56 protein-coding genes and 2 pseudogenes (1 of these 58 running past the window's edge) are annotated in these 57,107 nt (G+C 50.4%); 43 read left to right on the plus strand and 15 right to left on the minus strand.

Annotated elements, in window-relative coordinates:
* Window positions 1–536 (minus strand): annotated as a pseudogene (map, locus tag B4C79_RS15195) (type I methionyl aminopeptidase); its annotated part reaches 286 nt to the left of the window's first position; the annotation flags it as partial.
* A 195-nt stretch (window positions 537–731) separates the two neighbouring features.
* On the opposite strand from map, the gene rpsB reads away from it, so the two are divergent.
* The 17 genes from rpsB to B4C79_RS15280 all read left to right on the plus strand — a co-directional run bounded on the left by rpsB (window position 732) and on the right by B4C79_RS15280 (window position 17,805).
* The gene (rpsB, locus tag B4C79_RS15200; RefSeq protein WP_105029123.1) at window positions 732–1,487 is read left to right on the plus strand and encodes a 30S ribosomal protein S2; all 756 of its coding nucleotides are present in this window, start codon (window positions 732–734) and stop codon (window positions 1,485–1,487) included.
* An 80-nt stretch (window positions 1,488–1,567) separates the two neighbouring features.
* Window positions 1,568–2,458 (plus strand): translation elongation factor Ts, encoded by an 891-nt coding sequence (gene tsf / locus B4C79_RS15205; protein WP_275270847.1) that lies wholly within the window; start codon window positions 1,568–1,570, stop codon window positions 2,456–2,458.
* 115 nt (window positions 2,459–2,573) lie between these two features.
* Window positions 2,574–3,284 (plus strand): UMP kinase, encoded by a 711-nt coding sequence (pyrH, locus tag B4C79_RS15210; RefSeq protein ID WP_105029121.1) that lies wholly within the window; start codon window positions 2,574–2,576, stop codon window positions 3,282–3,284.
* A 66-nt stretch (window positions 3,285–3,350) separates the two neighbouring features.
* Window positions 3,351–3,911 (plus strand): ribosome recycling factor, encoded by a 561-nt coding sequence (gene frr / locus B4C79_RS15215; protein WP_105029120.1) that lies wholly within the window; start codon window positions 3,351–3,353, stop codon window positions 3,909–3,911.
* A 7-nt stretch (window positions 3,912–3,918) separates the two neighbouring features.
* Complete coding sequence (locus tag B4C79_RS15220; RefSeq protein ID WP_105029119.1) at window positions 3,919–4,707, plus strand: isoprenyl transferase; 789 nt, start codon at window positions 3,919–3,921, stop codon at window positions 4,705–4,707.
* A 24-nt stretch (window positions 4,708–4,731) separates the two neighbouring features.
* Entirely contained in the window at window positions 4,732–5,574 is an 843-nt protein-coding gene (locus B4C79_RS15225; RefSeq protein ID WP_291740396.1) for a phosphatidate cytidylyltransferase, read from the plus strand.
* Between the two features lie 8 nt (window positions 5,575–5,582).
* Window positions 5,583–6,782 (plus strand): 1-deoxy-D-xylulose-5-phosphate reductoisomerase, encoded by a 1,200-nt coding sequence (gene dxr / locus B4C79_RS15230; protein WP_291740394.1) that lies wholly within the window; start codon window positions 5,583–5,585, stop codon window positions 6,780–6,782.
* A gap of 13 nt (window positions 6,783–6,795) precedes the next feature.
* On the plus strand, window positions 6,796–8,139 hold the full coding sequence (gene rseP / locus B4C79_RS15235; protein ID WP_171099102.1) for an RIP metalloprotease RseP: 1,344 nt from the start codon (window positions 6,796–6,798) through the stop codon (window positions 8,137–8,139).
* Window positions 8,140–8,190: 51 nt separating this feature from the next.
* Window positions 8,191–10,497 carry an outer membrane protein assembly factor BamA gene (gene bamA / locus B4C79_RS15240; protein WP_171099100.1) on the plus strand — a complete coding sequence of 769 codons (2,307 nt, stop codon included), beginning with the start codon at window positions 8,191–8,193 and terminating at the stop codon, window positions 10,495–10,497.
* Window positions 10,498–10,517: 20 nt separating this feature from the next.
* On the plus strand, window positions 10,518–11,039 hold the full coding sequence (locus tag B4C79_RS15245) for an OmpH family outer membrane protein (protein ID WP_105029115.1): 522 nt from the start codon (window positions 10,518–10,520) through the stop codon (window positions 11,037–11,039).
* 9 nt (window positions 11,040–11,048) lie between these two features.
* Window positions 11,049–12,134 (plus strand): UDP-3-O-(3-hydroxymyristoyl)glucosamine N-acyltransferase, encoded by a 1,086-nt coding sequence (gene lpxD, locus B4C79_RS15250; protein WP_291740389.1) that lies wholly within the window; start codon window positions 11,049–11,051, stop codon window positions 12,132–12,134.
* 37 nt (window positions 12,135–12,171) lie between these two features.
* A complete protein-coding gene (gene fabZ, locus B4C79_RS15255) occupies window positions 12,172–12,621 on the plus strand; it encodes a 3-hydroxyacyl-ACP dehydratase FabZ (RefSeq protein WP_232222716.1) in 450 nt (149 codons plus the stop codon).
* 13 nt (window positions 12,622–12,634) lie between these two features.
* Window positions 12,635–13,423 (plus strand): acyl-ACP--UDP-N-acetylglucosamine O-acyltransferase, encoded by a 789-nt coding sequence (lpxA, locus tag B4C79_RS15260; protein ID WP_291740385.1) that lies wholly within the window; start codon window positions 12,635–12,637, stop codon window positions 13,421–13,423.
* Between the two features lie 3 nt (window positions 13,424–13,426).
* Window positions 13,427–14,596: a lipid-A-disaccharide synthase gene (lpxB, locus tag B4C79_RS15265; RefSeq protein WP_291740383.1), complete on the plus strand. Its 1,170-nt coding sequence runs from the start codon at window positions 13,427–13,429 to the stop codon at window positions 14,594–14,596.
* On the plus strand, window positions 14,589–15,245 hold the full coding sequence (locus B4C79_RS15270; RefSeq protein WP_291740380.1) for a ribonuclease HII: 657 nt from the start codon (window positions 14,589–14,591) through the stop codon (window positions 15,243–15,245). Before lpxB ends, B4C79_RS15270 begins: the two co-directional genes overlap by 8 nt.
* A gap of 8 nt (window positions 15,246–15,253) precedes the next feature.
* Window positions 15,254–16,075, plus strand: coding sequence for a TrmH family RNA methyltransferase (locus B4C79_RS15275; RefSeq protein WP_291740378.1), 822 nt, complete (start codon window positions 15,254–15,256; stop codon window positions 16,073–16,075).
* Between the two features lie 47 nt (window positions 16,076–16,122).
* Complete coding sequence (locus B4C79_RS15280) at window positions 16,123–17,805, plus strand: cryptochrome/deoxyribodipyrimidine photo-lyase family protein (RefSeq protein ID WP_291740377.1); 1,683 nt, start codon at window positions 16,123–16,125, stop codon at window positions 17,803–17,805.
* A 23-nt stretch (window positions 17,806–17,828) separates the two neighbouring features.
* Here the strand turns inward: B4C79_RS15280 and ppsR are convergent, their stop codons facing one another.
* The gene (ppsR, locus tag B4C79_RS15285; RefSeq protein ID WP_171099090.1) at window positions 17,829–18,665 is read right to left on the minus strand and encodes a posphoenolpyruvate synthetase regulatory kinase/phosphorylase PpsR; all 837 of its coding nucleotides are present in this window, start codon (window positions 18,663–18,665) and stop codon (window positions 17,829–17,831) included.
* Window positions 18,666–18,801: 136 nt separating this feature from the next.
* Here ppsR and ppsA point away from each other — a divergent pair, with 136 nt between their 5' ends.
* From ppsA to B4C79_RS15310, 5 genes are all read left to right on the plus strand, one after another.
* Window positions 18,802–21,210, plus strand: coding sequence for a phosphoenolpyruvate synthase (gene ppsA, locus B4C79_RS15290; protein WP_291740375.1), 2,409 nt, complete (start codon window positions 18,802–18,804; stop codon window positions 21,208–21,210).
* Window positions 21,211–21,225: 15 nt separating this feature from the next.
* Window positions 21,226–21,648 (plus strand): NfeD family protein, encoded by a 423-nt coding sequence (locus tag B4C79_RS15295; protein WP_171099088.1) that lies wholly within the window; start codon window positions 21,226–21,228, stop codon window positions 21,646–21,648.
* 46 nt (window positions 21,649–21,694) lie between these two features.
* Window positions 21,695–22,600: an SPFH domain-containing protein gene (locus B4C79_RS15300; protein WP_105029107.1), complete on the plus strand. Its 906-nt coding sequence runs from the start codon at window positions 21,695–21,697 to the stop codon at window positions 22,598–22,600.
* An 88-nt stretch (window positions 22,601–22,688) separates the two neighbouring features.
* A complete protein-coding gene (locus B4C79_RS15305) occupies window positions 22,689–23,048 on the plus strand; it encodes a hypothetical protein (protein WP_291740371.1) in 360 nt (119 codons plus the stop codon).
* Entirely contained in the window at window positions 23,045–23,812 is a 768-nt protein-coding gene (locus B4C79_RS15310) for a hypothetical protein (RefSeq protein WP_291740369.1), read from the plus strand. The genes B4C79_RS15305 and B4C79_RS15310 overlap by 4 nt, the downstream gene beginning before the upstream one ends.
* A 15-nt stretch (window positions 23,813–23,827) precedes the next feature.
* On the opposite strand, the gene smpB is transcribed toward B4C79_RS15310, so the two are convergent.
* Complete coding sequence (gene smpB, locus B4C79_RS15315) at window positions 23,828–24,277, minus strand: SsrA-binding protein SmpB (protein ID WP_105029104.1); 450 nt, start codon at window positions 24,275–24,277, stop codon at window positions 23,828–23,830.
* A 101-nt stretch (window positions 24,278–24,378) separates the two neighbouring features.
* On the opposite strand from smpB, the gene B4C79_RS15320 reads away from it, so the two are divergent.
* From B4C79_RS15320 to B4C79_RS15380, 13 genes are all read left to right on the plus strand, one after another.
* A complete protein-coding gene (locus B4C79_RS15320; protein WP_105029103.1) occupies window positions 24,379–24,825 on the plus strand; it encodes a type II toxin-antitoxin system RatA family toxin in 447 nt (148 codons plus the stop codon).
* On the plus strand, window positions 24,825–25,181 hold the full coding sequence (locus B4C79_RS15325) for an RnfH family protein (protein WP_205882382.1): 357 nt from the start codon (window positions 24,825–24,827) through the stop codon (window positions 25,179–25,181). The genes B4C79_RS15320 and B4C79_RS15325 overlap by 1 nt, the downstream gene beginning before the upstream one ends.
* Before the next feature lie 89 nt (window positions 25,182–25,270).
* Window positions 25,271–26,731, plus strand: coding sequence for an IMP dehydrogenase (gene guaB / locus B4C79_RS15330; RefSeq protein ID WP_171099086.1), 1,461 nt, complete (start codon window positions 25,271–25,273; stop codon window positions 26,729–26,731).
* A gap of 26 nt (window positions 26,732–26,757) precedes the next feature.
* Window positions 26,758–27,750, plus strand: coding sequence for a sensor domain-containing diguanylate cyclase (locus B4C79_RS15335; protein ID WP_171099084.1), 993 nt, complete (start codon window positions 26,758–26,760; stop codon window positions 27,748–27,750).
* Window positions 27,751–27,817: 67 nt separating this feature from the next.
* Window positions 27,818–29,440, plus strand: a complete 1,623-nt coding sequence (gene guaA / locus B4C79_RS15340; RefSeq protein ID WP_291739738.1) for a glutamine-hydrolyzing GMP synthase — start codon at window positions 27,818–27,820, stop codon at window positions 29,438–29,440.
* Between the two features lie 194 nt (window positions 29,441–29,634).
* Window positions 29,635–30,405 (plus strand): ABC transporter ATP-binding protein, encoded by a 771-nt coding sequence (locus B4C79_RS15345; RefSeq protein WP_105029100.1) that lies wholly within the window; start codon window positions 29,635–29,637, stop codon window positions 30,403–30,405.
* A complete protein-coding gene (locus tag B4C79_RS15350; RefSeq protein ID WP_291739735.1) occupies window positions 30,405–31,127 on the plus strand; it encodes an ABC transporter ATP-binding protein in 723 nt (240 codons plus the stop codon). The genes B4C79_RS15345 and B4C79_RS15350 overlap by 1 nt, the downstream gene beginning before the upstream one ends.
* Window positions 31,128–31,173: 46 nt before the next feature.
* Entirely contained in the window at window positions 31,174–32,379 is a 1,206-nt protein-coding gene (locus tag B4C79_RS15355) for an ABC transporter substrate-binding protein (RefSeq protein ID WP_105029876.1), read from the plus strand.
* A gap of 71 nt (window positions 32,380–32,450) precedes the next feature.
* Entirely contained in the window at window positions 32,451–33,335 is an 885-nt protein-coding gene (locus B4C79_RS15360; RefSeq protein ID WP_008249371.1) for a branched-chain amino acid ABC transporter permease, read from the plus strand.
* 13 nt (window positions 33,336–33,348) lie between these two features.
* Window positions 33,349–34,332, plus strand: a complete 984-nt coding sequence (locus tag B4C79_RS15365) for a branched-chain amino acid ABC transporter permease (protein WP_105029098.1) — start codon at window positions 33,349–33,351, stop codon at window positions 34,330–34,332.
* A 91-nt stretch (window positions 34,333–34,423) separates the two neighbouring features.
* Entirely contained in the window at window positions 34,424–35,194 is a 771-nt protein-coding gene (locus B4C79_RS15370) for a nucleoside deaminase (RefSeq protein WP_291739732.1), read from the plus strand.
* A gap of 24 nt (window positions 35,195–35,218) precedes the next feature.
* A complete protein-coding gene (locus B4C79_RS15375; protein WP_171099074.1) occupies window positions 35,219–36,199 on the plus strand; it encodes an LD-carboxypeptidase in 981 nt (326 codons plus the stop codon).
* Window positions 36,200–36,301: 102 nt separating this feature from the next.
* Complete coding sequence (locus B4C79_RS15380; protein ID WP_291739728.1) at window positions 36,302–37,900, plus strand: ABC-F family ATPase; 1,599 nt, start codon at window positions 36,302–36,304, stop codon at window positions 37,898–37,900.
* Between the two features lie 258 nt (window positions 37,901–38,158).
* On the opposite strand, the gene purT is transcribed toward B4C79_RS15380, so the two are convergent.
* Together purT and B4C79_RS15390 are read right to left on the minus strand one after the other, a co-directional pair.
* Window positions 38,159–39,400 carry a formate-dependent phosphoribosylglycinamide formyltransferase gene (gene purT / locus B4C79_RS15385; protein ID WP_291739726.1) on the minus strand — a complete coding sequence of 414 codons (1,242 nt, stop codon included), beginning with the start codon at window positions 39,398–39,400 and terminating at the stop codon, window positions 38,159–38,161.
* Window positions 39,401–39,428: 28 nt separating this feature from the next.
* Window positions 39,429–40,508: an AI-2E family transporter gene (locus B4C79_RS15390; protein WP_291739724.1), complete on the minus strand. Its 1,080-nt coding sequence runs from the start codon at window positions 40,506–40,508 to the stop codon at window positions 39,429–39,431.
* 111 nt (window positions 40,509–40,619) lie between these two features.
* Between B4C79_RS15390 and B4C79_RS15395 the strand changes: the two genes are divergently transcribed.
* Window positions 40,620–41,330: an SIMPL domain-containing protein gene (locus tag B4C79_RS15395; RefSeq protein ID WP_291739722.1), complete on the plus strand. Its 711-nt coding sequence runs from the start codon at window positions 40,620–40,622 to the stop codon at window positions 41,328–41,330.
* Here the strand turns inward: B4C79_RS15395 and B4C79_RS15400 are convergent.
* Together B4C79_RS15400 and B4C79_RS15405 are read right to left on the minus strand one after the other, a co-directional pair.
* Window positions 41,302–41,730 carry a DUF3135 domain-containing protein gene (locus B4C79_RS15400; protein ID WP_291751994.1) on the minus strand — a complete coding sequence of 143 codons (429 nt, stop codon included), beginning with the start codon at window positions 41,728–41,730 and terminating at the stop codon, window positions 41,302–41,304. The two genes, B4C79_RS15395 and B4C79_RS15400, sit on opposite strands and share 29 nt — an antisense overlap.
* Window positions 41,727–41,879, minus strand: coding sequence for a hypothetical protein (locus tag B4C79_RS15405; protein WP_236550864.1), 153 nt, complete (start codon window positions 41,877–41,879; stop codon window positions 41,727–41,729). The genes B4C79_RS15400 and B4C79_RS15405 overlap by 4 nt, the downstream gene beginning before the upstream one ends.
* 168 nt (window positions 41,880–42,047) lie before the next feature.
* On the opposite strand from B4C79_RS15405, the gene B4C79_RS15410 reads away from it, so the two are divergent.
* Window positions 42,048–43,109 (plus strand): tetratricopeptide repeat protein, encoded by a 1,062-nt coding sequence (locus B4C79_RS15410; protein WP_205882526.1) that lies wholly within the window; start codon window positions 42,048–42,050, stop codon window positions 43,107–43,109.
* Here B4C79_RS15410 and B4C79_RS15415 read toward each other — a convergent pair whose 3' ends face one another.
* A complete protein-coding gene (locus tag B4C79_RS15415; protein ID WP_171099062.1) occupies window positions 43,110–43,328 on the minus strand; it encodes a hypothetical protein in 219 nt (72 codons plus the stop codon).
* A 126-nt stretch (window positions 43,329–43,454) separates the two neighbouring features.
* Window positions 43,455–45,449, minus strand: a complete 1,995-nt coding sequence (locus B4C79_RS15420) for a S8 family peptidase (RefSeq protein WP_291742670.1) — start codon at window positions 45,447–45,449, stop codon at window positions 43,455–43,457.
* An 846-nt stretch (window positions 45,450–46,295) separates the two neighbouring features.
* Between B4C79_RS15420 and B4C79_RS15425 the strand changes: the two are divergent.
* Window positions 46,296–46,409: pseudogene (locus B4C79_RS15425) on the plus strand (transposase); the annotation flags it as partial.
* A gap of 184 nt (window positions 46,410–46,593) precedes the next feature.
* Window positions 46,594–46,737, plus strand: a complete 144-nt coding sequence (locus tag B4C79_RS15850; protein WP_171099056.1) for a hypothetical protein — start codon at window positions 46,594–46,596, stop codon at window positions 46,735–46,737.
* A 105-nt stretch (window positions 46,738–46,842) separates the two neighbouring features.
* Here the strand turns inward: B4C79_RS15850 and B4C79_RS15435 are convergent, their stop codons facing one another.
* The 5 genes from B4C79_RS15435 to B4C79_RS15455 are packed head-to-tail and all read right to left on the minus strand — an operon-like array spanning window position 46,843 to window position 50,611.
* Entirely contained in the window at window positions 46,843–47,292 is a 450-nt protein-coding gene (locus B4C79_RS15435) for a chromate resistance protein ChrB domain-containing protein (protein WP_171099054.1), read from the minus strand.
* A 31-nt stretch (window positions 47,293–47,323) separates the two neighbouring features.
* Entirely contained in the window at window positions 47,324–47,701 is a 378-nt protein-coding gene (locus B4C79_RS15440) for a hypothetical protein (protein WP_171099052.1), read from the minus strand.
* Window positions 47,694–48,293 carry a superoxide dismutase gene (locus tag B4C79_RS15445; protein ID WP_171099050.1) on the minus strand — a complete coding sequence of 200 codons (600 nt, stop codon included), beginning with the start codon at window positions 48,291–48,293 and terminating at the stop codon, window positions 47,694–47,696. The genes B4C79_RS15440 and B4C79_RS15445 overlap by 8 nt, the downstream gene beginning before the upstream one ends.
* Window positions 48,294–48,308: 15 nt before the next feature.
* Complete coding sequence (chrA, locus tag B4C79_RS15450) at window positions 48,309–49,676, minus strand: chromate efflux transporter (RefSeq protein ID WP_171099048.1); 1,368 nt, start codon at window positions 49,674–49,676, stop codon at window positions 48,309–48,311.
* A complete protein-coding gene (locus B4C79_RS15455) occupies window positions 49,673–50,611 on the minus strand; it encodes a chromate resistance protein ChrB domain-containing protein (protein WP_171099046.1) in 939 nt (312 codons plus the stop codon). Before B4C79_RS15455 ends, chrA begins: the two co-directional genes overlap by 4 nt.
* A gap of 139 nt (window positions 50,612–50,750) precedes the next feature.
* Between B4C79_RS15455 and B4C79_RS15460 the strand changes: the two genes are divergently transcribed.
* The 4 genes from B4C79_RS15460 to B4C79_RS15475 all read left to right on the plus strand — a co-directional run bounded on the left by B4C79_RS15460 (window position 50,751) and on the right by B4C79_RS15475 (window position 55,840).
* Window positions 50,751–52,844, plus strand: a complete 2,094-nt coding sequence (locus B4C79_RS15460; protein ID WP_171099043.1) for a hypothetical protein — start codon at window positions 50,751–50,753, stop codon at window positions 52,842–52,844.
* An 8-nt stretch (window positions 52,845–52,852) separates the two neighbouring features.
* The gene (locus B4C79_RS15465; RefSeq protein WP_291752000.1) at window positions 52,853–53,836 is read left to right on the plus strand and encodes an ATP-binding protein; all 984 of its coding nucleotides are present in this window, start codon (window positions 52,853–52,855) and stop codon (window positions 53,834–53,836) included.
* Window positions 53,815–55,305, plus strand: coding sequence for a hypothetical protein (locus B4C79_RS15470; protein WP_291752002.1), 1,491 nt, complete (start codon window positions 53,815–53,817; stop codon window positions 55,303–55,305). Before B4C79_RS15465 ends, B4C79_RS15470 begins: the two co-directional genes overlap by 22 nt.
* Window positions 55,306–55,372: 67 nt before the next feature.
* On the plus strand, window positions 55,373–55,840 hold the full coding sequence (locus B4C79_RS15475; RefSeq protein WP_291752004.1) for a MerR family transcriptional regulator: 468 nt from the start codon (window positions 55,373–55,375) through the stop codon (window positions 55,838–55,840).
* Window positions 55,841–56,455: 615 nt separating this feature from the next.
* On the opposite strand, the gene B4C79_RS15480 is transcribed toward B4C79_RS15475, so the two are convergent.
* A partial coding sequence (locus B4C79_RS15480; protein WP_291752006.1) for an ATP-binding protein occupies window positions 56,456–57,107 on the minus strand: 652 nt, incomplete at its 5' end.

Genomic DNA, 57,107 nt, shown 5'->3' on the forward strand with positions numbered 1-57,107 from the left:
TGGCCACAAAATTCCCGAACTACCGAGTAGCCGAAGCCTTCAGCAAACTTTTGAATGGCAGCACCCACATCGCCCAGCGTGGCACCTGGTCGCACTTGCTCAATGCCGATCCACATGGCTTCAAAGGTAATCTCGCACAACCGCCTCGCAGCAAGCGAACCCTCGCCAACAATAAACATGCGACTGGTATCACCGTGATAACCGTCTTTAATGACGGTGATGTCAATGTTGATGATGTCGCCGTTCTTCAGCTTTTTAGGGCCAGGCACGCCGTGACAAATTTGATGATTGACCGACGTGCAAATTGATTTGGGGTAGGGCGTGTAGCCTGGTGGCGCGTAATTCAACGGGGCGGGTATTGTTCCCTGCACATTCACCATGTAATCGTGGCAAAGTTTGTCGAGTTCTTCGGTAGTAATGCCAGCGACCACGTGTGGGCCGATAAAATCCAGCACTTCCGAGGCCAAACGGCCTGCAACACGCATTTTTTCAATGTCGTGCTCGTTTTTAATCACAATATCCATGGTTTTGTTTAATTCCTGCTTGAGCTAACGTATTTTAACCGAGTATAATCTTTGGCTGCTCTAGAGCTATGGCTAACTGGCTTAGTTAGTTGGTGCTCACGAGTAAATTTAATGGTTTGTGCGACAGGGTGCTAGTTATTGTTGGTTTATTAACCCGATGCTGGCCCAGTACAAACCCATTCAACCCTGTCTATACTGGAGAAATTCATGGCAGCATCAATGCGCGAAATGCTGGAAGCTGGTTGCCACTTTGGCCACCAAACCCGCTTCTGGAACCCAAAAATGGCCCCCTACATTTACGGCCATCGTAACAAAATTCACATTATCAACCTGGAAAAAACCGTCGTAATGCTCGACGACGCGCTGAAATTCGTGAAGCGCCTGTCAGCCAACCGCGGCAACATCCTGTTTGTATGTACCAAGCGCCAAGCCAAAGAGATCATCGCCGAAGAGGCACAGCGTTGTGGCATGCCTTATGTTGACCAGCGTTGGCTGGGCGGCATGTTGACCAACTTCAAAACCGTCAAAACATCCATCAAGCGCCTGAAAGACATGGAAGCCATTATTGCCGACGGCGGTACTGAGCGCATGTCCAAGAAAGAAGCCCTGATGTTCGCCCGTGAACTCGAAAAGCTGAACCAGTCAATTGGTGGCATAAAAGACATGCCCACTTTGCCGGACGCCATTTTCGTATGCGACGTGGGTTACCACAAAATTGCCATTACCGAAGCTGAAAAGCTGGGTATTCCGGTGGTGGGTGTTGTGGATACCAACCACTCGCCAGCAGGCGTTAGCTACATCGTTCCCGGTAACGATGACTCCGCCCGTGCCATTCGTTTGTACGCCCGTTCAGTTGCCGATGCCGTTTTGGCTGGCCGCGACCAGGCTGTAAACGACGTGGTTGAAGCCATCAAAGGCGGCGACGACTTCGTTGAAGTGTCTGAAGAGGGAGCTGAGGGCTAATCAAGCCTTTGCCTTCCGATGGGGCGATCAGTCGCCCCTTTTTTTTGTCTAATTCAGAATCCGACTTTAGGAGAAAATCAATGGCTGAAATTACAGCAGCAATGGTTAAAGTACTGCGCGAGAAAACAGACGCGCCCATGATGGAATGCAAAAAAGCCCTGACCGAAGCCGCTGGCGACATGGACAAGGCCGAAGAAATTTTGCGCGTCAAGCTGGGCAGCAAAGCCAGCAAGGCAGCCACTCGTGTAACCGCTGAAGGCTTGGTTGGTATTTATATCAATGATTCCAACAAGTTGGGAACAATCGTTGAAGTGAACTGTGAAACTGACTTCGTGGCCAAAAACGATGACTTCCTGGCTTTTGTAGCCAACGTGGCCAAGTTGATCGCCGACCACAACCCAGCCAATGTTGAAGCATTGTCGGCATTGCCTTTGGGCGAAGGCACCGTTGAAACAGTTCGTGCAGCCTTGATCGGCAAGATCGGAGAAAACATGTCTGTGCGCCGCTTCAAGCGCGTGGAAGCCAAAGGCAGCCTGAGTTCATACATCCACGGCGGCAAAATTGGCGTACTCGTTGATTACACCGGCTCCGACGAAAACGTGGGCAAAGACGTGGCCTTGCACATCGCCGCAACAAAGCCCAAGGCTTTGCATGAAAGCGGTGTTCCACAGGAAGACATCGACCGCGAGCGTTCAGTGGCCAAAGCCAAAGCGGAAGAATCTGGCAAACCAGCCGACATCGCAGAGAAAATGGTGGAAGGTTCCATCAAGAAATTCTTGAAGGAAGTTGCCCTGCTGTCTCAGCCTTTCGTAAAGGACGACAAGCTCACCGTTGAAGCCATGCTCAAGAGCAAGGGCAGCGAAGTAAATGGCTTCGACCTGTTCATCGTTGGTGAAGGCATTGAGAAGAAGGTAAACGATTTTGCCGCTGAAGTTGCCGCACAAGCTGCAGCTGCTGCCGCAGGCCGTTAATTCCTTTGTTTGAAGAGGGGTTTCTCGACTCGGGAAGCCCCTTTTTATTTGCATGTCGACGAAGTTCTGTGCTTTACGTTATAGAATCCTGACAATGATCCAACAAGAGGCTTGAATGACAGCATACAAACGTGTGTTACTCAAATTGTCAGGCGAAGCCCTGATGGGCGAAGACTCCTACGGCATCAACCGTCAAACCATTGAGAGAATGGTTGCTGAAGTTGCAGAAGTCTCCGCATCAGGAGTGGAATTGGCAGTTGTGATTGGTGGTGGCAATATTTTCCGTGGAATTGCCCCTGGCGCAGCCGGCATGGACAGGGCCACTGCTGACTACATGGGAATGATGGCCACCGTAATGAACGCGCTTGCACTGCAAGATGCATTTCGGCGCGCTGGCGTAGAGGCCAGGGTTCAATCGGCGCTTAACATTGAGCAGGTTGTTGAGCCCTACATTCGACCCAAAGCGATCCGATACCTTGAAGAAGGCAAAGTCGTGATATTCGCGGCAGGAACAGGCAACCCATTTTTTACAACCGACACCGCAGCAGCATTGCGGGGCTCCGAAATTGGCGCTGAGGTTGTTCTAAAAGCAACGAAGGTTGATGGTATTTACACCGCCGACCCCAACAAAGATCCTACCGCCACCCGGTACGAAAGAATTTCGTTCAATGAAGCGATTTCAAAAAACCTCGAAGTCATGGATGCCACGGCGTTCGCCCTGTGTCGCGACCAAAAACTTCCAATTCGGGTATTTTCCATCAACAAGCCCGGCGCATTGCACCGAGCGGTTGCTGGTGAAAACGAGGGCACCTTGGTGCATATGTAACTAACTGGCCATTCGATCGACTAATTAATTCACTAATTAATCCACTTAGGCAGTGAGAATTCAATCATGAGCGTTGCAAACATTCGAAAAACGACCGAAGAAAAGATGGTGAAATCCATCGAGTCCCTGAAAACCGATCTGCAAAAAGTGCGCACCGGGCGTGCACACACCGGAATTCTGGATCATGTTCAGGTTGATTACTACGGTTCCATGGTGCCCATTTCGCAAGTTGCGAACTTAAGCCTCGCAGATGCACGAACCATCGTGGTTCAACCTTGGGAAAAGAACATGGCCAACGCCGTGGAAAAGGCCATTCGTGAATCAGACCTTGGCCTGAACCCTGCATCCATGGGTGAAACCATTCGGGTTCCAATGCCCGCCTTGACCGAAGAGCGTCGCCGAGAATTGACCAAATTCATCAAAGGCGAGGGCGAACAAACCAAGGTGGCGATTCGCAACCTTCGCCGGGACGCCAACGAAGCGCTGAAACGCCTGGTCAATGACAAGGAAATTTCAGAGGACGATGAGCGCCGCGCACAGGCGGACATTCAAAAATTGACCGACAAGTTTGTCTCTGAAGTCGATCAGGTTTTGCAGTCCAAAGAAGCCGAAATCATGACGGTTTAAGTGATTCATGACCGTCTACACCAGCTCAACTCTGGATGTGCCCAGCACATCCAACATTCCAAAGCACGTTGCAATCGTGATGGATGGAAATGGCCGTTGGGCTAAAAGTCGCCTAATGCCGCGATTTGCAGGGCATAAGCGTGGCGTGGATGCCGTCAAGCGCACCGTTCAGGCCTGTTGTGAACTGGGCGTAGAACACCTCACACTGTTTGCTTTTTCTTCAGAAAATTGGCGTAGACCTCCAGAAGAAGTCAGTTTGCTGATGCGCCTGTTCATACGCGTACTTCGCAAAGACGTCGAGGCCATGCACCGCGAAAATATTTGTCTGCGGATTATTGGCGACACCACAGCGTTTGAACCAGAATTGCAGGCAGCGATCGCCTCTGCACAAGAACTCACCAAAGACAACAGCCGACTGTTTTTAAACATTGCTGCCAATTATGGTGGTCGCTGGGACATTCTCCAAGCAACAAAAAACATGCTGAAAAGCAATCCTGAATTGGCCAACAACCCGGATCAAATTTCGGAAACCGACCTTTCCAGGCACTTGTGTCTTCAGGGAAGCCCAGAACCAGACCTGTTCATTCGCACCGGTGGGGAACAAAGGGTATCCAATTTCCTGTTGTGGCAGTTGGCGTACACTGAATTTTATTTCACAGACAAATTTTGGCCCGATTTCGGCAAGCCGATGCTGCTCGAGGCCATTGATTCCTATAACAACAGAGAGCGACGCTTTGGTCGAACCTCCGAGCAAATTCAGCCCCCCGTGGCCAATGTTCGGCAATCCGCCCAGTGATTCAGTTCTCAATCGAGACATATCATGCTTAGAACGCGTGTGATCACGGCTGTGATCCTGCTGATCGTGTTGCTAGTTGTTTTGTTGTACGGCGGCGAAATTGGCTGGAATCTTTTCGTTTTGACGGTGCTGGTGGGCGCATTTTGGGAATGGGCCCGACTTGGTCTTTTCGAACCAGCGAAAGCTGTCGTTTACGCATTAGCGGGCGGAGCACTTTGTGTCTTGATAGAGCGCTCCTTGAATCTTCAAACCCAAGCCTTTCCCTTGCTTGCCTTGGCCAGCGTGTTCTGGGTTGCATTTGCCCCCTGGTGCCTGCGAAATGTGTCGGTGGGCATATTGGCCAACAAAAGCATTCACGGCCTGGTGGGCTTCGTTCTGATAGCTGCGGCGGGTTTGGCTTTGGTCATTACCAAAACCTACGGCATTGTTTTTCTGCTAAGCACCATTGCAATTTGCTTTGCAGCCGATATTTTTGCCTACTTTTTTGGCAAAACCTTCGGAAAGCGCAAACTTGCGCCCCGAATTTCTCCAGGAAAAAGCTGGGAAGGTGCAATCGGCGGCGCGTTCAGCGTTGTGGCGCTGAGCTGGATTGTTGTTTTACTGGCCGGCACCTACCCTGAATTGAAGAACACCTGGCAAGCAATGGCTTTTGATCGGTGGCATCCCATCGTATTCACCTTCTGGCTGGTGGTCTTGAGTGCATACAGCGTGGTGGGCGACTTGTTTGAATCCATGCTTAAACGCAGGGCAGGTCTGAAAGACAGCAGTCAACTGCTGCCAGGCCATGGAGGTGTTCTGGACCGGATTGATGCACAGTTGCCCGTGCTACCCCTTGCAATTTTGCTGGTCAGTGCAATCGTGGCTTGAGTTGAACAATGGATTTGCAAAAACTACTTATTTTGGGTGCCACAGGCACCATTGGTGTCAACACTCTGGATGTGGTCGCAAGGCACCCTGACCGTTTTCAGGTGTATGGCCTGGCTGCTGGCAAAAATATTGAGTTGCTGTACGCGCAAGCCTGTGCACACCGCCCCAAGGCACTCATTATCTGCGACGCCGATGCACTGAGTCAGTGGCACGCCCTGGGCTTCAGCGAAAAACTTCGCGAGCAACTGGGTTACATCCCGGACATTGGTGGTCAGAGCGATCTGGAGTCGCTTTGCCAAAGTGAGCAAGTTGACATTGTTGTGGCCGCGATCGTTGGTTCTGCGGGGCTAAAACCCACGCTCAGTGCATTGCAAGCCGGAAAAAGGGTGTTGTTGGCCAACAAAGAGTCACTTGTTCTTGCCGGACAGTTCATGATTCAGGCGTGCTTGCGCTCGGGCGCTACAATTTTGCCGGTCGACTCCGAGCACAACGCCATTTACCAGTGTTTGCCTGCCAATTATGATTTATGCAGGGCCGACGAGTTTGGCGTCGAAAGGCTGGTTCTGACCGCTTCTGGCGGCCCCTTCAGGAACAAGAGCCTGGCGGAACTTTCTCAAGTCAGTCCTGCCCAAGCCATAGCGCATCCGAATTGGGTCATGGGACGGAAAATTTCGGTGGATAGCGCCACAATGGCAAACAAAGGTTTAGAGTTGATTGAGGCACTGTGGCTGTTTGGTTTACCCGCCAAGCAACTTTCGGTGTTGATTCACCCACAATCGATTGTTCATTCATTGGTGGAATACAAAGACGGCAGTATGTTGGCACAACTGGGTTGCCCAGACATGCGAACACCGATCGCCCATGTCTTGGGTTTGCCCGATCGAATTGAATCCGGTTCACCACGCCTGAACTTGGCGGCTTTGGGTAAGCTGGACTTTGAAGAACCCGACTTGAGTCGTTTCCCGATGCTGAAACTGGCCTTTGAAGTGTTAGAGAAGCCTGACACCTTGGCGCCAGTGTTCAACGCGGCCAATGAAATGGCAGTGGACTTGTTTTTGAATGAAAAGATTGCTTATATGGACATTGTGAAGCTGACGCAGCTGTGCATGTCCCGTTTTGCGTCAACGTCAATTGCAAACCTGGACGATGCCTTTGCACTGGACGTTGAGGTGCGCGCCTTTGCAACCGAATGCGCCGGGAAGTTTTAAACACAGGATCTTAATGCTGAATTCAATTGTCTCATTCCTGCTTGCCTTGGGCATTCTGGTGTTCATCCACGAATATGGTCACTACTCTGTGGCCCGCTTCTATGGCGTGCGCGTAATTCGGTTTTCTGTGGGTTTTGGAAAACCCATATTCAGGTGGATTAACCGCAAAACCAAAGTGGAATGGACTGTTTCATGGATTCCCTTGGGCGGTTATGTCCGAATGCTGGATGAGCGAGACCCAGACAGTCTCAAAGGCCATGACATTGAGCTTTCCGAGGCGTTCAATCGCAAACCAGTTGGTCAACGCATTGCCATTGTATTGGCCGGCCCCTTGGCCAATCTCGTTCTTGCTGCCCTCATTTATGGCTTTCTTGCCTACATGCAGCCCATGGGCTTGGCCACCCAGGTTTCAGAGCCAATCCCCAATTCAATCGCTGCCAATGCAGGTTTGATGGGTGGCGATGAAATTACCGAGGTGAACGGTGACCGGACCAAAAACTGGAATGAAGTGTCCTGGGCCCTGATCAAGGCCAGGCTTTTCCGTGACGATCTCTCAATCAAAGTGAACCGTGGCGGATATGAATTGTTTCTGGAGCCAGTTCAATCCTCGGAGGTTAATGCCGAGTTAGGACCGTCCTTGACGCGCGAACTTGGCTTTTCCCCGATCGAAAAAAGCGTCTTGGTCCGGGCCGTGGGCGAGGGCAGTGCGGCCGCCGCTGCGGGCTTCTTGGCGAATGATCAATTGCTCAGCGTGGAAGGCATACCCGTTGAAACATCAGCCCAATTTACAAGCCTGATCAAAGAACGCCCGGCACAGGAAACCACAGTGCGCATCCGTCGAAACGATCTGGACATCAGTGTTTTGGCCGTGCCCGAGAAAACCCAGCTTGAAAATGGCGAAATCATCGGCCGACTTGGCTTGTCGATTGGCGGCGAATCGGTGATTGTGAACAATCCCCTGAATCCGGTTGAATCGATCGTGGAGGGCACTGGCCGAATGATCGAAGTCAGCGTTTTTTCACTGGCTGCCTTGGGTAAAATGGTGACGGGCGATTTGTCCTGGAACCACCTCAGCGGGCCAGTGTCCATTGCATCAGCAGCGGGTGAATCATCAAGCCTCGGGATTCTTCCTTTTTTCGGTTTTCTGGCCATGGTTTCTGTTAGCCTAGGCATTTTGAATCTTTTGCCGATCCCCCTCTTGGATGGTGGGCACTTGATGTATTATTTGGCCGAAATCGTCAGAGGCAAGCCCGTTGATGAGGTTTGGCAAATTCGAGGTCAAAAACTGGGTATCTTGCTGATTGGCATATTGACCAGTGTTGCTTTTTTTAATGATATTCAAAGGCTAATTTTCTAAAGGCCTTCATATATTGGTTCCAGCCTGACGGGGCTGGTAGGAACGATCTGAATGACAATAAGAAGTACTCTGTTTCCAGCGCGCTTGGTTTACCCAGTCGTGGCCACCTGCGCTTTGTCAGTGGGCGTTGTACATGCCCAGGCAAACCAGTTTGTGGTGAAAGACATCGAGGTAGAGGGGTTGCGCCGCACTGAGGCGGGCACGGTATTTAGTTACCTGCCTATTCGCGTGGGTGACACATTCACCGACGAGAAAGCCCTTCAGGCCATTCGCTCACTTTTCGCAACCGGTTTTTTTGAAGATGTCAAAATTTCGGCCAAAGGTGATGTGTTGGTGGTGACTGTGGTTGAACGCCCGGCAATCGCCTCTGTAGAAATTAACGGCACCAAAGAATTTGACAAGGAAACCCTGAAAGAGGCGCTGAAAGGTGTCGGTATTGGTGAATCCCTGATTTTCGACAGGTCGCTGCTTGACAAAGCCGAGCAGGAGCTGAAGCGTCAGTATCTGTCGCGCAGCAAATATGGCGCACAGGTTCAAACCCGTGTTGACCAATTGGCGCGTAATCGCGTTGGCATTACGTTCAACGTCGATGAAGGCGAATCTGCCTCAATCAAGCAATTAAAAATTCTGGGAGCAAAAGACTTCGAGGAAGAGGAACTGCTTGAGGAGTTCGAACTGAGCACCGGCGGCTGGATGTCGTGGTACAGCAAGAATGATCAGTATTCCCGGCAAAAGCTGAGTGGCGACATTGAAAAGTTGCGTTCCTTTTACCTGAATCGTGGTTACGCCGATTTCAACATCGAAAACACCCAGGTTCAAATTGCACCCAACAAGCAAGATATCTTCATCACCATCACCATCAAGGAAGGTGAGAAATTCACCTTCGGTGACATCGAGCTTTCGGGCCAGTTGCTGGGGCGCGACGATGAGTTGCGTTCGCTGATCAAAATGAAGAAAGGCGAGACTTTCAATGGCGAATTGTTGACTGACAGCTCCAAAGCCATTCAAGACCGCCTGGGTAACTATGGCTACGCCTTTGCCAATGCCAACGTGATCCCCGATCTCGATCGTGAAAAGCGTGTGGTGAACATCAACATGGCTGTTGATACGGGCAAACGAGTTTATGTTCGCCGCATGAATGTGGGTGGTAACACCCGCACCAAAGACGAAGTCATTCGCCGTGAGTTCCGTCAGTTCGAATCATCCTGGTACGATTCCAGAAAAATTCAGCTGTCCAAAGAACGCGTTGACCGCTTGGGCTATTTCTCCAACGTGGATATCGAAACCCAACCCGTACCAGGAACATCGGATCAAATCGATGTGAACATGCAGGTTGAGGAAAAACCGACAGGCAATTTGTTGCTGGGTGCTGGTATTTCAAGTACCGACAGCTTGGTACTTTCTGCTGCCATTCAGCAGCAAAACCTGTTTGGAACCGGTAAAACCGTTGGGCTGGAGTTAAACACCAGCAAGGTGAACCGCACAATTTCGTTCTCACAAACAGATCCGTACTTCACGATCGACGGGGTTTCCCGCAGCTTCGAGGTGTACAACCGCCGCACAGACCCCAGCGAGTTGAATCTGGGTGACTACATCATCGAAACCACTGGTGCTGGCCTGCGTTTTGGTTATCCCATCAGCGAATTCGAACGTATTTCGTTTGGTGCAGGTTACGAAGGCACAGACCTTGAGGTGGGCCCATTCAGCCCGGACCGTTTCCAGCGATATGTGGATGACTTTGGCAACTCAAGCTACGCTGTTTTGCTCAACGCGGGTTATTCGTTTGATTCACGCGACTCGGCGATTGCACCAACACGCGGCCGAGTCACCAGGTTGACAGCTGAATACGCCACCCCGCTGGGCGATCAGGAGTTCATTCGCACCACTTATCAGGAACAGTTTTACTTCCCAATTGGCAAGCTTTACACCTTGGCATTAAACGGCGAGATCACAGGTGGTTTTGGTTTGGGCGACTCGCCTTACCCAATTTTCCGCAATGTATACGCAGGTGGTATTGGTACGGTTAGAGGCTATCGCTCATCCACTTTGGGACCCCGTGACGCCGACAATGTACCCATTGGCGGCTCCAAGCGCGTTATTGCCAATGCAGAGTTTTTCTTCCCGATCCCGGGTATGTCGAAAGACCGTACCTTCAGGGCGTTTACCTTCCTGGACGCGGGCAATGTTTTCCAAACCAATGAGAAGATCAAGTTTGGTGAATTGCGATACTCAACCGGTGTGGGTATTTCCTGGCTGTCCCCAGTTGGGCCTTTGAAGTTCAGCTTGGGTGTACCGCTGAACAGAGAGCCACAGGACGAAACCCAACGTGTTCAGTTCACGATTGGTACAGGCTTCTAAATTCGAACAAATATTGGAGAATGGTTTTGAATAGTGTGAAAAAATTGTTGATTGGCAGTGCTTTGTCCTTGGCGGTTGTACTGCCAACCATGTCTCACGCCCAAGCAGCGACCAAGATTGGATTTGTGAACACAGAACGAATTTTGCGCGATTCCAAATTTGCAGTGGAGTCCCAAAAGAAACTGGAACGTGATTTTTCAAAGCGTCAGAAAGAACTGGAAGACCTGGCTACCAAAGTGAAAGCAGAGGCCACCAAACTGGACAAAGACGCCATCACCTTGCCTGAAGCAGAGAAGGTTCGCCGTCAACGTGATCTGGCTGAAATGGACCGTGATTTCCAACGCAAGCGTCGCGAGTTTGAAGAGGACTTGGCTCAGCGTAAAAACCAGGTGGTGGGTGAGTTGGTAGAGCGCGCGAACCGCGTGATCCGCCAAATTGCGGAAAAGGAAAATTACGACATCATTTTCCAGGAAGCCGTGTATGCCAACAAGCGCATTGACATTACTGACCAAGTTCTCAGCAGCTTGGACAACGCGAAGTAAACCACATCAATGAATTTCATTGAAACGAAGCTCAGCACACTGCTTGAGCAGTTTGGCGGTCGACTGGCTTCGTTTGGTGGTGACCCGGCAGTGTCTGATGACATTCCTCTGGCCGGAATTCAACCGCTGGAAAAAGCCGGGATCAAACATCTCGGCTTTATTGCCAATCCCAAGTTTCGCGACCAATTGCTCTCAACAAAAGCGGGTGTAATTCTTGTCCGTGAATCCCAATTCGAGTCGCTTTGCCAGTTCCTCAAAGACAGCGCAGGGCCCGTGCCCACCTCAGTCGCATGGGTGGTCAGTGACCCTTACCTGTACTACGCCAAATTGCAACAATGGTGGGTGGCTCACAGTGAGTTCAAACCTGCGCCGGGCATTCATCCGCGTGCTGTTGTAGATCCAACCGCCACAATCGCTCCCAGCGCGATGATTGCAGCCAATTGCGTAATTGGCGCCCACACCAAAGTGGGCGAGGGCAGTCGAATTGAAGCTGGCGTGGTGCTGGGCAACCAGGTTGAAGTGGGTGCACATACTCGCATTTATCCAAACGTGACCATATACGACGAATGCACAGTTGGCTCGAATTGCATTGTGCATGCTGGTGTGGTGATCGGAGCGGACGGTTTTGGCTTTGCCAATGAAAAGGGAGCCTGGGTCAAAATACCGCAGGTGGGTCGTGTACTGATTGCAGACCATGTGGAAATTGGTGCCAACACCACCATAGACCGGGGTGCGCTAGACGACACCCTGATTGGTTTTGGCGTAAAACTGGATAATCAAATCCAGATCGCTCACAATGTCACTGTGGGCGAACACTCCGCGATGGCTGGCTGCGTAGGTGTTGCAGGCAGTACCAGCATAGGTGCTCGCTGCACGGTGGGTGGCGCGGCCATGGTGTTTGGTCATCTCAACATTCCAGATGGCACGCATGTGTCTGGAGCGTCAGTCGTGATGAGCAGCATTAAGGAGCCGGGCGCCTACACCGGAATTTTTCCCTTGCAAGAACACAAGGATTGGGAGAAAACTGCGGTTACTCTCAAACAATTGCTCAAGTTGCGCGGTGAAGTGCGTGAGCTGAAAAACAAGCTGAAATAACAATAAACCCAAATTTAAAAGTGTGAACTCAGAAGCTATGAATACGCCAGTTATGGACATCAAAGGCATTTTGGAAAATTTGCCGCACCGATACCCTTTTGTGCTCGTTGATCGAGTGCTTGAACTCGAGCCCAACGTTCGAATTCTGGCCCAGAAAAATGTCAGCTACAACGAACCTTTTTTCCCGGGACATTTCCCGATTCACCCAGTCATGCCCGGTGTGTTGATCATGGAAGCCTTGGCGCAGGCCGCTGGGCTGCTGTCGTTTAAATCCATGGAAGCCGCGCCCGACAAGAACTTGGTGTATTACTTCGTGGGTATCGACAATTGTCGTTTCAAGCGCCCCGTGGTGCCTGGTGATGTTTTGATGCTGGATGTTCAGGTGGAGCGTGTTTCGCGCGGAATCTGGAAGTACGCTGCGAAAGCGCTGGTGGATGGCAATGTGGTCGCGCTTGCTGATTTGATGTGCACGGCCCGCGAAGTTTAAGGAACACTTTCAAATGCCCATACATGCGTCAGCAATAGTCGACCCCAAGGCCGAACTGGACAGCACGGTTGAAGTTGGACCATTTTCAGTCATTGGTCCCCATGTAAAAATTGGTGCCCGCACAAAAATTGGCCCGCACATGGTCATTGCCGGGCACACCACCATTGGCCAAGACAATGTATTTCATGGCTCAGCCACCATTGGCGGAGACCCACAAGACAAAAAATACAAAGGTGAACCCACTGAACTGATCATCGGCGACCGCAACACCGTTCGGGAGTACTGCACCTTCAACACTGGCACTGTGCAAGACGGTGGTAAAACCACCATGGCCAACGACAACTGGATTATGGCGTATGTGCACATTGCGCACGACTGTCACATTGGCAGCAACACCATCATCGCCAACAGCGTGCAGCTGGCTGGGCACGTCATTATTGGGGACTGGGTTATTCTTGGCGGTATGAGCGGCGTGCATCAATTCATTCGCGTGGGCGACCATGCCATGACTGCATTTCAAACCAAGCTGATGCAAGACGTTCCTCCCTTCGTGATGGCAGCGGGTTACCCGGCAGCACCAGCCGGAATAAACTCGGAGGGTTTGAAGCGTCGGGGGTTTTCACCCGATGCGATTCTGAATATCAAACGGGCCTACAAGGCAATTTACCGCCAAGGACTGAGTATCGCAGAAGCCAAAGAGGCAATTGATTCCTTGGCCACTGCCGCACCCGACGATGCAAAGCCACACCTTGTCCACATGAAAGTGTTTCTTGACGAAGCCACTCGCGGCATCATTCGTTAAGCCATGGCGTACACCCGTACACCTTACAGCACTCAGCCTGTGGACCTGGCGATTGCCGTGGGCGAGGCCTCAGGTGACTGGATAGGCGCCTTGGCCATTGAACATCTGATACAAACCCAAACGCTGGCCATGGAGGGCATTGCGGGCCCCAAGCTTCGCGATTTGGGTGTGAAGCCCTTGCATGGCTCGGAAGAGTTGTCGGTGCGTGGTTATGTCGAGGTGTTGCGCCATTTGCCACGCTTGCTGAAGATGCGCAAAAATCTTATTCAACACTGGTCAATCAACAATCGACCCAAAGTGTTTGTGGGTGTAGATGCCCCGGATTTCAATTTGAACCTTGAGCTCGCCCTGCGTGAAAGTGGCGTGCCCACGGTCCATGTGGTGTGCCCATCGATTTGGGCTTGGCGAATGGAGCGCATTCACAAGATAAAAGCTGCCTGCAGCCATGTATTGTGCATTTTTCCATTCGAGCCTGAAATTTTAGCCAAAGAAGGGATTTCAGCCACCTACATTGGCCACCCCATGGCTGCACTGGTACCCGAAACAATCAACCCCATGGCCTATCGTACCGCCCTGGGCTTGCAACGCGAAGGGCAATTGCTGGCCGTATTGCCCGGCAGCCGTGGTGCCGAAGTCAAACACATTGGCCCTGCATTTGTTCAAGCCTGCGTTGAATTACTCAAGCAAAAACCAGACTTGCGTTTTGTAACACCCATGCCACCGGCCAGCAAATTGCTCGACATGTTCAGAACCATGATCCCGGCACAACTACTGGATCGCTGGGCATTGATCGAGGGCAAGTCTCATGAATGCATGGCTTCAGCCGATGCAGTGATGCTGGCCAGCGGCACCGCCACACTCGAGGCGATGATGTACCGCAAACCCATGGTGATTGCCTACAAAATGCCGTGGCTAAGCTACCAAATGATGAAAGGCAAGGGCTACCAGCCTTATGTGGGATTGCCCAATATTTTGTTGAATGAATTTGCGGTGCCCGAACTACTGCAAGACGATGCAACACCGGCTGCGCTCGCGCAAAAAGCACTGTTTCAACTTGATAATGATGCCAATCGGGACCGGCTTCAAACACTGTTTGCGGAACAGCACCAACGCTTGTTAAAACCTTCTGGAGAAATTGCCAGCCGCGTTATTCAGCAGGTAATGAATGGCTAGGTTTCAAGAGTGGTCAGAAATTCAGGCACACGCTGCACAGCTCGACTTGCAGGTGATTGGCGTGGATGAAGCGGGGCGAGGCCCACTGTGCGGCCCAGTGGTGGCTGGTGCGGCCTTGCTGAATCAGCCCAATACCATTGATGGATTGGCCTGCTCCAAAACACTCACTGCCAAGAAGCGAGACACGCTCGCGAGCTCAATTCACGAACATGCCAAAGCATGCGCAGTGGCCCACGCCACTGTTGAAGAAATTGATCGCTTGAATATACTCCAAGCCAGTTTGCTGGCCATGTGGCGAGCCGTTGACTCGGTGCTTGCACAAACCGGCCTGAAACCGGAGCAATGCTTGATCGTGGTGGATGGCAACAAATTGCCAAAATGGCCATACCAAGCGCTTGCTGTGGTGAAAGGCGACACCAAAATTCCTGCAATTTCAGCTGCCTCAATTTTGGCCAAAGTGGCTCGCGACGACTGGTGTAAAACCCATGCGCTGCAATACCCACAGTATGAACTGGACGTGCATATGGGCTACCCCACTGCGCGCCACATGGCTTTGCTGCGGGAACATGGGGCTACACAAGTACATAGAAAATCGTTCCGTCCAGTGCGTGAGGCACTGGAACGAGCACAACAGAACCCTTCGTTCTAGAGGCGATCATGAGTTACGAACGCCATTTTACACAAATTGAATCGGCCCAAAATGAACGGCTGAAAGCTGCCGTCAAACTGCTTTCCTCCAACCATGGGTTGCGCAACAGCGGCCTGGCTGCAGCCGAGGGTTTGCACCTTGCAGAAACGCTGCTACACCTGCCGGGTGTGCACATTGAATCGGTCTGGATTCCTCAAAGTTTGTTGAACAAGCCTGAATGGTTGACCATGTCGGCCCTGAGCGATGTGCTTGAGAACGGTGAGGTGCGCTGTCTGGTGCTTAGCGACGCACTTTATTCAAAACTCAGCAAACTGAATACCCCCACCGGGCCGATGATCTTTTTCAAACCGGTGAATGCCAGCGCAGCCATTGATTTAAACCAGGATATTGTCTTACTGGACGGCATCCAAGATCCAGGCAATGTGGGCACCCTGTTGCGCAATTGTGCAGCGGCTGGGGTTCAGCAAGTGGCATTGAGCGACCACAGCGCCTGGGTGTGGAGTGACAAGGTGCTGCGTGCAGGTATGGGCGCTCAGTTTGGCTTGCAGCTGTACGCTGAAGAAGACTTGCTGAAAGCGCTTTCATCGGCTAAATCAAAAATACCGGTGCGCGTGACCAGCCTGCATCCCAAAAGCGTTGACCTGTTCAACGCCAATTTAAAAACTGCGGGTGTGTGGGTATTCGGCAGCGAAGGGCAAGGCGTAAGCCAAGCCTGGCTGGACCGCGCCAGTGAACACATTCGAATTCCGCAAAGCAAAACCATTGAAAGCCTGAATGTAGGCAGCAGCAGCGCAGTGTGTTTATTTGAACAATTCAGGCAAAGGCGGTAAAATCAAATACACTGTACACTTAAACAGTGGTATCTGGATTTCGCTGTATGCACTTGCACCTTGTTTGGTTGAAAAAAGACCTGCGCCTTAGCGACCATGCTCCCTGGCATGCGGCAATTGCAGCCGCCAGGGAAAGCAAAGGTTGCGTGGCGGCCTTGTACTGCCTTGAACCCAAACTGATCAAGCAGCCCGACAGTGCCCCCCAGCATTTTGAATTTGCCCGTGAATGTTTACAGGAATTGGCGGAGCAATTGCCCGAGCATGTGCCCTTGCTATTGGCCAAAGCCAATGCGCCAGTTGCCTTGCAAACAATGGCCTTGTGTTGCCAACAACTCAGCATTTACAGCCACGAGGAAACTGGCAACTGGGCCAGCTTTGCGCGTGACAAGGAAGTGAAAGCCTTGTGTGCAAACCATGCCGTGCCCTGGTTTGAATTCCCCAACAATGCGGTGGTGCGCAAACTTGAAAATCGCGATGAATGGGGCAAGCTTTGGCTTGAAACCATGCGCAAACCAGTACTTCCTGCGCCAGAGTTTTCAGAATTACCTCAGACCACTTGGTTTGATTTCCCGCAGAACTTGCAGCAGCAACTAGAAGCCAATGGTTTGCCCTGTGTGCAATTGAACTGTTCACTTTGGCCGCAATGGGCTCAATATGTGCATTTTTACCCCAAACATTTAACGGACAAAACCCTGCGTCAGCAGGGTGGCAGGCAACAGGCACAACGCTGTTTGAGTGAGTTTTTGAGCGAACGCGGCATGAATTACCGCTTTGAAATGTCCAGCCCATTGAGCGCTGAATCAGCCTGCTCACGCCTGTCGCCTTACCTTGCTTTTGGTGTAATTTCCATTCGGGAAGTGCTGGAGGTGTTGGGCCAGGCGCGTCAGCAACTGGCAGAAAGCGATTTACCACCCAAAGCACAAACACAGTGGAAGCAATCCCTGAAGTCGTTCGAGAGCCGTTTGCATTGGCATTGCCACTTCATTCAAAAACTGGAAAGCGAACCCGAGCTTGAATTTCGATCAGCTCACCGTGGGTTGAATGCCATGCGCAATTTCTCCGAGCTTAGCCCGGAGGAAAATCAAAAAGCACTGGCGTGGATAGAAGGGCGTACCGGTTTTCCAATGGTAGATGCCTGCATGCGAATGTTGCGCGCCACGGGTTGGGTTAACTTCCGCATGCGTGCCATGCTTGTGGCATTTGCGTCTTACCAACTCTGGCTGGATTGGCGACACACGGCGCCCATGTTGGCGCGTGAATTTCTCGACTACGAGCCTGGCATTCACTACCCGCAATTCCAAATGCAGTCGGGCGTCACAGGCATCAACACCTTGCGCATTTACAACCCGGTGAAACAAGCCAAAGATCACGATCCCAATGGGGTGTTCATCAGGCGCTGGATACCAGAGCTGAAAAACATCCCTAATCCATGGATAGGGGAGCCCTGGAATACACCTCAACTCATTCAGCAAGAGTGCGGATGCGTGATAGGGGTGGACTACCCTTGGCCGGTAGTGGACCCTGACACAGCCATTTCGAAAGCGCGTTCCAACATTACAGAGTTCAGGCACCGCAAGGGTTTTGTTGAAGAATCAAAGCGTGTGTATGAAAAACACGGCTCAAGAAACCCAAACCGCAATGGCAATAACCGCGGCAGCCCACGACCTCGCAACAACAAACAACCCGACGAGCCCGAGATAGCAACCGATTCTCAGCAAAGTTTGTTTTGAACCAGCGTGTTGAAGGTGCAAACTTAGTAAATTGGGGAACCCAAATTCAATTGCTGCAGTATCGTAGTTGAAATTTCTTCAATGGACTTGCTGGTCGAGCTAAGCCAACTGATTCCCTCCCGACGCATCATGAACTCTGCCGCCTTGATCTCTTGCCTGCAATTTTCAAGTGAGGCGTATTTGCTGCCCGGGCGGCGTTCGTTGCGTATTTCGCTCAAGCGTTCTGGCGAAATGGACAGTCCAAAAATCTTGTCTTTGAAAGGGGGCAGGGCGGCGGGCAACTCACCACGCTCGAAGTCCTCTGGAATCAATGGGTAATTGGCGGCCTTGATACCGTATTGCATGGCCAGGTAAAGGCTTGTTGGGGTTTTACCCGAGCGGGAAACACCCACCAAAATAACATCGGCTGCCTGTAGGTCTTTGTGAGTTTGACCGTCGTCATGCGCCAGTGTGTAGTTAATCGCTTCAATTCGGTTTTTGTACTGCTCGTTGTCCGCAATGGTGTGCGACCTGCCAATGCGATGTGTGCTTTTGATGTCCAGTTCTTTTTCCAAGGGTTCCACAAAGGTGAGGAACAAATCCATGAACACGCCATCAGCCTGCTTCACCACATCGTTGATTACGGTGTTCACCAGGGTGCTGAACACAATGGGTTTCTGGCCATCGTATTTCGCGATGTCATTGATCTTTTGTCGAGCTGAAATTGCCTTCACTTCTGAATCAATAAAGGGAATGCGAATTTGCTTGAAACGTATGCCTTCAAATTGGGACAACACCGAGTGGCCGAGGGTTTCCGCCGTAATGCCTGTGCCGTCTGACACAAAAACCACGGTGCGTTCCTGGCTTACATTTTCTGACATGAATCAATCCTGTGTGTATCGGTGGCAAAAGGTCGGGTTACAGTTACAATCATAAAAAGAAATCAGGGGAAATAGTCGATGCGCGTGCACCCAAATCGCCGCATTCACTATTTCTTTTGAACTACAAGGTGAATCAATGTCAACAAATCAAGGAGTTAGCCCAACAGCTCTTGTTGCGCCATTCGAGAAGCTTCGAATGGAAGATGTAGAAACTGTCGGTGGTAAAAACTCGTCTTTGGGTGAAATGATCTCCCAATTGGCCGAAACTGGTGTGCGAGTGCCTGGCGGCTTTGCCACCACAGCCCATGCCTTCCGTGAATTCCTGAAAGCCAACAATCTGGTTGAGCGTATCAACGCCAAGCTCGATGCCCTGAATGTGGACGATGTTCGCGCACTGACCCAAGCCGGTGCCGAAATTCGCCAGTGGGTAATTGATGCGCCACTGCCTGCCGATCTGGAAAAAGAAATTCGCGATTCTTACACCACCATGATGGCCCAAAGTGGTGGCGATATTTCAGTGGCGGTTCGCTCCTCAGCCACCGCAGAAGACTTGCCAGACGCTTCCTTTGCAGGGCAGCAAGAATCTTTCCTGAACGTCACCGGCATTGATGATGTGCTTGAGAAAATCAAGGAAGTGTTCGCATCGCTGTACAACGATCGCGCCATTTCTTACCGCGTACACAAGGGATTTGCGCACGCGGACGTTGCTTTGAGCGCGGGCGTGCAGCGTATGGTTCGCTCTGACAAAGCGGCTTCTGGTGTCATGTTTACCATGGACACTGAAAGTGGATTTGATCAAGTGGTGTTCATCACTTCCAGCTACGGATTGGGTGAAACCGTAGTGCAAGGCGCAGTGAACCCCGATGAGTTCTACGTATTCAAGCCCACATTGGCTGCGGGAAAGTACCCCATCATTCGCCGTCAAATTGGATCCAAATTGATCAAGATGGAATTTGATGCGCTGAAGGAAAGCGGGAAAAGCGTGCGCACCGTCGATGTACCCGCCGAGCAGCGCAACCGATATTCATTGAATGACGAGGATGTGATCGAACTGGCAAAGTACGCCATGATTATCGAGAAGCATTATGGCCGCCCTATGGACATTGAGTGGGGCAAAGACGGTATTGATGGCAAGCTGTATATTTTGCAAGCCCGCCCCGAAACCGTGAACTCGCAAAAAGACAACGACGTGCAGTTGCGTTACAAGCTTAAGGGCAATTCGGCGATTCTGAGTTCAGGCCGAGCCATCGGCCAGAAGATTGGTGCAGGTTCCGTGCGGGTAATCAATGATTCCTCTGAGATGGACCGTGTACAAGCCGGCGATATCTTGGTGACCGACATGACCGACCCCAATTGGGAACCGGTGATGAAGCGGGCAGCAGCCATTGTCACCAACCGCGGTGGCCGTACTTGCCACGCCGCGATCATTGCCCGCGAACTGGGCATTCCCGCTGTGGTGGGTTGTGGCGATGCCACTGAAAAACTGAAAGAAGGCATGCTGGTTACAGTAAGCTGTTCGGAAGGCGACACAGGCTACATCTATGATGGCTTGCTGGAAACAGAAGTCAGCGAAGTCAAGCGCGGCGCGTTGCCTGAAATTCCCGTGAAAATCATGATGAACGTGGGCAACCCTCAATTGGCCTTTGAGTTTTGCCAATTGCCCAACAAGGGCGTTGGCTTGGCACGCCTGGAATTCATTATCAACAATGCAATCGGCATTCACCCGAAAGCCATTCTTGATTATCCGAACGTGGATGCCGATTTGAAGAAAGCCGTGGAAAGTGTGGCGCGTGGCCATGCAAGCCCGGTCGCATTTTTTGTGGACAAATTGGCTGAGGGAGTGGCCACAATCGCGGCTGCTTTCTACCCAAAGCCGGTTATTGTTCGCATGTCCGATTTCAAGTCCAATGAATACCGCAAGCTGATCGGTGGCAGCCGCTACGAACCCGAAGAAGAAAACCCGATGCTCGGTTTCCGCGGCGCGGCCCGATACATCTCCGAGGAATTTGCGGAGTGTTTCGAGATGGAATGTTTGGCCTTGAAACGTGTTCGCGAGCAAATGGGCCTGGACAATGTTCAAATCATGATCCCGTTTGTACGCACATTGAACCAGGCAGCCAAGGTAGTTGACCTGCTGGGCCGCAACGGTTTAAAGCGTGGCGAAAATGGCCTGAAAGTGGTGATGATGTGCGAAGTGCCTTCCAATGCCGTGTTGGCAGATCAGTTCCTGGAGTACTTTGATGGCTTCTCGATTGGCTCCAACGACCTGACCCAGCTTACCTTGGGCCTGGACCGGGATTCAGGGCTGGATATTTTGGCCGCTGATTTCGACGAACGCGACCCTGCCGTGCGTGCCCTGTTGAGCAAAGCCATTGAGGCCTGTAAAGCCAAAGGAAAATACGTGGGAATTTGCGGGCAAGGGCCTTCAGACCACCCCGACTTTGCCTTGTGGCTGGCTGGTGAAGGAATTGAATCCATTTCGCTGAATCCTGACACGGTGATTGACACCTGGCAGAAACTGGCCGACAGGTTCAACAAAAAGTAAAAAGGAGTCACACCATTGAGCAATTTGTCACTGTGGTTGGTATTGGCGGGTATCTTGTTGATTGCCGAAATGACCACGGGTACGTTTTACCTGCTCATGGTGTCCCTGGGGGCGGCCATCGGTGCATTGATGGCCTACCTCGGTTACGGTCTTGAAATTCAAATTGGCGCAGCAGCCGTGTTTGCAGTGGCTGGCAGCCTTCTTCTTCGCAACCGTTCGGTCAAACGAAGCAACACAGACAAACAACACGATGTGCTCGACATTGGCAACAAACTTGAAATTCCAAGCTGGAATGCGGGTGGGCGCGCCAATGTGCAATACCGTGGAGCCACTTGGGCAGCGGAGAGCACCGACAGCACGCCTGTAACGGGCCTGCATCAAATTGTCGATGTACAGGGCAATGTCCTGAAAGTCAAAAGCGTATCGACACACGCATAATCGGCGTGGCCTTGTTCCAAGGTTAGCCAATCAAAGGAGAAAATTCATGGAAGTTTCAATTGTCATATTGATTCTGGCGATTGTGTTTGTCAGCCAGGCGCTGCGCATAGTGCCGCAGCAAAGTGCATGGGTGGTAGAGCGTTTGGGAAAATACGACCGCACCTTGCAGGCTGGCTTGAATTTTCTTGTGCCCTTCATTGAGCGGGTTTCGTACAAGCACTCCCTGAAAGAAATTCCCTTGGATGTACCCAGCCAGGTGTGTATTACCAAGGACAACACCCAACTTCAGGTTGATGGCATTTTGTATTTTCAGGTGACTGACGCGATGCGGGCCAGCTACGGTTCAAGCGACTACATCAGCGCCATTACCCAACTTGCGCAAACCACCTTGCGATCGATTATTGGCCGCATGGAGCTCGACAAAACTTTTGAAGAGCGCGACATGATCAACGCGGCGATTGTAAATGCTTTGGATGAAGCGGCGCTGAACTGGGGCGTTAAGGTATTACGATATGAAATCAAAGACTTGACGCCACCTCGTGAGATTTTACTTTCAATGCAGGCGCAAATTACAGCCGAACGGGAAAAGCGCGCCCTGATTGCTGCGTCAGAGGGGCGCAAACAAGAGCAGATCAACATTGCCAATGGTGAACGGGAATCTGCAATTGCCCGCTCCGAGGGTGACCGGATTGCCGCCATCAACCGCGCCCAGGGTGAAGCCGGTGCAATCAGGGAAATTGCCGAAGCCACCGCCGACGCCTTGCGAAAAGTAGCCGCAGCGGTAGCCGAGCCAGGTGGAATGGAGGCAGTGAACCTGAAAGTGGCCGAACAATACATTGAAGCATTTTCAGGCGTAGCCAAGGCTGGCAATACCCTGATATTGCCTGGCGACCTGTCCAACATGGGTTCCATGGTGGCAGCAGCGATGCAGGTGGTGAAGCAGGGCAAATAAGATAAGTCTTGGCAGTTGGCGGAACCTGATGGGCTTTGTTGGACACAGAAACAGGTAACAATCCCATTGATAAACCCTTCAAGTGCACATGAAAGACACCGCCAGCCTAAGCCTTACCCTGGACAAGCTTTTAATCAAACGCGCCAGGGTGGCAGCCGCGAAAATTGGAGCCCCACTCAACACAGTGGTTAGCCAACAACTTCAGGCCTTTTTGGATTCTTTCGAGCAATCTGAAGCCTTGGGCAATCAGAATTTTACGATCCTGGCAGAGTTTTCAATCGGCGTCCGCTCAGCGAATGACGCCATGAAAGCCCTTTCAATTCGCTCCCCCGCTGAGTTGAACAGGCTTTTGGCAGTGGCGAAGCTGCCAAAACCCACCGTGTCAGAACACGAAATTAGCCGCATGGTCGAGGCCCTTAAAACACTCTCCAGCGGCAGTGAAACATGAGAAAACAGGCGATGCATGTTGTGCTGATTCCTGACAGCGGAACGCTTTTGCAACTGCACCGAGAACTGCGGCTGGAATCGCTATTCTCCAGCTTCGCAACGCTTGCCATTACCGATGCGTCGGTTCACGAATTACTTCGCTTTTGCAAAAACGAAGGCCAAGAAATTGCAATGTGGATCAAAAATAACCACGTCGCGATATTGGAAACCCGAGCGTTCAACAATGGGTGTAATGAGGTTTTTGCTCAGCCGAATTGTCTATATGGCTTGGTTGCCGACATTGGCTTGCAAGAAATCATGAATGAAACCAATTTGTCAGGTGGGAACACCCAAGTAATTTTCTTGCTTGACGAACACAAATGTGCAGCCAAAAATACATTTCTGTATGGTTCTTTTTGCACTGGGGTTACGCTTCTTGCGTATCAAAGGTTCCTCGAGAGCAGCCAGCCCTGCCCAATACAGGCTACCCAACCAAGCCGCCTGGAAAATGCCGATGAATCAACGGTGAAAACTCATAAGCCTGTTGAGCCGCCGAACACCCAACGTTTTCAAGCAAGTTCACCAGAGAGGGAGCCGGGCAGGTTTTACCTGAACTCGACCATGCTTGCAAATCCCAAACTTGTGGAAAGAAAACTTCGGGATATGGCGAATCAAACTGTAAACATTGGCCTTAAGGCGATTGATAAAATCAAGGCAAGCCGATCGAACGAACCGAATAAACCAGCCTTGTCTGCGATTGAAAAATTCAGAAGAAGTCTGATGTGAACAGCGCAGAATCTCTCAGGTACGGTGAATCTTCATCAACCGTTCCTGCTCTCGCTTCCAGTCCTTGTCCTTCAGGGTATCCCGTTTGTCATGCTGCTTTTTACCCTTGGCAAGGGCCATGTCTACTTTCACCCGGCCATTTTTGAAATGCAGGTTCAGCGGCACCAGTGAATAACCTTTTTGTTCTACTTTACCAATCAAGCGGTTAATTTCTTTTTTGTGCATCAACAACTTGCGTGTGCGGGTGTTCACCGGGTTGACATGGGTAGATGCACTGGTCAGTGGCGAAATATGGCAGTTCAGCAGCCACAGTTCGCCGTTGCGAACCACGATGTGGCTTTCCTTGATTTGAACACGACCATCGCGAATGGATTTGACTTCCCAGCCTTCCAACACAATACCCGCCTCGTACTTCTCTTCAATGAAGTAATCAAAACCTGCTTTTTTGTTGTCAATAATGCTCATGAATTCGGTGAAAACGTCCTTTGGGTGCGGCGTAGCGTGAAAAACGCTAAAATAGAGAGTTTAATCCTTTCTCCGAGCGGGAAACAAACCCTTCAGCATTCATGGCCATTGTAGAAAAGTCCGTGTTGGTTCATTTTTCCACGCAACAAATGTTCGATTTGGTGCGGGCGGTGGCCGATTATCCCCAGTTTTTGCCGTGGTGCGGTGCCGGAAGTGTTGAGCCTGTTGGCGCCAACATTGAAAAAGCGACCGTAGAAATTGCGTTCAAGGGTGTCAAACAAAGCTTTTGCACAATGAACAAACTGACACCACACGAGGAAATCCACATGACCTTGGTGGAAGGTCCGTTTACCCATCTTGAGGGCACCTGGCATTTCATTGAACTGACGCCCGAAGCCTGTAAGGTTCATTTCAAACTGGCCTACGAGTTTTCAAGCAAGGTACTGGAGCAATTGGTGGGGCCGGTGTTCACCAGCCTTGCCAACAGTTTCGTGGATTCCTTCATTAAACGTGCAGAGTCGTTACACAGCACCGGGGCAGGGCAGTGATGCTTGTTCACTGGCTTGAACTTGGCCCAGCCGACGGCGGTGTGCTTGTATCAATGCCCAAGCCATTGAATGTGCCCGAAAAAACCACGGTGGAGCAGGCACTTCAGGCCATTGGCTTGAGCAGTGAACGCATTGCATTGTTACTCAAGGAACGCGCAGTGGCGGTGTATGGCCTTTACGCCACCGAGGGCATGCTGCTTCACCCGGGCGATCGCATTGAAATTCTGGATGGGCTTAGCTTCGACCCAATGGAAAGTCGCCGCAGGCGTGCCCAACACAAGGTGCTGACAAAACGCCAGAAAGAATTGGCGAAATACGAGCGGCGAAGCCGCAAGCAATCAAAAACCGTCCCTTAAAACTTAAATTCCCCGGTTTTTCTGTTTGTAAACCAAAACAGGCATGCTGGGTATCCTTTATAATTCGCTTTTGCGCAAGGAGAAATTGCATGCGTGTCACGCAGAAAGCGTTAACGTTTGATGATGTATTGCTGGTTCCTGCGTTCTCAGACGTTCTTCCCAAAGACACATCCCTGTCTACCCAACTGACCCGAAACATCAGCCTGAACATTCCTCTGGTGTCTGCCGCCATGGACACGGTGACTGAAGCCAGGTTGGCCATTGCCATGGCACAGGAAGGTGGTATCGGTATTGTTCACAAGAACCTGACAGCAACGCAGCAAGCGGCCGAGGTGGCCAAAGTAAAACGCCATGAGTCTGGCGTGCTTCGCGACCCGATCACGATCGAGCCTGAACTCACCGTTCGCCAGGTCATTGCTCTTACACAGCAACACAAAATTTCGGGCCTGCCTGTTGTCAAGAATGGCAAGGTGGTTGGCATTGTCACGAACCGCGACCTGCGTTTCGAAACCAAACTGGACCAGCCTGTTTCCAACGTCATGACCCCACGAGAGCGTTTGGTCACCGTATCCGAAGACGACAGCCTGGAGCAGGCCAAAGCCTTGATGCACAAGCACCGCCTGGAGCGCGTGTTGGTGATGGGTGCAGACAACGCGCTGAAAGGCTTGATTACTGTTAAGGACATCCAAAAAGCCACGGAACACCCGTGGGCCAGCAAAGACATTCACGGGAAATTGCGCGTAGGTGCAGCCGTGGGCGTGGGCGATGGCACTGAAGAACGTGTTGAAAAGCTGGTGGCTGCTGGCGTGGACGTAATCGTTGTTGATACAGCCCACGGCCACAGCAAAGGCGTGTTGGACCGCGTACGCTGGGTAAAGCAAAACTACCCACAGGTGGATGTAATTGGCGGCAACATTGCTACGGCCAGCGCTGCGTTGGCCTTGATGGAGCATGGCGCAGACGGCGTGAAAGTGGGTATTGGTCCAGGTTCAATTTGTACCACGCGTATTGTGGCTGGCGTGGGTGTTCCCCAAATCAGCGCAATTGCCAATGTGGCCAAGGCCCTGAAGGGCACTGGTGTGCCTGTGATTGCAGATGGTGGCATTCGTTATTCCGGTGACATTTCCAAGGCTCTGGCAGCCGGTGCAAGCGCCGCCATGATGGGCGGCATGTTTGCCGGCACTGAAGAAGCGCCAGGTGAAGTCGTTTTGTTCCAGGGCCGCAGCTACAAGGCTTACCGCGGTATGGGCTCCTTGGGCGCCATGACACAGGGGTCTGCGGACCGCTACTTCCAGGACCCGGCCAACAATGCCGACAAACTGGTACCCGAGGGTATTGAAGGCCGGGTGCCCTACAAAGGCTCCGTGCTGTCCATCATTTTCCAGTTGGTAGGCGGTGTCCGTTCTTCCATGGGTTATGTCGGCTGCCGTTCAATTTCTGAAATGCACGAAAAAGCAGAGTTCGTTGAAATTTCATCTGCGGGCATTCGGGAATCACATGTACACGATGTTCAAATTACCAAAGAAGCACCGAACTACCATGTCGATTGACAAGGCCTGAATACAGCGAAGCCGCCATGCAAAAACCTGACATTCCACACAACGAAGAAGAAAGAACACGGGCAATCCAGAATTTGGGAATGATTTATTCCCCCTCCGAGGCCCGGTTTGATCGAATCACGCGTTTGGTTTGTCGGCACTTTGACATTGATACGGCGCTGGTCACCATTGTTTACAAAGAAATTCAATGGTTCAAATCGCTTCAAGGCCTGAATGCATGCTCCACAGACAGAGAGGTGTCTTTCTGTGGACATGCCATTCTCAGTGATGAACCTTTGATTGTTGAAAATGCGCTGCTGGACCCCCGATTCATGGACAACCCTTTGGTTGTCGACGGACCAAGAATACGGTTTTATGCAGGTCAGCCCGTTCGGGATGCATTCGGTATCACGATCGGTACGCTTTGCGTGATCGACAGCGTTCCCCGCGCATTCTCCCAGGAAGACAGGCAGGATCTACGAGATTTCGCGCGCCTGGTTGAAGTAGAGCTGGCCAAGCCGATAGAGGACAATGTCGTGAGCCGGTTTGTGCGTTCTTTGAACGAAAATCAAAGGTCTTTGCTGATTGATCCAATCGTAGGCTCTTGGAACAGACGCGGATTTGAAGCACTGCTGGACAAAGAACTCGAATATGCCTTGCACAAGGGAGAAGACCTTTCCTTGCTGCATGTGAAACTCAGTTCATTTGATTTGATTTTGAACAGGTTTGGTCACGATCGCATTGTTGATTTCACCAAGTTCACTGCGTCCATTATTCGAGACATGTTGCCCAATGGCTCAAGTGTTGGATCCCTAGGGGCAGATGCCTTCGTGGCTGTGTGTTCGGGCATGACCAATTCGGAGGTGGCACGTTTGCTGGAACAGCTGAAAGCCCGTTTTGGTGAAACCACGCTCGAAACCCATGGCGTGAAAGCTCTGGTTGATGTGGACATCAACTTTCTCAGCCTGTCAGGCGACGAACTTCAATGCACGGCAGTGCAAGCAGTGGATCGCCTGTTAAGTCTTAGTTAAGCATCGGCCAAGCCCTGCGCAACATTGCCTTGGGCCAATTACCTTTAATACATTCAAAGAACGCTTCATGAATCATCAGAAAATTTTGGTACTCGACTTCGGGTCACAGGTCACACAACTCATTGCCCGACGCGTACGTGAGTGCGGCGTTTTCTGCGAAATTTTGCCCTGCGACGTAGACCCGGAACGCATCAAGGAATACGGGGCATCCGGCATTGTTTTGTCGGGTAGCCACCAGTCTGCTTATGAAGAAAGCACCGACAGGGCGCCCGAGTTGGCGTTTAATCTTGGCGTACCAGTGCTGGGCATTTGCTACGGCATGCAAACCATGGCCATGCAACTTGGCGGCAAAGTCGAAGCGGGTACGGTTCGGGAATTTGGTCATGCCCAAATTCGGGCCCATGGCCACACAAAACTGTTTGATGGCATTCAAGACGAAACCAACGAACATGGCCATGGCCTGTTGAATGTTTGGATGAGCCACGGTGACAAGGTGACCGAGCTTCCACCCAACTTCAAGTTGATGGCTTCTACACCCTCGTGCCCAATTGCCGGCATGGCCGATGAAGCACGCGGTTTCTATGCCGTGCAATTTCACCCTGAGGTAACGCACACCAAAAAAGGCAAGGAAATACTGGCACGCTTTGTACGCGACATTTGCGGTTGCAAAGGTGACTGGTCCATGCCAAGTTTTGTGGATGAAGCGGTTGAAAGAATTCGTGCCCAGGTCGGCACTGATGAAGTTATTTTGGGCCTTTCGGGTGGCGTTGATTCTTCCGTGGCAGCTGCATTGATTCACAAGGCAATTGGTGATCAGCTTACCTGCGTGTTTGTGGACCATGGCTTGCTTCGTTTCAAGGAAGGCGAGCAGGTTATGGAAACATTCGCCAAACATTTGGGTGTGCGTGTTGTGCATGTGAACGCCACAGAAGAATTCATGGGGCAGCTGAAAGGCGTCACCGACCCCGAGGCCAAACGCAAAATTATTGGTAAAGCATTCGTGGATGTATTCCAGCGCGAGGCTGGCATGCGTGCCAACGCCAAGTGGCTTGCACAGGGCACTATTTACCCCGACGTGATTGAATCAGCTGGCGCAAAAACAGGCAAAGCCACCAGCATCAAAAGCCACCACAACGTGGGCGGCTTGCCCGATACGCTGAACCTGAAATTGCTGGAGCCCCTGCGTGATTTGTTCAAGGACGAAGTGCGTAAACTTGGCGTTGAACTTGGCCTTGACCCTGAAATGGTTTACCGCCACCCATTCCCCGGGCCGGGCTTGGGTGTTCGAATTCTTGGCGAGGTGAAAGCCGAGTATGCTGAAATTTTGCAGCGTGCCGATGCCGTATTCATCGAAGAATTGCGCAACACCAAAGCCACAGCCAAAGACGCAGCGGCTGAGCTTTGCACCGAGGAACAAATTGGAAAAAGCTGGTACGACCTCACCAGCCAGGCTTTTGCAGTGTTCTTGCCAGTGAAATCGGTGGGGGTGATGGGCGATGGCCGCACCTACGAATATGTGGTGGCCATTCGCGCCGTACAAACCCAAGACTTCATGACAGCACACTGGGCACACCTGCCTTATTCATTGTTGGGCCGTATCTCCAATCGTATTATTAACGAGGTAAAAGGTGTGAACCGGGTGGTGTACGATGTATCGGGCAAGCCGCCTGCGACCATTGAATGGGAATAGGCCGATAAAGCAAATCCCGTCACTTACCCCAGCCTTACAGAAGAGCCCGCAAATGCGGGCTTTTTTGCATTCAGGGGGTGAGGTTTGCCCTAATTCCCGAATGAAAACACACATGCCACCATCATTGGCGATATCTAACTATCGGCGCAGCCCGGCACCGGTTGGCACAACGACAATGACAACATGGAGAACCCATGGCAGAAGTAGTGTTGGAGACAAGGGCGCTGACCAAGGAATTCAAGGGATTCACTGCGGTCAGCGATGTGAATTTGAAAGTACAGCGGGGCCATATCCACGCGTTGATCGGCCCCAACGGCGCAGGTAAAACGACCTGTTTCAATTTGTTGACGAAATTTTTAACGCCCACATCAGGCCAAATTTTGTTCAACGGCAAAGACATCACCAGTGCAAAGCCAGCCCAAATCGCCCGGCAAGGCATTATTCGATCGTTTCAAATTTCCGCAGTATTCCCACACCTCACTGTGCTTGAAAATGTACGCATCGGCTTGCAACGCCCATTGGGTAATTCGTTTCATTTCTGGAAAAGTGAGAAAAAACTCTCGGTGCTGAATGACAAGGCCATGGCTTTGCTTGCGCTGGTTGACCTGGAAAGCTTTGCCGACACCCTGACCGTAGACTTGCCTTACGGCAGAAAACGTGCACTTGAAATTGCAACCACATTGGGCATGGAACCTGAATTAATGCTGCTGGATGAGCCAACCCAGGGCATGGGCCACGAAGACGTGGACCGCGTTACCCAATTAATCAAGAAGGTTTCCGCTGGCCGAACCATTTTGATGGTTGAACACAATATGAATGTGGTGGCGGGTATCAGCGACCGCATCTCGGTGCTACAACGCGGCGCAGTGCTGGCCGAAGGAAGCTACGACGAGGTTTCGCGCAACCCCGAGGTGATGGAGGCCTACATGGGCTCCACCACTGGAGTTCTGGAGGGTGCGCACTGATGAGTAATGCATCGACAAACACTGCGCTTGAAATCGCCGGGCTTAACGCTTGGTATGGCGAATCACACATTTTGCACAACCTGAACCTGACTGTTAAAACAGGTGAGGTGGTAACACTTCTGGGGCGAAATGGCGCAGGGCGCACCAGCACCCTGCGTGCCATCATGGGTTTGACTGGTTCAAGAAAAGGGTCAATCAAAATCAATGGCACCGAGGCGATTAACATGCCCACCCACAAAATTGCCCACTTGGGTGTGGGTTACTGCCCGGAAGAACGGGGCATATTCTCTTCCCTGTCTGCCGAAGAAAACCTGATGCTGCCACCCTTTGTTTCAAAAACCGACAAAGGCATGAGCGTGGCAGAAATTTACGAGATGTTCCCCAACCTGGCCGAACGCAAAAAAAGCCAGGGCACGCGTTTGTCAGGTGGTGAACAGCAAATGTTGGCCGTTGCGCGCATTCTGAGAACTGGCGCCAAACTCTTGCTGCTGGATGAAATTTCTGAGGGGCTTGCGCCTGTTATTGTTCAAGCCCTGGCCAAGATGATTACCACCCTGAAATCGAAGGGCTACACCATTGTGATGGTGGAACAGAATTTCCGTTTTGCAGCCCCACTGGCCGACCGGTTTTACGTGGTGGAACACGGCCAAATTGTGGAGGCTTTTGCTTCCTCGGAACTCGATGAAAAAATGCCCGTGCTGCATTCGCTGCTGGGCGTATAAAAAACCAACCTTTCAAGGGATTGGACTTAAACCAAAGGAGATGATGATGAAATTAAAACCAATCGCAACTGGACTGACCGCACTTTTTGCATTCGCTGCCGGCTCAGCACAGGCACAAATTTCCAACGACACCATCAAGATTGGTGTCATCACCGACATGTCTGGCCTGTATGCCGACATTGACGGGCCTGGTGGTGTCGAGGCTGTAAAAATGGCGATCGCTGATTTTGGCGGCACCTTGAACGGCAAGAAAATCGAACTGGTGTTTGCTGATCACCAAAACAAGGCTGACATTGCAGCCAGCAAGGCACGCGAGTGGTTTGACACTGAAGGTGTCGACATGCTGATTTCAGGTACCAACTCCGGCACGGCTTTGGCCATGGCCAAAGTGGCCGATGAAAAGAAAAAGCCTAACTTTGTAATTGGTGCTGGTACCGCCCGCATTACCAATGAAGAATGCAACCCTTACAGCATTCACTATGCCTATGACACGGTAGCAATGGCCAAAGGCACTGGTTCAGCTGTAACCAAGCAGGGCGGCAAAACATGGTATTTCCTGACCGCGGACTACGCCTTTGGCACCTCACTTGAAACCGATACCACCGCAGTGGTAAAGGCCAGTGGCGGCACTGTAAAGGGCGCCGTTCGTCACCCATTGTCAGCATCTGACTTTTCCAGTTTCATGCTCCAAGCGCAAGCCTCGGGTGCACAAATTCTGGGCCTGGCCAACGCCGGTGGTGACACAGTCAACTCCATCAAGGCGGCCAATGAATTTGGAGTTACAGGCAGCATGAAGCTTGCCGGTTTGCTGATGTTCATCAATGACGTACACGCTTTGGGATTGGGCCAAACCAAGGGCATGTACCTCACCGACAGCTGGTATTGGGATCAAAACGACGAAACCCGCAAGTGGTCCAAACGCTTCTTCGACAAAATGAAGAAAATGCCCAGCAGCCTGCACGCAGCCGATTACTCGGCAACCCTGCAATACCTGAATGCTGTGAAAGCTGCGGGTACGGATGATGGCGCCAAAGTGATGGAAGCGCTGCGCAAACAAAAGGTGAACGATATGTATGCCAAAAATGGCTACTACCGTGCCGACGGCAGCATGATTCACGACATGTTCCTGATGCAGGTGAAAGACCCCAAGGAGTCCAAAAAGCCCTGGGACTACCTGAAGGTTGTCCAAGCCATTCCAGGCGAACAGGCTTTCACCACCAAAGCTGAGACCAAGTGCGCTTTGTGGAAGTGATGCATTAAAACCAAAACAAGACCAATGCCCCTGAGGTTTAACCACCCAGGGGCTTTGCGGGACACGTACTCATGGAAATTTTTGGAATTCCCTTGCAGGCCTTTCTTGGGCAGTTACTGCTTGGCCTGGTGAATGGCTCGTTTTATGCCATGTTGTCACTGGGTCTTGCTGTTATTTTTGGCTTGCTCAATGTGATCAACTTTGCCCACGGCGCGCTGTACATGATGGGCGCGTTTTTCGCCTGGATGGGCATGGCCTATTTCAACCTGAATTATTGGGTGATGCTGCTGCTTGCCCCCTTGTTGGTGGGCGCCTTCGGGATACTGATTGAAAAAACAATGTTGCGCTGGCTTTACAAGCTTGACCACTTGTATGGCTTGTTGCTGACCTTCGGCATTACCTTGATGCTGGAAGGAATATTCCGCTCGATTTATGGTGTTTCCGGTCAACCCTATTCAGTGCCAGAAGCCTTGCAGGGTGCGACCAACCTGGGCTTCATGATTCTGCCCAACTACCGCGCCTGGGTCGTGGTGGCCTCGCTGGTGGTTTGTTTTGCCACCTGGATCATGATTGAAAAAACAAAGCTGGGAGCCTTGCTTCGTGCGGGTACTGAAAACCCGCGACTGGTGGAGGCCTTTGGCATCAACGTGCCCTTGATGGTGACGCTGACCTACGGCTTTGGTGTGGCACTTGCTGCATTCGCGGGTGTACTGGCTGCGCCGGTTATTCAAATTTCACCGTTGATGGGCTCTAACCTCATCATCACTGTGTTTGCGGTAGTGGTGATTGGTGGAATGGGATCTATTCTGGGTTCAATCATTACCGGGCTCACCTTGGGCATTGTGGAAGGATTGACCCGTGTGTTTTATCCAGAATTGTCAGCCACAGTGGTGTTCATCATCATGGCGATTGTGCTCATGATTCGCCCGGCCGGTTTATTCGGCCGCGAGAAATAAAGGGTTTGACACGATGAACAAAAATACAATTATCGCCATTGCAGCAATCATTCTCGCCCTGGCGGCACCGTTTTTCATGTACCCAGTGCTGCTGATGAAACTGCTGTGTTTTGCGCTGTTTGCATGTGCATTCAACCTGTTGATTGGCTACACCGGTTTGCTTTCCTTCGGACATGCCGCTTTTCTGGGTGGTGCGGGGTACATGGCCGGGTATGTTATACGAGACCTTGGTATGCCCTTTGAGCTTGGTTTGCTGGCGGGCGTGGCATTTGCAGCGCTTATTGGTTTAATCATGGGTGCTTTGGCCATACGACGGCAGGGCATTTACTTCACCATGATTACGCTGGCACTGGCACAAATGCTGTATTTCATCTTTTTACAAGCGCCATTTACTGGCGGTGAAGATGGTTTACAGGGCATACCGCGCGGCACCTTGTTCGGTGTTGTCGACCTTAGTAACGACTTGACACTTTACTTCGTGGTATTGGCCATTTGCATCGCAGGCTACGCCCTGATTGTTCGCACTGTGCATTCGCCCTTCGGGCAGGTTCTCAAGGCGATCAAGGAAAATGAACCACGCGCAATATCACTGGGTTATGACGTGGACAAATACAAGTTGCTGGTGTTTGTTTTGTCAGCTGCATTGTCGGGTTTGGCAGGTGCAACAAAAGCCTCGGTGCTTGGCTTTGAAACATTGACCGATGTGCACTGGACGATGTCTGGCCTGGTGGTGCTGATGACCTTGGTGGGTGGCTTGGGCACTCTTGCAGGCCCAATTGTGGGTGCCATCGTGATCATCGCCCTGGAAAACCGCATTGGTGAATTTGGCACCTGGATGGCGGTGACAACCGACATTGCCTGGTTCCGCTCACTGGGGGAGCAGGTCACAATTGTGACTGGCTTCATTTTCATTGTGGTTGTGCTGGCCTTCCGGCGCGGAATTGTTGGGGAAATTATTGCGTGGAACCAACGCAGATTGCTGAAGGCGGGTCAGTAAACTGAAGCTGCCCACAGACCAAGAACCCGGCCTGGTGCCGGGTTTTTTTATGTCAAACTGAGAACACTTTATTCGGCTTACTTTGAAAACCATGCAAACCAGCAAGCTGTCCGAGAAATTTTCGATACTGGCGCACCACGGCCAGCCCGAAGACATGCCATGGATGGAACTTGCGTTGCAGCAAGCAAGGCTTGCTGCACAGGCCGGCGAAGTGCCGATTGGCGCGGTCGTGGTAATCGATGGCAAAGCCATTGCCCACGCACACAATGCGCCCGTAACACTCAACGATGCCTGCGCTCATGCCGAGATTCAGGCGATTCGACATGCCTGCCAGGCAGTTGGCAATTACCGCTTGGGTGCACAGGCCACCCTGTACGTCACACTACAACCCTGCCTGATGTGCGTTGGTGCAATTTTGCATGCGCGCATAGGCCGCGTGGTGGTGGGTTGTGCACAATCACGCTACAACGGGGATTTAAAACAATCCTTGTCAGTGTTCGAGCAAGCGCAAGCATGGCACCCCTGTGTTTTTGAAACAGGTTGCATGGCACAGGAAAGCGAAGAATTGCTGGGTAATTTTTTTAAAGTGCGCCGCAAACAAAGAGAAGAAACCGTTGCTGATTTGGCCAGCCTGATGCACCTGCCCAATGCCAACAAACAAACAATTGACCAACTTGCGCAACTTGGCTTTCACACTCCGCAAGATTTTCTGCAAACCGGGCTAGAGCAGGCAAGCAAGATATTGGCTGAGCAAAGCCGCGTGTTGAAAACGGGGCAGCACACACAACAGGCCGCCATTCTGGCCAGTTTGTGCGATTATTTCAACGGAGAACCCGTGCGTTCCTGGAAACAGTACCTGTGACATTACCTTTAAACCGGAATTGAATTGAACACCAAACCGCCCATTGCAACGAATCAGGCACTGAATCAGCTAGTCATGTTTTCGCCCAGTGGCGCACTGGTTGATGAAACATTGCTTGACCGGGCCTGCTACCATTTGAGCAATCAACATGGCTTCAATGTGATTGAAATGCCTGAAGCACGCCTGCGCACACAACGCTTCGCAGGCGGTGAAGCCACGCGCATGGCCAGTATTGAAAATGCATTTGCCATGAATACGCCCAGCCTGCTGATGGCCACCCGCGGGGGTTACGGCCTAAGCCGCTTGCTGCCGCTGTTGAATTTTCCGGAACTTGCCGCATTGCAGAATGCGAATGCGCACCTGTTGTGCGGCCACAGCGACATTACCAGCCTGCAATTGGCATTGCTGAACGCGGGGGCACAACCTGCCACATTGTTGCACGGGCCCATGGCTTGTTTCGATTTTGGGGCAGAGCAGGGCGCAGACCCGCTCACCCTTGAACACTTTTTGCGTGCGGTAGAAAAACAGGCAGTACATATTGAATGGCCTGTTGAATGTGTCGGACTGAGCACAGAACAACAAACCATTGCAATTGAAGGCCCGGTGTGGGGTGGCAACCTCACCTTGCTGTGCAGCCTTTTAGGAACGCCTTGGTTGCCCAGTGTACCTGGCGGTATTTTGGTGCTTGAGGATGTGAACGAGCCCGCCTACAAAATTGAGCGCATGCTGCTGCAATTGCTACACGCTGGTGTGTTGGCCCAGCAAAAGGCAATTGTGTTGGGTAATTTTTGTGAACCCAAACCCGGCACACACGACAATGGTTACAGCCTGCGCAGCGCCGCTGAATTTGTTCAAGACCAACTTAAACACGTACCCGTGTTGCTGAATTTTCCATTTGGTCACTGCACTCCCAAGGCTTGCTGGTTTCAGGGCGGGCAGGGCACCTTGACCATTACCGGCGGGCACGGCGAATTCAACGCGCGCCTGGTTCAAACCCTTCGCTAGTCGCAACGCTCCGAGCCCGCATTAAGCTGGCATTAAGCACACCCCAAGCCCGGGCATGTATAATGCCCCCTTCGTTAAAAATCACTGAATTTTCCAATACTTATGCTCACCGCAGCCAATATCACCATGCAGTTCGGCGCCAAGCCGCTTTTTGAAAACATCAATGCCAAATTTGGCGATGGCAACCGCTATGGTTTGATTGGCGCAAACGGCTGCGGAAAATCCACTTTCATGAAAATTCTGGGTGGCGACCTGGAGCCCAGCAGCGGCACTGTGGTCATCGAGCCCAATGTGCGCTTGGGCAAGCTAAGCCAGGATCAATTTGCGTTTGAAGAGTACCGCGTGCTGGATGTGGTCATGATGGGCCACAAGGAAATGTGGGCCGCGATGACAGAACGGGATGCCTTGTATGCCAACCCCGAAGCCACCGACGACGACTACATGCGCGCAGCCGACCTCGAAGCGGTGTATGCCGAATTCGGCGGCTACGAAGCCGAAGCCCGCGCGGGTGAGTTGCTGCTGGGTGCAGGTATTCCGCTTGAAAACCACAATGGCCCGATGAGTGAAATTGCCCCTGGCTGGAAGCTGCGGGTGCTACTGGCGCAAGCCCTGTTCTCAAAACCTGATGTGCTGTTGCTGGATGAACCCACCAACAACCTGGATATTAATACGATTGCCTGGCTTGAAAACGTACTGAACCAGTACGAGAGCACCATGATCATCATCAGCCACGACCGCCACTTTCTGAACGAAGTGTGCACCCACATGGCCGATCTGGATTACGGCACCTTGCAAGTGGTACCTGGTAATTACGACGATTACATGCTGGCTGCAGCCCAGGCACGCGAACGCGCACAGGCCTCCAATGCACGTGCCAAAGAACGCATTTCAGATTTGCAAGACTTTGTACGCCGTTTTGCGGCCAACAAATCGAAGGCACGCCAGGCCACCTCGCGCCAAAAGCAGATCGAGAAAATCAAGCAAGACACAGTCATCCTGAAACCCTCTTCACGCCAAAATCCGTTCATTCGATTCGAACAGAAAAAGAAGATGCACCGCCTGGCCGTGGAACTGGACAACATTAGCTTGGCGTATGGCGACAACAAGGTGATCCGGGACTTCTCCATCATGGTGGAGGCAGGCGACAAAGTAGGTATTGTGGGCGCCAACGGCATGGGTAAAACCACACTACTGAAGCTGCTGGCCAAGGCTTTGGAACCCACTTATGGCGAAGTGAAGTGGTCTGAGAATGCAGACCTGGGTTATATGGCACAAGACGTAAGCGACGAATTCAATGTGCCTTTGAATTTGCGTGAATGGACCGAGCGCTTTTCTCAGGAAGGCGACGACGATCAGGCCATTCGCGGTATTTTGGGGCGTTTGCTGTTCTCGAATGATGAAATTTCCAAGCAGGTAAAGGTATGTTCCGGTGGTGAGAAAAACCGACTGGTGTTTGGTCGCCTGATGCTGGGGCGTCACAATGTGTTGCTGCTGGACGAGCCAACAAACCACCTGGACATGGAATCGATCGAGTCGCTTCAATATGCACTTGAGAAATACGAAGGCACAGTGTTTGTGGTGTCGCATGACCGCCAGTTTGTTTCTGGCATTGCCACGCGAGTTTTTGAAATGCGTGAAGACGGCATTACCGATTACCGCGGCACCTACGAAGAATACCGCGAGAGTTTGGGGCTGAATTGACAAAGGATTGCCACTAGTGCTGCGGGCTTGATGGGGACGCAAAAGGCATTGCCCGTCTGCCTTGATCAAGTCGAATTCCCCTGTTTGCTACTGGCTCAGGGCATGCGAAACGCGAGCGCGTCTTCGCATCGACCTTGCAGGTCGCCCTTCGCTGCGTTGCAAACCGGGCGACTTGATCTTGAATCGGCAGACTGAGCAAAACCATTTGCATCCCTGCAGCAAGCCCCTTCCGGACGGCCATTGACATAGGCCAAAAACTCAACCAACTGGCTTCACCTTCGCAGCAACCCGCTTGGCCTTCGCACGGGCTTTTTCCACATCTGCATCACGCGCCAAGGCCACACCCATTCGTCGTTTCACAAACGACTCGGGTTTGCCAAATAAACGCACATCCGTGCCGGGCTCGGCCAATGCATCGGCCACACCTTCAAATGCAATGCCCACTTTGTCTACACCACCATAAATCACTGCACTGGCGCCCGGTGTTTTCAGGCTGGTGTCCACAGGCAAACCCAGAATGGCACGTGCATGCAATTCGAATTCGTTTTGCCACTGCGTAATCATGGTGACCATGCCAGTGTCGTGAGGACGGGGGCTTACCTCAGAGAACCAAACCTGATCGCCTTTTACAAACATTTCGACGCCAAACAAACCGGTGCCGCCCAAGGCGGTGGTTACCAGGTCTGCCATTTTACGGGCCTCGTCCAGGGCCTTTGCGCGCATGGCTTGGGGTTGCCAGCTTTCAACGTAATCGCCGCTTACCTGAATATGACCCACTGGCTCGCAATAACTGGTTTCAATTGCGCCGCTTTTGGGGTTGCGGGCACGCACAGTCAACAGGGTAATTTCATACTCGAACTCGATCAGCGATTCAGCAATAACCCGCCCTGAATTAACACGCCCGGCGCTGCCTGCGTAATCCCATGCTGCTTCCAGCTGGCTGGCATCATCCACTTTGGATTGCCCTTTCCCAGAGGATGACATCACAGGCTTGATGATGCAGGGGTAGCCCACCGGCTTCTTGCCATCAATGCCTTTTTCTACCGCCCGCTTCAGGGTTTCAAAATCATCCGCAAAAGCATAATGCGAGCAACTTAAATTCAATTCCTCAGCGGCCAGGCGGCGAATTCCTTCACGGTTCATGGTCAGCCAAGCCGCATTGGCTGTGGGCACCACACGCACCACGCCTTCTGACTCAAGTTCTTTCAGGGCAGGGGTCGCAATCGCTTCAATTTCCGGCACCACAATGTGGGGACGCTCTTGTGCAATCAAGGCCTTCAATGCGTTGGCATTGGTCATGTCGATTACATGAAAGCGATGCGCAACCTGGTGCCCTGGCGCATTGGGGTAGCGGTCCACTGCAATAACTTCAACACCCAGGCGCTGAAAGGCGATGATCACTTCTTTGCCCAGCTCACCACTGCCCAGCAACATCACTTTGACGGCGTTTGCAGCCAAAGGTGTACCGATTTGCGTTGGAAATTGAATCGCTGTTGTCATTCTCAAACTCGCTTGATTAAATCACTGTTTAATTGATGGATTCGGGGGTGTCGTGGTGGTGTGCATGCGATGCTTCGTCAAAAAACACCACCAACAACACCAGCAGCACCGGGCCAATTATCAAGCCCACAATACCCATGGTAATGACGCCGCCAAACACACCGAACAACACGGCCAAAAACGGCAGATGGGTTCCGCCCTGAATCAACAAAGGGCGAACCAGGTAATCGGCAATCAACACCACCAACAAGCCCACCGTGATCAACACAATTGCTTCTGCGCCGTTGCCACTTAAAAACAGGATCATACCCAAAATAGCGAGCAAGCCTGGTGCAGCCATGGGGATAAAGGCAATCAATGCCGTAACGGTGCCCAACAACACGGGTGCGTACACACCGCAGGCGGCAAACAGCACAGAAAGAATAACTGCCTCGGCAAAACTGACAATCACCAACCCGTTAACCGCTGCTCGCAGGGCAGGTGGCATGTGTGAAACATACGGCTTCCAGCGTTGGCCCAGCCAGTCAGTGCCAATTCGGTTCATGCGTATGCTGATGCTTGAGCCATCGCGGTAAAAAAAGAACAGCACCCACAATGCAAAAAACAGGGTGGCAACACGACCCAGCAATTCAAGCAAAATGGCCGACGCTGTGCCTTGCACATCGCCCAAACGTTGGGTAAGGGTTTCGCGCAACAGTCCGGAAATTTGTTTGGGCACACTCAAATATTCTGTCCAGCTGGCCACGAGCATTTCGCCAAGCACTGGAATTTGAGGCAGCCAGTTGGGCACTGCGACGCCGGAGTCATCGGCCTGTCGCAAGAAGGTGGTAATTTCAAGAATGTCTTGAACCATAAACACGATCAAGCCGATCATTGGCCCAACCAACAAGAATGCAACAACCAGGGTGGTCAGAAATGCAGCGCCATTGGGCTTTCCGGGAAATCGTGCGCGAATGCGACAGTGAAGCGGCCAAAACGCGGTGGCAATAATTCCTGCCCACAAAATTGCCAACAGAAATGGCGACAATACAATGGCAGCACCGACCAGTATCAACACAGTAAACAGCGTGCTGATCAGGGACTTCGGTTGTCTCAGGTGTTCTGCCATGTCAGCCAGTCGTGCGCAATACGCGTTATTGGAATGCTTGTTTGTGGTTCAATCATTGTAGCAATGCCTGAATTGCAAATTGACTGTTATTTCACTTTCACGAGAACACACATGAAATTATCCAACACTTTGAGAATCGCTTTGTTCAGTACCTCGGTCGGTTTGATGGCTCCATCGGTCGCGTTTGCAGACCTTTGCGAGAAAACACCCGCCGTGAACTTGAATGCCATTAGCAGCGAAGAGGTGGACAATGACATGGTGCGTTTGAATTGGCAGGTGCAAATTCAGGCAGGTACAGCCAACGAGGCCATGAACGCCGTTAACACCGTGCTTGAAAAATCAATCAACAATTTGTCGAAAAACAAAGACATCAGCAAACTGAAAAACAATATTCAAACCTATCCGCAGTACGGTAAAAATAATGTCATCCAAACTTGGCAAGGCGTCGGTTCACTCACGTTTGAAATGCCGGTGCAGGCACTGAAAACCCAGAAAAACCTAAATGTTGCCGAAGGCCTGACGCTGAGCAATCTGGAATATTTTCCCAGCGAAGGCCGTATCGAGCAAAGTCGTGAAAAACTGCTGCAAAGTGCCATGAAAGAATTTCAAAACAAGGCAAGCATTGCCGCGAAGGGTTTTGGAAAAACCGGCTACACCCTGGGCGAAGTGTCAATTAACGATGAAAATCAAGGCCCACCTTCTTACCCCAGAATGTACGCAGCTTCGGCAGACATGATGAGCAAAGGCATGGAAGTGGCCCCGGCTGCCGGTTCAAGCCGGGTCAGTGTTTCGGTTAATGGGCGCGTTTGCCTGAAGCCGTGAATGGAATAACACGGGCCAGATTGGCAGCTGGACCGGATTGATCGTTTTTTGAGGTGTCCGCGGCTTTTTCAATGTCGCCCGTGTAGTTCTGATCGATCAAACGCAAACCATTTTGCCTCAAAGGGGCAGGGCTCAGTTCCTGTTCCAGTTTTTGCACCTGCTCACGCAGTTTGCCAAACGACTCCCACATCAGCTTCGACGATTCCATGGCCGACTGCAATGGGCTTTTCGAGCGCTGGCGGATCATGCGAATCTTGAACAGCGTTTGCTCTAGCGCCAAGCGGTGTTCAGGGTCAACGCTGGCTACATAACCTTCGAGTACCGCCTCGCGGCGCTGCTCGAAGGCAACAGGGTCCACCTGGTACAGGTCGGCCCATTCCTTGAAATCAAAGTGCGTCATGGCTGCTCCTTGCTTTGCTCAATGAGCTTGGCTTTGTTGCTGTCTTGATCGTCGGTTCCCATCAAAAACGCATGCACTGCTTTTTGCAGAGTCCTTAACCGGGCAGTTTTTAGGTTAAGCTCATGTCTAAGAGCTTCGTTCTCTTCCATGAGTCTGTCAACCAGTGCGAGAGTTTCAAATTTCTTTCCCAAACTTTCTACCCGGTTTACTTCAACGCTTGAATGATGGCCCATGATGACTAGTAATGTTGCTATTAACCTTTGTACTGCCAAACACAGCAATCGGTTTTAGTAATACTCTTCAGTAACAACAATCGAATGACAACAACAATGGTGTTTATGAAAAGCGCTTGGACTTTTTCTTTTTTTCTGGGTTTGTTTGCATGGGCTTATATACCCACAGCCTTCGCCCAGGAAACAAGTTCAAATTTAACCCGTTGTGAAAACAGCTTTGGCAAAGAACCTGTGGGTACTACCGTTGAAATTTGCCGGCTGGAATTGACTGGGCCAGTTACCCAGGCCAAACGCGTCAAAATTCTTGAAACACTGGGTAAAGCTTACCTGGCGCAAAATGAAGCCGACTTGGCCATTTCAACCTGGAATGAAGCCAGCCAATACAGCCCTCTAAGCCGGGAAGACCAGGTGGCAGCTGAAGCATGGACGCGTTTGCAGGTGCTGATTGGCCAAACCTATGCACAAGCCGATCAAACAGAACGTGCCGAAGCCCACTTTCAGAAAACCCTAAGTACGGTTGAACAATCAATTGGTCGTTATTCTTTGCCGGCCGGCATGGTTCAAGACGCCCTGGGTACTTACTATGCCCTGCAAAGCAAAGCGGCTGAATCAGAAGCAGCATTCAAACGCTCGCGTATTGTGTATGAAATTCGCTTGGGAAAAACCAATGCCCGAACGCTCGAAACCCGCATGAACCATGCCGTGGGTTTACTGGACATGGAGAAAGAGCAGGAGGCGCTGGAAAGTTTCCAGGTGCTTGCAGAAATTATCAATGCCACGCCCAATTACAAAAACGAACCCATTCGTGCTGAAATACTGACGTTTCTAGGCACGCTGCAAATGCGCGGCGATCAGTTGCAAGAAGCAGCCAAGAATTACCAAACCGCATTTGAAGTACGGCAAGCCGCGTTTGGCCCCAACGACATCAGAACCAGCCAATCTTTGAATAACCTGGGGGTTGTGCTTTACAGGGCAGGGGACTTAAAGCGAGCGGAAGTGGCACTCAGCCGCGCCTACATTATTCGGGCGGATGCCTTGGGCAACGAAGACCCTTTGACACTCAGCACTCAAAAGAACTTGCAGGCCGTGATCGCCGCCCAAAATGCGGCGAAAACAGGCCTTTCAGGAAGTGCCAAGCGCAATTAATTAAACCTTGCTGTCGCGCACCAGCTTGCGATTGGCCTTGAATGATTTGAACTCATACACTGCAACCAGCAAAATTGCGGAGAACACACAGCCCAGGGCTGCCAAAATACTTGGGCTTGCTACTTCATAGTTGATGTAATCCACAAAACCATGAACCAACATGGCTGAAGCGATTAACAACAACACCAATACACCGGGGTAAGAACGAAGAGCTTTCATACGACACCTCTCAAAATTTACTGCATCAATTGCTGACCAATGAGTCAACAACTGCACTTTACCATTGAGCGATGTCACAGATTGGAGCGCCACTTCTAACGTTGTATTTAACCAAACCGGTGCATTTTAAACTGTGTTTTTCTTTTTAAAACAATGCAGTAGAAACAAACAGGCCAGCAAACCAAGCAAATTCAAAGCGCCACCACCCCCGCCGCCACTAGAACTGCCTGCGGCAGAACCACTGCCTGAATCGCCTACCACCGCATCACCCACAGCCGAGGAGGGCGCACCTACACCCGTAGAGGCACCATTGATCAAGGGTGAAAGCAGACTGGCCAACAAAGTAGGGGACGTAGCCCCCTGATTGGCCACAATAACCGAGGCAATTGCCGTTCGGCCATTGGCAGCTTGTGCACGAAGATCAAACCCCGTTACCCCCGAAGGCGCTGTTACATCCACTTCCAAGCCGCTTACCGACAAAATCGGGTTGGGCGCGTCGGCCGACGATTTCAACACATTGATCACATCAAAACTGACTGCGTTTACCTCCTGTCCGGAAGAGTTCAAGGTGCCGCTGGCAGAGAATGTACGCGTTTGTCCCGGTGGAATGACATTGCCAGTGTTGGAGAACAAATTGGTAAGTCCAGCAGCCGCCTGTGAATTGATCAAATTGGCCACATCCAGCATGCCAGCACCACACAGAGCCCGTGTGCAATTGCATTCAACACCCACTGTGTCAGCGGTGCAAGTGGGGCTACCGCCCTGCGAAAGAAAGGGGCGCGCAGAGGTTTTCAGCAAATTCTCCACAGTGGCCACCGACGCAGACGGATCCAAAGACCAATACAGCGAGGCTGCACCAGCCACCATGGGAGCGGAGAAACTGGTACCGATTTTGGTGTTGTACGTATTGGTTAACGGACCTGAAAACCCGGTATTACTGGCACTCCAAATAGGAAACGCTGCATCGCCACCAGGCGCTGAAAGCTGAATAGTGGGCCCAAAATTACTGTAATTTGCCTTCAACCCTTCCTGATCTATTGCGGCTACACCAAAAGCGCCGGGGCAATTGGCTGGTGAATCTACTGTGCTGCCGTCGTTGCCTGCGGCAACCACCACCAATGAGCCAGCCTGGCGCGCGGCGGCAATAGCCGCGCCTTCGATGGACGCCACACAGGCGCCTTCCGCACCCAAACTCAAGTTAATCACTCGGGCAGGGAAGGGGTTATTGGGCGCCCCAGGTACACTCAAGCCAGCAGCCCAGCGAATACCATCTGCAAGGTCACTTGAAAACCCGCCACATTTGCCCAACACGCGAACAGGCAATACCACCGCGTTCCAATTCACCGAAAACACACCTTCGCTTGGTACCGGGTTACCAGCAAGCAGAGCGGATACAAAGGTGCCGTGCCAGCTCGACTGACTGACACCGCCACACACCGGGTCTGCCAGAAGGTCGGCTGGGCCAACACCGTCACCAGGGTCAGTCGGGTCTGAATCCCGATCAGAACCTGCGGAACCTTGGCCGTCAGCACCAATAAATGAATCAGCCACAAAATCGTATCCGGACAGCAAATGGCCTTGAAGCATTGGGTGGCTCGGCAAAACACCCGTATCCAGCACAGCAACCACTGTAGGTGCAGTACCGTGAAAGTTGGTCCACATGGCACCTGTGTTGATTGAAGCAGGCTGTGTGCTCAAATCTTGATGAAACCAGGACCGACTTCGTCGGGACAAATCAAGCGCGTTTAACAAACCGATCAAAGGCGATTGCGCACGAAGCTTGATACGACGGTCTGGCTCAACAGACTCGATCATCGGATCGGACAACAAACGAAGGCGGGCTTGTTCGGCGCCACTGCCATTTGGCGTTGTAATTACCGCGCCATGTTCACCAAATGGCCTGACAAGTTGAAAGGTACGTTTGTGAACGATCGAAAGTTCAGCGAGCCTTGCACGCAGATCGGATTTTCGAGACTCAAGCGAAGATGGATTAACACTGGTTTGACTGCGACCGGGACTTTCTTTGAACTGAATTACCCAACGATCAGCCGACCATGAAACGGTCGAGAAGATGACAAGCAGAATAAACAAACTGCTTTGAATAGCGAAACGCAACTGCATGGGTAGACCCTGATTGTGGTTATCACTAAATGATACCGGGGAGAAGGGCTTGCGGATTCAGAACAGGAAACAGGAGAATGGAAGGCTTTCGCCTGTTCTATTAGAGTTGTAAAGAAGATTGTTCCCCCAACCTGCTGATAATAAACAATTTATTTTTACCCAATTCACAAGTAAGCTAACTTCCCGTGAGAGTACAATTGTAAAGTAGACAGACTGTAGATTAAAAAGGTAAAGTAAATAGAAATTACTCTGCCCAAATATCTACTATGGCCTCCGAGTCGACTCGACACATCAAAGGTTTAAGTGACACCATCTGGGCTGACTTTACAATTTGGCCAGGCTTTGATGAAGCTTCACTAGCTCCAGATAAGCTAGCCAAATTCCTCAATAGAAAAGAGGCAATCAAGGCATATTTAAGCGGCAGCAAAGTCGCTGCGATTCGAAAAGAATATGGTATCTCAGAGCCTCAGATCTATCGCTTAATTACTGAACGCTGTATTTGCGATCATCCAGACGGCCAAATTTACGGCTGGCGAGCACTGGTCCCACAAAGCAGAATAGTTCAATTCAAAAGACGTACACCCATCGTTATTAATCAGTGGGGACACGGTGCTGTTGGCGCTTTTCAAACGCTACTAGACACCTATCCAGACGTCAGAGAAGCTTTACACAAAAAAATTCTTAAAGTCCCCAATACCCGAAAAAAGCTTGGAATGTTATCAATCTCAAAACGATCTATTTGGCTCTGGTTTCTCCAAAGTCTTAGAGATAGAGGTCTTGAAATCAAAGGGGAGTGGCCTTTTAACACTAAAACGAACGGATATCACTCAATTATTAAATACATTGATAAGCGAACCGACAATTTATGCGTGGCGCAAGAAATTTGGCGACTTGGAAACCGATGAAGTTCGACGTCTAAAAACACTGGAGGCCGAGAACGTCAGACTGCGCAAAATGCTGGTATAGCAATGGATTTTTCTGCCGCTGCAAGCCGTTACAAATGATCGCAGGCCAACCAGCTGGCAAAAATAATACGGCGCTGCATCATGCCCTGTTGTCGCGAGATTGGACCTCCTCTGGTGGGCGAATGGCATGAAACATCTTCAATAACAACAAGTCGTAGATTATTTTCAGCACACCGGCAATGATCAACGGCCAGCCGAATGATGAAACGCTTAGCAAATATCCCGCCAACAATGGCGCCATGGCGGCGGCAAAGGTGCGTGGAACTGCTGTCACGCTTGCCGCTGCCGCGCGCTCTGGCGGCGTAACGATCGCCATCACATAGGAACTACGGGTACCGTGCTTGCCGCAAGCGAGAGCGCAAGCAAAGAGCGTCGCAAAAGAATGGAGTTAGACATAGCATTTCTCCTGAAATAGAAAAATCGTTAGTTCATTGGGGTGGCCAGTTGTGCGTTTCAGATTGACACTGTTGGCACCAGGCATAGAGCGCGTCATACATGACCATGCCGTGCCTGAGCATTTCATGGTCGTCGGCAAAATTGGCAGACAGCCCGAGCGATATCGCAAATAACCCGGCCGATTGCGGCGTCAGGTCAAGTCTGTCTGTATCCGCGCCACGCACAATGGCAGCCAATTGCTGCAGCGCCGGATCTTCGAGCTTATACTTTTTGAGGATGGCATCGAAGCTGCACAGCTCTCCATCATGGGTCAGCTCGACCCCTGACACATCGTACGGAATCGCCCCGGTCTCCTCAGCTGTTTTCAGCACCTCTTTTGAAGGCACATATAAAAACTCGGCTTCGGAATCGATGAAACGGGCCACCAGCCACGGGCAGGCAATCCGGTCGATTTTGGGGCGTTCTCGGGTAACCCATTTCATACTTCATTCCTTTCAAGCATAGTGACAACTGCTAATCAAAGTGGTACTTTGCGCTAAATTTTTCGACCGTGACCTCCATGACATCAACGCCGTCACGCCGAAAAACCAGATTGCCATCAAGGCGCACAACTGTCCAGCAATCTGCAGGAGCGCCCATCGGAACACTCAGGCACAGTTGGTTGCTTTGTATTGCCCAGGTTCCTTTACGACTGCGCCCCAACTCGTTGCCAATAATCTTCCCATCCGGCTTCAAGTGATAAGCAAAATGGGTACTGTCGGTCGTGATCTTCCCTATAAATACCTTACGGATTTCTTGTCCGGATAGCACTTTCCGGTGTGGTTCCGCTGTTGCGATCGGAGTGTTCAAAGCGAAAGCAAACCCAATCAACGAGATAAAAACGCTAGGCATGGCTTCTGACCCTCGCTAATTGCTCTTCTACTGTAGTCCAGTTCACGTTATTCATGAATGCCTCTACATATTCACCAGCCTTGGCACCGAAATCAATGTGATACGCATGTTCATACATATCCAAAGCCAAAATTGGCATACCGCCAGCCAAGGTCTGGGTATGGTCGGCTGCCCATTGGTTGCTCAGCTTGCCGTCGCGTGGCGACTTCACCAGCAACACCCAGCCCGAACCGCCACCCAAGGCTTTGCCCATGGCGACAAACTCGGACTGCCAGCGCGCGACACTGCCAAAGTCGCGCTCAATAGCGTCCCGCAGCAAGCCGGATGGCAAAACACCATCGCCACCCAAGCCATCAAAATAGATCTCATGCAGCAGCATGGAGTTGTATGCAATCAACTCTTCACGCTTTAAGCCATTTAGCACAAATCCCGGCGCCTGGTCGAAGTCGGTTTTCCCCAATTGCTCTTGAATCAGGTTCAAGCGCTTGACCGCGCCGCCATAGTTATTCGCATGGTGGCTTTCAATCAAGGTCGCGGACAAGCCATGTAAGGTTTTGGCGTCGGTTGGTAACGGCAATAATTCATACGGCATCTGGGTTCTCCTAACTTAAACGTTGACAACAGTTTTTAAAAGCAAGCCGATTAAAGCACTGACTGCAATGACTTGCATGACATTGCGCTTGTAGCGCACGAGTGCCACCGCAGCGAGCACGACGAGCACGGCAGCGACCCAATCAAATGACCCGGCAAATCCCTTGGGCCACAATACGTGATACGCGAAGAACACGGCCAGATTCAAGATCACGCCGACTACTGCCGCCGTAATAGCCGTCAATGGCGCGGTAAACTTCAGGTTGCCATGGGTTGTCTCGACAAAGGGGCCGCCGGCTAAAATGAAAATGAACGAAGGCAAAAAGGTGAACCAAGAAACCAGCACGGCGGCAAAGGCGCCGGCGGCAAACAGCATGTCGGGGCCGAACAGCGTTTTGACATACGCGCCCACAAAGCCGACAAAGGCCACCACCATGATCAGCGGACCAGGGTTGGCTTCTCCCAATGCCAGGCCATCGATCATCTGGGTCGGTGTGAGCCAGCCATGATTGGTAATGGCTCCCTGGTAAATATAGGGCAACACGGCATACGCGCCGCCAAAGGTCAGAAGCGCCGCCTTGGTGAAAAACCAGCCCATTTGGGTGAAAGTATGATCCCAGCCATAAACCATGTTTAACAAGGCCATAGGCACTGACCAAAGGATTGCGCCGATGATCAATACTCTCGCAAGTTTCGACCAGCGGAACAAGGCATGTGCCGGCGTGGGTGTTTCATCGTCAATGACCGCCGGGCCGTACGACTGCTTGGCACTACCATGACCGCCCCCTGTTTTAAACTTGTCGGGTGCCACGCGCCCGCCGATATAGCCGACTACTATGGCGCCCGCGACAATGGCTGGAAACGGCACGTTGAACGCGAAGATCGCCACGAATGCCGCGGCCGCAATCGCCCACAGCACATTATTTTTCAGTGTGCGCGAACCAATGCGATGCACCGCATAGACGACAACAGCCGTCACAGCAGGTTTGATGCCATAGAACAGTCCCGCTACAAGGGGAACGTCCCCGTAGGCGATATAGAGCCACGACAACCCAATCAGGAAACAGAGACCCGGCAAGATAAAAAGTGCACCTGCAACGATGCCGCCCCAGGTGCGGTGCATCAACCAACCCATGTAAGTGGCGAGCTGCTGCGCCTCCGGGCCGGGGAGCAACATGCAATAGTTAAGGGCATGCAAAAACCGGCGCTCACTAATCCAGCGTCTTTGCTCAACCAGTTCCCGATGCATGAGCGCGATTTGTGCAGCCGGCCCACCAAAACCCATGAAGCCAAGTTTTAGCCATAATCTGAACGCTTCCCAAAAGCCGACATCGGCTGGCCTAGTCAGTGGCGCATCGTCGGCCACAGCATTGGTAATACTCATTTAGTTTGCACCTTTTCAAAAGAAACCAGTAAGCCATCGAACACACCGCTGGCTAATGCTAATAATTGATCGTCATCGGTAATCGATTCCCGCAGTCCTGCCAAGACAGTTTCAATACCCACGGATTCAGGCGGTTGTACGCCGCCGACATCTAGGTAATGGACCAATGTGCCAATGCGCTGCAAGCCGGGACGATCCAAACCAAAGCTGGCGAGTAAGACTTCAAACGTCACTTTGACGCCGACGTGGCTGAAGGTGGCACCGTCAAAATCAAAGCCCAATGCATCGCTCGGGCAGTCAGATGGATGGGCAAGCCAGAGAATGGTGGCCTCCTGGTCGATAAACCGACGGATCAGCCAAGCACTGGCCAACCGGTCTACCCAGGGACGGCGGCGAGTCGCCCATGTCTTGCCTTGATAGTCGGCAAGCTTTAAGCTCAAAACTTGCCCTATAACGGGGTGCGGTTCATCAGGTGACAAGACGCGATTGACCGCCACTTCCAATTCCACAAGCGCGGCATCGGCCTGTTTTTGCGCCTCGCCGGGGAAAAAATCGATTTCCATCACTGCCGCAAAGGTCTTGCGCAACTTGCGGATTTGTTTCGCAACACTCAAAGCTGTATCGGCAGTGAGCTCATTGCGCACTGTTTGGATGTCAACCAGCAAATGAGCATACTCATCACGGCGATCGAATTGTTCTTGAAAATGGATGTCAGACGGCTCTCCGGCGCTTAGCACATATGCACTACCGCCATTTGCAACCACATCTGCCGCGACGGCATCGAAAGTGGAACGGAAGCTGGGCTGATTAGGCAAAAGATAAACGCCATCCCGTAAGACCGCTGCGCCTGCTGCTTTCAAAGCGCGCCAGGCACGCATGCGGGCAGTTGCGTTTTCAGTTGACAAGCTAATAATAAGGATAAGCCACATATTCATGTAGCTTATCCTACCAACTTGTAGTGATCGATACAAGATATATTTGGATTCTTTTGAAAAGCGAACTAGCCTAGCCGACGGCACGACCTGAGAAAAACCGGGTAAAGTAAATAGAAACTACTTTGCCTAAGTCTCTACCATGGCCTCCGAGTCGACTCGACACATCAAAGGTTTAAGTGACACCATCTGGGCTGACTTTACAGTTTGGCCAGGCTTTGATGAAGCTTCACTAGCTCCAGATAAGCTAGCCAAGTTCCTCAATAGAAAAGAGGCAATCAAGGCCTATTTAAGCGGCAGTAAAGTCGCTACGATTCGAAAAGAATATGGTATCTCAGAGCCTCAAATCTATCGCTTAATCACTGAACGGTGTATTTGCAATCACCCAGACGGCCAAATTTACGGCTGGCGAGCACTGATCCCACAAACAAGAATAGTTCAATTCAAGAGACGTTCACCCATCGTTATTAATCAGTGGGGACACGGTGCTGTTGGCGCTTTTCAAACGCTACTAGACACCTATCCGGACGTCAGAGAGGCTTTACACAAAAAAATTCTTAAAGTCCCCAATACTCGAAAAAAGCTTGGAATGTTGTCAACTTCAAAACGATCGATTTGGCTCTGGTTTCTCCAAAGTCTTAGAGAGAAAGGTCTTGAAATCAAAGGGGAGTGGCCTTTTAATACTAAAACGAACGGATATCACTCAATCATTAAATACATTGATAAGGTGCTTCACGAAAACCCTGGCAAGGCAATCCTGATACACGGTGGAAATGAACTTCAAAGGAAAATGCAGGCGGGAGATGGTGTTGATCGACCAGTTCACCGCCCGTTTCAACGTGTAGAAATGGACGCCCACAAAATTGATGGGCGCTTCACCGTTGCGATTCCTTTACTTGAGGGTGGCTACCAGAACGTACTGATCCATAGAATCTGGGTGATCGTGATTATTGAGGTGGTGACTCGATTGGTGCTTGGATATCACATGAGTCTTCGAAAAGAGATTTCTAAAGAAGATGTGCTTCGGGTAATCAAGAAGTCCCTTTCCCCCTGGGCGAAGAAAAAACTACACCACACCGACAAGGACTTTTATATCGATGGTGCCGGGTTTCCCAGTGTTTTAGGTAAGCAGTTTGTGGGCATATGCTGGGACGAAACCTCAATTGATGGTGCACTGGCCGAAAAAGCAAAGGTAGTTGCAGAAGTACTAAAAAATTCGGTTGGGTCAATTCTTCTTACTCCGAAGAATTCGTACGCGATAAGACGAACAAAAGACGACCGACCATTTATTGAAAGCTTTTTTAACAAACTCGGAATATTCGGATTTCAGAAAATTTCCAACACAACAGGAAATTACCCTGGTGCAACGAAGGGCAGAGACCCCATCGGAGTGGCAGTAGCCTCAGAGTTCCAATACGAGTATGCAGAAGAACTCCTCGACATCATCATTGCTAATTACAACGCGAGAATCCACTCAAGACTTAGTGGTCGATCACCACTTCAGTACCTGCAATATCTGGTGCTTAGCAAGACATTCCAGCCCAGAGTGATTGATCCACAACACCTTGACACTTTTTTCAGTTACAGAAAGCTGTGCATGGTTAAAGGTGGTCTGGACGCCGGAAAGAGGCCATACGTCAATTTCGAGAATGGTATTTACACCAGTCCAATATTGGGTCAAAGACTAGATTTGGCTGGGAAAAAAATCTGGATCACAGCCGATTCTGATTCAGACTCCAGGGTCATCAAGGCATCTTCACTGACTGGTGAACATATCGACAATTTACGCGTATCACCTCCATGGAATCGCGTTCCTCACAACTTTGAGACCCGAAGACTAATCTGCGGATTAATTCGTCAAGGCAAATTCTCTCTGCAGAATCAACAAGATGCGGTGGAATCCTACATTGCCGAGGTGGAAGCATCAGGAGGTAAGTTTCCTCCTCATCCAGCCTATCTAACAGCTCGAAATTTTCTGGTTCAATCCAACGACACTATCCATCAGGTCCCTGACAACGAAACCATACAGTCTGATATGGCTTCAAATGAAACCAATAAAAGCATGGAAAGCCGGATTACTGACAACACTGAAGATAGAGCCAAGTCACGCTCTACAACCAAAAACAATACTGCTAGCAGGAATAAGCAGAATATCGCACCCCACACCTCCGACGCTACAGCGCATACCCAAAATTCCGCATCACTTCCACCACGAAGAAAAGCTGAAAATAAATAGAGACGACGATGACTGATATTTCCCGTGATCATCCGGTGTGCACACAAGAATATGCAATTTATACCCCGCCTATTCATGAAATGTGCGAAACGATTAGCGGATGGATTGAACAGCGCCAGACTGGTGGCTATATTTATGGCCCTTCTCGATTCGGAAAATCGAAAGGCATAAAATCCTTCTTGGCTAAGATACTCAATGAAAAGTTCGATACTGAATTCCCTTTGATGATTTGGTCACATCCAACCAATAGCAAATCCGAGAGAGAATTTTGGAATCTTCTTCTAATGGCCTCAAGATTTGAGTTCAAAAATCCAATCAAACCAAAAGCAAAAATGGAGGCAAAATTTCTATTCAAACAACATCTAATTACACTGGCCAACAGAGTCAAATACAACTACATCGTAATACTGATTGATGAGGCTCAATTGGTTTTACTAAATGAATGGCATTGGCTATTGAGCTTACAAAATGAGCTCGATCTGGAAGGGTATAGGTTAAGTATCATTTCAGTAGGCTCACATCAAATTTCATTCCAACCCAATTTTTTTGCAAGAACGGGTGATGCACATATCGTAACAAGATTTCTAATGCACCATGCTCGATTTCACGGAATTAGATCATTAAATGAACTGGAATACATTCTAGAAGGATACGATGAGGATTCCGAGTGGCCAGAAAATAGCGGTGTAAGTTATACAAAGTATTTTTTATCAGACGCTTTTGATGATGGCTTTCGTTTAACAAGCTTGGCATTCTTAATTTGGAATGAACTGATTGAAAAGTACAATTTAGCATTCAAATCGTTTAAACCAAAATCGGATCAGATTGAAATTCCCATGAATCAAATCGCAAATTTAATTGAGAGAATATTAAAAGATATGGGCAATAAGTCATTTGATCATCTGGAGTCGAACCTGAATTCACAATATATTTCAAATATACTTGTTCAACAAAACCTTACGTCACAGATATGGACAACTTCCACAGATTGATTGAGATAAATTCTCATAAAGAACAACAATATAAATATCAACTCTTCAACTGGAGATCAGAGCTGTACGATGCTAATGACAATACATATTTTTTGCTAGCGAAATTTGCATTACTCAATAAGTTAAAAATTGAACAAGTCAATGAATTTTTTAATCAATACTTTTCCATTGATATTTTTAACCTAAATTTATCTGAGCATCGTTCTTTAAAGTATCTTTTCTCAATCTTTAGTAACCAGGCTTACATACAAAATAATTTAATTACAAAAAGTTCTGGCGATTTAAATATTCTTGGAATTCCTTTAATACAAGACTACTACGTGAATACACGTCATCAAGAAAAAATTATTCGTTATTGTCCAGAATGCATTAAAAGTTACAAACTGCCAGAACATGCGTCATTGAAGTACTTAGATCGATGCCTATTTCACAACGTAAAGTTTGAAATTTTCTCTTGTAATCATCGAGTCATTCGGTTAAAAGAAAGAAGTGTCAAATGCCACATAAACTTTATTCGCATTTTTTGCCCAGATTTCCCTACACCACAAACGAAAAAGCATAATGTACCAAGTCAGTTCTCCACTGTCCTTAACGACCTAGACAAATGGAATTTTTCTTTGAAAGAAATTTGCGATAAAAAATTAGGCAAACATCTTCATACATTCAAAAGTATGGATTTTATTATCCCCGAGCGATGTGTACATTTTATCTTAGTAAAAGAACTGTCACTCCCAGAGTCTCTTCTTGAATTTGTGATTCAAACCAACGCGATCAGAAAAATAAACTCACTCTCAATTTCCGAAAATTCTAGTTTTTCATTTTTTGAAAAATTCACATACTTCCAATTTTCTGCCCTTCCTGTAGTTTATTCATCTTTTTGTTACCTTCATCGAAAAAATGAAGCGTCATTTATTCAATCTTTACTTAGTTTTTTCGATGAATTAAAATTAGAATTAATAAATAAAAATGAAAAGTTCTGGTACTTACATGAAAATGATGGAATATGGACATCTTCTGATAGCAAGAGTCTATATTGTGGGGCGCTGATTCATGATCTATTGATAGATTGGCTTACTGAGTTATGGCTTCCCCCTCTTTATACCAGCACTCGTAGTAGGCGCTTTCAATATTTTAATAATTTTCATTTAATGAATGAAGATTTGATAAAATCTACTATGTTCACTCCAGTAAAAAGCAATATTTCTGAAAATAAAATTGACACTCTTTTTAGTTTTAACAGGGTAAACTTTCAAGAATTTTCTATACCCAAATTTTCTTCAGAACAGATGCTTGCCTTAGATTCTATGTGCGATGAACTTGTAAAGTCTTACATTCATGACGCTAGGGTGTGGCTTAATAGAATTGAATGTGGAGAAAAACCGGATCACTTTCCACCAAAAAGTCGGGCGTTGCTATCACTTCAAAAGGTTCAGGATCAATACCGTTTGTTTAATGTTCAAATTGATTGAAATGTGACATTCATCTAGTGCATCATTCACTAAGTTGATTGACTGTCGAATCTTGAGGGTTCAGTATATGAAAATCAGTGAAGTAGCTAAGCATCTCGGTTTGAGTCCTAAAACTATTAGATTCTACGAGGACCAGGGCTTGATTGCACCGAAAAGGGCTACTTCTGAGTCTTGGTTTACCTCCGGTAAAAACCGCGTTTTCGGGCAAGAGGACTTGTCCAGACTTGATTTTGTCAAAAAGGCACGCGAACTTGACTTCTCGATCAAAGAAATTCAGTCAGTGCTGGATTATTACGATCAGGGACCAGCCTGCGGTTGTGGCTCCAGAGCGAAAGTAGACGAATTAATCGCGTTAAAATTAGTTGAAGTCCAACAAGTGAAGATTCACCTCGAGGCGCTAGAACAAAAGTTGACGGACATTCAGGCGAATAATGCTGCAATCGCGCATGAACTTGCACAAAACCCGAATGAACCAGAAGGTGAGTTTCTAATTGCTGACTACATTATTCCCATCAGAAACGATGCCAAAAAATAGCGCTTGACCTTCCAGTGGATGGAAGGTCCACGATCTGTATGGGAGTGTTCCCTTGTCTTGTTAAAGGAGATTTTGTGATGAAAGTTAAAATGTTCGCAGCCGCGGTTGGTGTGTTTGGTCTTGTAGGGGTAGCCTTGGCAGCATGCCCACTTTGCGCGTAAAGCGTTAGTTAGACCGGGCCGCATCGGCCCGGTTGTCTTTTGGGTAAAGTTTCACGTGAGTGAAAAAACGAACTGGATGGGTGACTTGTTGATTTCAGATGGCATCGGCGTATTCCGAGGCAATGTCGGAGACAACACAATGCATCGGCACTGGGCAGCCCAAATCACCATCGCGCTAGAGGATACTTTTTATCTGGAGATACCAGGTCTAGACTGTTTATCTGTTCAAGCTGCATATTTCAGACCCAACGTCGAACATCGCCTTGTGACCGGAAAAGTTTGCTCGTTTTACTTTGACCCAGCATCTCGATTGTTCGACCATTTGGTTGAGCCAAGCTCAGGTCTAAATGACAGTTGGGGGGCTTTAGAGCTCACAAGTTGCCTTAAGACGTTGGTCAATGCAAAAAACCCTCTAGAAGCGATACTAACTGCATTGAGATAGGCATACAAGAATTTAGGTGTGACCCACCGGTGTAGATTGTCGTTTCGTGTGAACCGAAAAGCCAATCACCGTAACTTGATTTTCGCTGCTTGCAAACACATCACCACCATGCAGTTTCGCAATGGCCGCCACAATAGCCAGGCCAAGTCCGTGATTGCTCCCCGTGTCACTTCGCCCCTCTTCAGCACGGAAAAAGGGTTCAAACAGACGGTTCAATTTGACTGGGTCAATTGTCGGGCCTTCATTCGAAACCTTGATCCACACCCTCTCTGCTTCTTGGGTAATGTGCACGGTAATTTCTGTGTTGGTCTGCGCATATCGAATGGCATTGGACAGCAAGTTACTCACCGCTCTTTTAATCAATTCAGTTTCAACTTCCACATTGGCATCGCCCTGAACTGTGATGCGAAGCTCCTTGTCTTCGGCCAACTGTTCAAGGTATTCCGCGACTGATACCACCAACTGACGAAGACTTTGCAAAGGTTGAAGTTGTAGTTCTCTGCCCTGGTTTGCATTGGCCAGGAAAAGCATGCTGCGAATAATTCGTGCCATCCTGTCTAGTTCGTCGAGGTGGTCCCCCACAATTTTTTGAAGTTCATCACCTTCGATCAGTTTGCGGCGTTGAAGCAGCTCATGGCTGATGGTCAAGCTCGACAGTGGTGTA

Source organism: Limnobacter sp. UBA7229 (assembly GCF_002473065.1).
Taxonomy (GTDB): domain Bacteria; phylum Pseudomonadota; class Gammaproteobacteria; order Burkholderiales; family Burkholderiaceae_B; genus Limnobacter; species Limnobacter profundi.

What these genes read in the sequence shown, in the direction of transcription:
- lpxB (WP_291740383.1), top strand. Translation starts at nt 13,427, where the DNA reads ATGGCGTACACCCGTACACCTTACAGCACTCAGCCTGTGGACCTGGCG.
- B4C79_RS15270 (WP_291740380.1), top strand. Translation starts at nt 14,589, where the DNA reads ATGGCTAGGTTTCAAGAGTGGTCAGAAATTCAGGCACACGCTGCACAG.
- ppsR (WP_171099090.1), bottom strand. Translation starts at nt 18,665, where the DNA reads ATGTCAGAAAATGTAAGCCAGGAACGCACCGTGGTTTTTGTGTCAGAC.
- B4C79_RS15420 (WP_291742670.1), bottom strand. Translation starts at nt 45,449, where the DNA reads ATGCAGTTGCGTTTCGCTATTCAAAGCAGTTTGTTTATTCTGCTTGTC.
- B4C79_RS15335 (WP_171099084.1), top strand. Translation starts at nt 26,758, where the DNA reads ATGCAAAAACCTGACATTCCACACAACGAAGAAGAAAGAACACGGGCA.
- B4C79_RS15225 (WP_291740396.1), top strand. Translation starts at nt 4,732, where the DNA reads ATGCTTAGAACGCGTGTGATCACGGCTGTGATCCTGCTGATCGTGTTG.
- lpxD (WP_291740389.1), top strand. Translation starts at nt 11,049, where the DNA reads ATGAATTTCATTGAAACGAAGCTCAGCACACTGCTTGAGCAGTTTGGC.
- B4C79_RS15380 (WP_291739728.1), top strand. Translation starts at nt 36,302, where the DNA reads ATGCTCACCGCAGCCAATATCACCATGCAGTTCGGCGCCAAGCCGCTT.
- rseP (WP_171099102.1), top strand. Translation starts at nt 6,796, where the DNA reads ATGCTGAATTCAATTGTCTCATTCCTGCTTGCCTTGGGCATTCTGGTG.
- tsf (WP_275270847.1), top strand. Translation starts at nt 1,568, where the DNA reads ATGGCTGAAATTACAGCAGCAATGGTTAAAGTACTGCGCGAGAAAACA.
- guaA (WP_291739738.1), top strand. Translation starts at nt 27,818, where the DNA reads ATGAATCATCAGAAAATTTTGGTACTCGACTTCGGGTCACAGGTCACA.
- B4C79_RS15280 (WP_291740377.1), top strand. Translation starts at nt 16,123, where the DNA reads ATGCACTTGCACCTTGTTTGGTTGAAAAAAGACCTGCGCCTTAGCGAC.
- B4C79_RS15320 (WP_105029103.1), top strand. Translation starts at nt 24,379, where the DNA reads ATGGCCATTGTAGAAAAGTCCGTGTTGGTTCATTTTTCCACGCAACAA.
- B4C79_RS15465 (WP_291752000.1), top strand. Translation starts at nt 52,853, where the DNA reads ATGACTGATATTTCCCGTGATCATCCGGTGTGCACACAAGAATATGCA.
- guaB (WP_171099086.1), top strand. Translation starts at nt 25,271, where the DNA reads ATGCGTGTCACGCAGAAAGCGTTAACGTTTGATGATGTATTGCTGGTT.
- B4C79_RS15345 (WP_105029100.1), top strand. Translation starts at nt 29,635, where the DNA reads ATGGCAGAAGTAGTGTTGGAGACAAGGGCGCTGACCAAGGAATTCAAG.
- B4C79_RS15410 (WP_205882526.1), top strand. Translation starts at nt 42,048, where the DNA reads ATGACAACAACAATGGTGTTTATGAAAAGCGCTTGGACTTTTTCTTTT.
- ppsA (WP_291740375.1), top strand. Translation starts at nt 18,802, where the DNA reads ATGTCAACAAATCAAGGAGTTAGCCCAACAGCTCTTGTTGCGCCATTC.
- B4C79_RS15850 (WP_171099056.1), top strand. Translation starts at nt 46,594, where the DNA reads ATGATCAACGGCCAGCCGAATGATGAAACGCTTAGCAAATATCCCGCC.
- B4C79_RS15245 (WP_105029115.1), top strand. Translation starts at nt 10,518, where the DNA reads ATGGTTTTGAATAGTGTGAAAAAATTGTTGATTGGCAGTGCTTTGTCC.
- rpsB (WP_105029123.1), top strand. Translation starts at nt 732, where the DNA reads ATGGCAGCATCAATGCGCGAAATGCTGGAAGCTGGTTGCCACTTTGGC.
- B4C79_RS15355 (WP_105029876.1), top strand. Translation starts at nt 31,174, where the DNA reads ATGAAATTAAAACCAATCGCAACTGGACTGACCGCACTTTTTGCATTC.
- purT (WP_291739726.1), bottom strand. Translation starts at nt 39,400, where the DNA reads ATGACAACAGCGATTCAATTTCCAACGCAAATCGGTACACCTTTGGCT.
- frr (WP_105029120.1), top strand. Translation starts at nt 3,351, where the DNA reads ATGAGCGTTGCAAACATTCGAAAAACGACCGAAGAAAAGATGGTGAAA.
- pyrH (WP_105029121.1), top strand. Translation starts at nt 2,574, where the DNA reads ATGACAGCATACAAACGTGTGTTACTCAAATTGTCAGGCGAAGCCCTG.
- B4C79_RS15310 (WP_291740369.1), top strand. Translation starts at nt 23,045, where the DNA reads ATGAGAAAACAGGCGATGCATGTTGTGCTGATTCCTGACAGCGGAACG.
- B4C79_RS15365 (WP_105029098.1), top strand. Translation starts at nt 33,349, where the DNA reads ATGAACAAAAATACAATTATCGCCATTGCAGCAATCATTCTCGCCCTG.
- B4C79_RS15305 (WP_291740371.1), top strand. Translation starts at nt 22,689, where the DNA reads ATGAAAGACACCGCCAGCCTAAGCCTTACCCTGGACAAGCTTTTAATC.
- B4C79_RS15445 (WP_171099050.1), bottom strand. Translation starts at nt 48,293, where the DNA reads ATGCCGTATGAATTATTGCCGTTACCAACCGACGCCAAAACCTTACAT.
- B4C79_RS15325 (WP_205882382.1), top strand. Translation starts at nt 24,825, where the DNA reads ATGCTTGTTCACTGGCTTGAACTTGGCCCAGCCGACGGCGGTGTGCTT.
- B4C79_RS15440 (WP_171099052.1), bottom strand. Translation starts at nt 47,701, where the DNA reads ATGCCTAGCGTTTTTATCTCGTTGATTGGGTTTGCTTTCGCTTTGAAC.
- B4C79_RS15415 (WP_171099062.1), bottom strand. Translation starts at nt 43,328, where the DNA reads ATGAAAGCTCTTCGTTCTTACCCCGGTGTATTGGTGTTGTTGTTAATC.
- B4C79_RS15395 (WP_291739722.1), top strand. Translation starts at nt 40,620, where the DNA reads ATGAAATTATCCAACACTTTGAGAATCGCTTTGTTCAGTACCTCGGTC.
- bamA (WP_171099100.1), top strand. Translation starts at nt 8,191, where the DNA reads ATGACAATAAGAAGTACTCTGTTTCCAGCGCGCTTGGTTTACCCAGTC.
- B4C79_RS15300 (WP_105029107.1), top strand. Translation starts at nt 21,695, where the DNA reads ATGGAAGTTTCAATTGTCATATTGATTCTGGCGATTGTGTTTGTCAGC.
- chrA (WP_171099048.1), bottom strand. Translation starts at nt 49,676, where the DNA reads ATGAGTATTACCAATGCTGTGGCCGACGATGCGCCACTGACTAGGCCA.
- B4C79_RS15350 (WP_291739735.1), top strand. Translation starts at nt 30,405, where the DNA reads ATGAGTAATGCATCGACAAACACTGCGCTTGAAATCGCCGGGCTTAAC.
- B4C79_RS15455 (WP_171099046.1), bottom strand. Translation starts at nt 50,611, where the DNA reads ATGAATATGTGGCTTATCCTTATTATTAGCTTGTCAACTGAAAACGCA.
- B4C79_RS15435 (WP_171099054.1), bottom strand. Translation starts at nt 47,292, where the DNA reads ATGAAATGGGTTACCCGAGAACGCCCCAAAATCGACCGGATTGCCTGC.
- B4C79_RS15390 (WP_291739724.1), bottom strand. Translation starts at nt 40,508, where the DNA reads ATGGCAGAACACCTGAGACAACCGAAGTCCCTGATCAGCACGCTGTTT.
- B4C79_RS15275 (WP_291740378.1), top strand. Translation starts at nt 15,254, where the DNA reads ATGAGTTACGAACGCCATTTTACACAAATTGAATCGGCCCAAAATGAA.
- B4C79_RS15470 (WP_291752002.1), top strand. Translation starts at nt 53,815, where the DNA reads ATGGACAACTTCCACAGATTGATTGAGATAAATTCTCATAAAGAACAA.
- B4C79_RS15370 (WP_291739732.1), top strand. Translation starts at nt 34,424, where the DNA reads ATGCAAACCAGCAAGCTGTCCGAGAAATTTTCGATACTGGCGCACCAC.
- smpB (WP_105029104.1), bottom strand. Translation starts at nt 24,277, where the DNA reads ATGAGCATTATTGACAACAAAAAAGCAGGTTTTGATTACTTCATTGAA.
- B4C79_RS15360 (WP_008249371.1), top strand. Translation starts at nt 32,451, where the DNA reads ATGGAAATTTTTGGAATTCCCTTGCAGGCCTTTCTTGGGCAGTTACTG.
- B4C79_RS15400 (WP_291751994.1), bottom strand. Translation starts at nt 41,730, where the DNA reads ATGACGCACTTTGATTTCAAGGAATGGGCCGACCTGTACCAGGTGGAC.
- dxr (WP_291740394.1), top strand. Translation starts at nt 5,583, where the DNA reads ATGGATTTGCAAAAACTACTTATTTTGGGTGCCACAGGCACCATTGGT.
- fabZ (WP_232222716.1), top strand. Translation starts at nt 12,172, where the DNA reads ATGAATACGCCAGTTATGGACATCAAAGGCATTTTGGAAAATTTGCCG.
- lpxA (WP_291740385.1), top strand. Translation starts at nt 12,635, where the DNA reads ATGCCCATACATGCGTCAGCAATAGTCGACCCCAAGGCCGAACTGGAC.
- B4C79_RS15475 (WP_291752004.1), top strand. Translation starts at nt 55,373, where the DNA reads ATGAAAATCAGTGAAGTAGCTAAGCATCTCGGTTTGAGTCCTAAAACT.
- B4C79_RS15460 (WP_171099043.1), top strand. Translation starts at nt 50,751, where the DNA reads ATGGCCTCCGAGTCGACTCGACACATCAAAGGTTTAAGTGACACCATC.
- B4C79_RS15220 (WP_105029119.1), top strand. Translation starts at nt 3,919, where the DNA reads ATGACCGTCTACACCAGCTCAACTCTGGATGTGCCCAGCACATCCAAC.
- B4C79_RS15405 (WP_236550864.1), bottom strand. Translation starts at nt 41,879, where the DNA reads ATGGAAGAGAACGAAGCTCTTAGACATGAGCTTAACCTAAAAACTGCC.